Origin of the sequence: uncultured Winogradskyella sp., assembly GCF_947495255.1 — a bacterium.
Taxonomy (GTDB): domain Bacteria; phylum Bacteroidota; class Bacteroidia; order Flavobacteriales; family Flavobacteriaceae; genus Winogradskyella.
In genome coordinates this window covers 576713-628623 of record NZ_CANLYI010000001.1, presented here as the reverse complement: position 1 = coordinate 628623, position 51911 = coordinate 576713, and the positions used below count along the sequence as shown (strand labels likewise).

The window sequence follows — 51911 nt, the reverse complement described above, 5'->3', positions numbered from 1 at the left end:
AAAGAAATGCAAAGAATGCCAAGATTATTCCTATAATAATTATCATTCGGATTTTCATTTTCTAATTGGCTACAACGGTTAGTATATGAAAAGTAGGCGATTTCGAAGCACGAAACTTTCGGTTAAGCACAAACTTTGATACAAGCCAAAAGCCTTTATATTACTACTATTCCGCCTATTTTTTATATACATTGTTAGCCACTGGCTTTTTTTATTAATCTCTCATATTCCCAATGTAATCTGTTCCTTTACATTGTGATAAATCAAAGATGCTTTTATGCATTCTTTTAATTCCAATTCAGGGATTTTCTGGTTTAATTGAAAGACGATTGCTCGTTTCCCCTCGTATTGAAATTTGTGGTCAAAAACCAACCTGAAGGTATCAACTAATCTACTCGTGCATTGGAAATACATTGCATATTGGTCAGGTGTTTTTTCTTTCCAATCCATTCGTAAAGTGCTTCCGTTTTTGGTAACAAAACTGGGTTCTCCCCATTTCAAAGTTTCTTCCAAAACAGTCACTCCTTCGGTTTCTTCGGCTGTTTCAATTACCAATTCCCTCAGATGTTGCAATTTATCCCGAACAAAGTCGGGATAATTCGCAAAAACTCCATTTACTTTTGGGTCTGTCTTTAAGGTTAGTTTACCCATTAGTTTCTTGTTTTATACCTACATAGAAATCTACTTCCGCATCAGAAGGATTTTGTGCTTTTTCACCGAAAATTTCAAAATCGGCATCAAAGGTTCTGTCCAATTCCATCTCAAAGATTTTCGACCATTGGTTAACGACCAATCCTTGCATTAAGTCTCCTTTTGCAGTTGTCTTGGTGTATGTTCCTCCACTAAATGATTGACCGACCATTCCGCTGGGAATGTTGTCCAAATTTTCAACTTTGCAACCAAGTATTGCCGTATACGGTTTTGTATGGTCACTTTCGTAGTCCGTATAAAGTGAATAAATTTCATTATCAACTTTATTAGGGATTTTGTCTAAAATACTCTCGGACATAAACTTACCCCAAAGTTCAGCAATTTCTTTACTTGCCTGTCCGTTCTCGTTTGTCGTTCTAATCGAGATTCCGATAATGTTAAAAGGTTCAATTTTTACTGTTTGCATTCTTTTAAATTTTATGATTTACTGCAAAAGTAGATTGACCTTGTGCCAAAGGTGTGTCAGGGGTGTTCTTATATTTTTCACTACATTTTTCAAGGTATTCTTGCAAAGTCATTTTATGTGGTTCAAAGTGACTACCCAAGATTTCTATTTTTTGGATACAATCAAGACGAAACGCTCTAAAGTCATTTCTTAATTTACAAAAGGCGATTAGTATCCAATTGTCCTGTGTAGTGTAAAGTGCAAACGGTTCAATTTTTCTTTGACTTTGCTTGTTTTCCAATGACAGGTAATCAATTTTTATTGTTTGATAATTTGATATAGTCGATTGAAGTTGTATCAGATATTTGCTTGTTTTTTCATTCTCACGATTATTGCGTACCTGTATTCTGTTAGTCAGCAGTTCCGCCTTTTCTTTTTGGGCGTAGTTTAAAACTGACTTGATTTTTGTCACAGCACTTTCGTATTGTTCGGTCAAAGATTGGTCTTTATTCTTTCTGATTAGTTGTTCTGCTGTTATCAAGGCGTTCGCTTCGCCTTGGGTAAACATCACTGGCGGAAGTTTATAACCTTCCATAATGGAATAACCTTTTCCTTCTTCCGTCACGATTGGAATTCCTGACTTCTCAAGAGTTCGGATGTCTCGATAAACCGTTCTGATACTTACATTATGTTTTTCGGCAATATCCTTTGCGGTTACAATCTTTTTCGATTGTAATTGGGTTAGGATTGCTGTTAATCTTGCAAGTCTGGGTTTTTCTTTGTCCATTTGGTTTTTTCAGCTTGTGGCTAACACTTATATATACGCAAGTGCTCCATCAAATGTAATAAAAATAATTTAATGATGAATCATTGTAATAACCTTTATTACAGGGATTTATTGCTGTGCGTATTTAGAATATCATTATACAATATATTACTGTTTCTTGAATAATTGATATATAAAATACGCATAGTACTGTTTGAGTTTTAAACACGTACAATCAATTACAAACGAATGTAAGTAATTAAATACCGATTAACATTTGCAAGCCTCCACATCTTTGCAGTGTCGAAACATTAGAACTCGATAGTATTAACTGTTTAACCATTAAATTTAGAAATTATGAACACACTTAAAAACAAAGTACAGTTGATTGGTAACTTAGGTAATGACCCAGAAATCACCAATTTTGAATCAGGAAAAATCTTAGCTAAATTTTCTATTGCTACAAACGATAGTTATAAAAACGCACAAGGGGAAAAAATTACAGATACACAATGGCACAATGTGGTAGCTTGGGGAAAAACAGCCCAGATTATTGAAAAATTTATTACTAAAGGAAAAGAAATAGCGATAGAAGGGAAGTTAACAACGAGATCTTGGGAAGATAAAGAAGGTATGAAACGTTATACAACAGAAGTGGTTTGTAATGAGCTCTTAATGTTAGGGAAATAAAATATAGTTAAGATTATATAATAAAAAAGAGCAACCCATAGGATTGCTCTTTTTTATTATATAAAATACAAGTTTTAAGTTGTAAAACGTATTGTTTACTCTACTGTTAACGTGTATTGAGGTGTTTCATTTAAGGGACAGAAATACACGTATTCTCCTTTAGTTAAAGTCGTTACATTACTGGTTTCTGTAGTGTTATTTTCTACAACTTTAGTAACATAAGCCGTTTTAATATGGTTTTCTGGTTTAGAGGCGTCTTTTCCTTTTGGCACCAATACAAAACCAACTTGTTTACCTACGTTATGGTTGGCAATTTCAAAAATGTAATCGCCTTCAGATAAAGTCAGTGCTTTTTGAGTAAATTCTCCTTTGGTTTGTTCTAAAGTAACTGATGTTGCTTTAGTTTTCATATTGTCTTGTGCATTTCCTGTTACTGTAAAGGCTAATGCTAAAGCGATTATTGCTATAAATTTTTTCATCTTTTTTGCTTTTAAGGTTTATTGTTAATTATACTGTTTCTAATTCTAAAGGTTGTGCTAAGGGAAAATCTACAGGTACTTGCGTAGTGTTGTGTATATAATTAGATATTGTTTTGTCTCCAACTAAAGAGATGGTATCTATTAAGTTTCCTTTTGTGTAGCCTGCATTAAAATAATTTTCTAATACGTCTTGGTCCGTTTTTCCTCTGTTTTCAGTAATGTTTTTAGCTAATTTGGCTAAAGCATCTAATTTTTTATTTACAGAAGAATAACCTGCTCTTAGTTCTAAAATTTGCTCGTCTGTAAAGCCGTTCATCTTTCCAATTGCAGTATGTGCAGATAGACAATAAATACAATCGTTTACTTGGCTTACAGCAAGGTTTACAACTTCTTTTTCTTTAGCAGATAATGATGTTTTTGCGTTAGCAAACGTTAAGTAATTTTCTAATGCAGTATCACTATTTGCGTACGTTGCATATAAGTTAGGAACAAAGCCAACAGCTTTTTCTAGGTTATCAAAAATTGCTTGATTGTTTGCGCTTACGTCTTCTCTTGTTAAAATATTAAATGTGCTCATGTTTTTAATTTTTATGATCCTGAATTTATTCAGTATGATTATTATTTATTTTGATTTTTTTGTTGGTACAAAGTTGCTTTAAATCTTAAGGGTAAAGAATGAAGGTTATTCCCTTTTACATGTCATTTTTTCCCTTTATAAGATTTTAACCGATATATGGTTTTTCTGCATCACAATAGTAATCGTGAATATGCTTTTGTTCACAGTGTGTTTCTGTATTAATACTGCTTACTATTTTTCTTGGGCTGTTTCCGAATATCTCTATGAGATTGAATATAGATTTGATTTTTAGTTTCATCTTCTTATTGTTTTAATATTACAATGCAAAGATGTGACGGAAGTCGCTGTATTAAAATGGAGAATTTGCCCTAAGGCATGTCAATTTTTCCTAAGCTGTTGTTTTTAGGCGTTTTTTATAGTCCGAAGGTGATACTGAAGTGTTTTTTTTAAACAAACGACTGAGATGAGACGCATCTTCAAAACCAATATCGTAAGCAATTTCTTTGGCTGTTTTATCTGTATATACCAATTGACGTTGCGCTTCTAATACAATACGATCATGTATAATTTGTAATGGACTTCTGTTGAGTTTAGCAAAATTATTAGATAATGTTTTTGGAGATCTAAAGAGTTTGTCAGCATAAAATGAAACACTGTGTTCCGTTTTAAAATGCTGCTCTACTAAGTAATTAAACTCACGTAGTAAGTCTACCTTAGAGCTTTTTGGAGATTCCGTAATGCCTTCCTTAGCTTTTAATAAACGTGTGCTTTTAATGATAAACCTTGCCATTAGCATTCTAAGCATTTCGGCTTGTATGTTGTCTTCGGTTTCTAATTCGTCTATAAAAACGTCATGAAGAGTATCAAACTTTTGTTGCTCAATAGTATTGAGATGAATAATAGGAATATTAATATTTCCGAAAAACAGAATACCAACACAACTTACCTCTTGGTCGTGGTCTTTAATACAGTAAAATTCACTATTAAATTGATAGACTATAATATTTTCACCTTTTATATATTGAAGATATTGAATAGGTGTAAGTGCTAATATGCTATAAGGTGGAAGGGTTAACGGAACATTATCGATAATTAAATCGACAGGTTCAGATTTTGCCCAAATAAAAGTGTATAACTCACATTGTTTCCCTTGTTTAAAGTCGAATAAATCATTCTCATTTCCAATGTTAAAAATCGCGTTTGTAGAAAATTCTTTAAATGTGTAAGTCATAGTTCTTAAGTCTAGTTATTGAACTAAAAATTACAAAACGATAGAATTATTTAAATGATTTTATACATGAAGCATAAAAAAGACACCAGATTTTAGACTAACACTTAAAAATCTCTGATGCCTTATTTTAATTAAAGTAGCATTTTATAAATAGCAGACGTTTATAAAATGTCCTTGTTGTTATTGTGCGCTCCAGCCGCCATCTAAAACAAAAGATGTTCCTGTAATGGTTGTAGAACTGTCTTTTGCTAATAGTATGGCCATATCTGCAATAGCTTCTAACGGCACAAATTGCTTTACAGCTTGCTTTTTTAGCATTACTTTTTCTACAACCTCGTCTTCCGTCATTTGGTGTGCTTTGGCTTGGTCTTTTATTTGCCCTACAACTAATGGTGTTTTTACATAACCAGGACAAATAGCATTGCAAGTAATATTAAAAGGAGCACCTTCTAAGGCCATCACTTTTGTCATACCAATAACACCATGTTTTGCTGTGACGTAAGCCGATTTAAATTCTGAAGCTCTTATACCATGTACAGATGAAACATTAATAATTCTTCCAAATTTTTGTTTCTTCATTTGTTTCCAAGCGGTTTTTGAAGCATAGAAAACAGCATTCATGTTAATAGCAATAATGTTTTCATATTTCTGGTTTGGGAAATCCTCAATGGGTGACACAAATTGAATACCTGCATTATTTACTAACACATGTAAACTACCAAAAGTGTTTATGGTTTCAGTCACAAGGTTTTCTATAGCTTCAGATTGTAATAAATTGGCGTTAGAAAACCCAACTTTAATATTGTGCTCTTTCCCAATATTGTTTGCTATATCTTGTCCATTAGATTCTAAACCATGAAACATAATGCTATAACCTTCCTTAGCAAATTGCTGTGCAATACCTAAACCAATTCCGCTTGTACTACCTGTAATAAGAACGGTTTTATTCATGATTTAAAAATTTTTGAAGTTCTAAATTGAAGGCTTCGGGTTGGTCAATAACAACGCCATGTCTAGAGTTTTTAATGATAACTAAATTTGCGTTTTGTAACCTATTTACATAAGCTTGCTTAAAGGATTCTGGTGTATAATCCATATCAGAGCCTACAACTAAGGTTCGGGTTTTAATATCTTTAATTTTTTCTCCTAAACCCCAAGCCATTAGTGTGGTAAACGATTTGTAATACGCATTATAGTCATTGGCTTTGCAACGTTCTTCAAATTCGTTTCTTAAATCTAATTGATGGTCTTCTGGGAACATATTAAACGAAATCTCTTTAGCTAAAACAGCTAATCCTTTTGTTTTTAAAAATGCTGTTCTGTTATTTAAAAGGTCTTCGCCAATTTTACCCATATTATTAAAATCTGGACCAGAATTTACAATCACTAAATTTTCTAAGTATTCAGAATGTTGAGCTGCCATTTCAAAGGCTACTGCGCCACCCATTGAAAACCCAACAATCGTAGCTTTTTTTATGTTTAATTGATCCAGAAGTTGTTTTACATCTTCGGTCATTAGTTCTACACCATACGCATCTTGTGGTTTTGTAGAGTTGCCATGTCCACGTAAATCAATAGTAATAACACGATGTGTTTTAGAAAAGAAAGGGACTTGTGCGTCCCAATCTTTTTTAGTGGATCCTAAGCCATGAAGTAGCAAAAGCACATGGCCTTGGCCGTGATCTTCATAATCTAGCTCTATATCGTTAACTTTTATTTTCACAATGAATGAGATTAGTTAACAGTTGCTGGTTTTTGCTTTAAGCTAAATTTGTATTTAAGCTCTAATGAAACTAAAGTTTCTATAGCTGGTGAAGCCACAAACTCTCTAATTTCAGCATTCAATAGGTTAGTAATACTTAAACCCATTGATAATTGATCAGAGACGTTATAACCTGCATTGGCATCAATTGTAAATCCGCCTAATTGTCCGTAATTCCAAGTTCTTCCTACTTGTGCATTTTCTACAATTTCATTAATGCCATCACCATCTTGATCTTGTGTTTTTGCAGCGACGTTAATACCAGAAAAGAAATCATATTTTTCTACATATCTACCGAAAACAGCACCATAGAATTTTCCTTTGTTATAATGCATTCCAACACTAAACTTATGGTTTGGTGTGTTAATAGGTAATTCGTTTTCTAAAACTTGTCCGTCTAAATTACCATCATTAGCAAGGTCATCTGTATCTAAATCACGATCAAAATAAGAGTAGTTAAAAGAGGTTCTAAAATTGTCAGTAAAGTAATAGTTTAATCCAATATCTGCGCCATAGGTATCTACATGTCCAAAGTTAGAGTACGTTAAAATAAAAGCACCAGTATTACCTTCGCTAACTTCTCCAATAGGCTTGTCACCAACATGTGTTACAAAATTACCGTTTGCAGCATCTGCAATATTACGTAATGGACTAATAAAGTTGTCAGACTGGTTGTAGTATGCGTTAACATCAATAAATAATTTTTCTGATAATTGACCTTTATAACCTATCTCGTAAGAATTGATGGTTTCTACATCTAATTTATCAATTTTAGTACCATCAGTTAATGTAAACCCTTCACCATTTCCTAATACTAAACCTCCAAATAAGTTTCCTTTAAGGTTTAAAATAGAAGGTACAGCGATTCCTTTTCCGTAAGTAACTCTAAATGTTCCGTTGTTTAATTTTTTGGTCACTGCTAATTTCGGAATAAAGTTAGAACCGTATAACTCGTGGTTATCAATTCGTCCTCCAAACAAAAATCCCCAACCTGAATCTGCTAATTTGTATTCTAACTGTGTATAAATTCCGGTTTGATCTAAATCAATTCCACCTTCATCTAAAAGGTAAGTGCCTTTAGAGTCTGCCATGTCTAATTGGTATTGAGCACCTAAAGTAACATGAAGATCGTTCCAGCTATTGTTGTATTGCGCTTCTGCATTAAAACGTTCAGAGGCATCTTTAAAAAGTGCACCACGTTGAAGCGGAACACCAACACCTGGTCCTAATGGAAACCATTGTTCTGTGAACGAACGTTCGCGAGCTTCAGCTTCAGAAAAACCATTTTCTATAAACGACACATAGTTTTGTGTTCTTTGGTTCATAGCATAGGTTTTATCTGTTTTACTCCACGTATAATAGGTGTTTGCAAAAAAGTGTTTAGACACAAACTTTAATTGAGCAACATCAATGGTCCAGTCTTTAATTTGGTTACGACCAGCGCTTGTAATACCAATATTACTGTTATTACTGTGTCCGTAATATCCGATTACTTCAGAGCCTTTAGTTGGCTTGTAGTATAGTGAAGCACCATATTTTTTAGAATCGAATTTGCGATCTAAATCTAGTTCTTGGTAAGCTTTTGTGCCAACATAGACACTATCTGCATAGTTGAATTCTTTACCTTGAGATCTTTCAAAATGAAATTTATAAGCAAATTTTTCATTAATCGCTTCTGCATGTCTCAATCGCGTTGTTAAAACACTTTGGTTACCAAAACCTAAAGCAACTGTTGTGCCTTCAGATTTTCTAGGGTCTTTAGTAATTGTACTTACTAAACCATTGTGTGCATTTGGTCCATAAAGAGTTCCGTTAGGTCCTAATAAAATTTCAACTCTAGAAATATCATCTTTTGTTACGGTAGAGAATGAACCCATTGGTAAGCCTGTAGCAATTAAAGTCGATAATCTATCATCTGTTACTTGTAAGTTTTTAGAGTTAAAGGCTGAGTTAAATCCTCTAATATTAATACCTGTTCCTAAAACACCACTTCTTACAAAGTCAACACCTTTTTGTCTTGCTGCTAATTCACCAATATTAAAACTTGGGAATTCTTCAATGTCTTTAGATGTAATAACGTTAACTGTTGCAGGTACATCTGTGATTTTTTGTGGTTGCTTATTTGCTGTAATTACAACTTCATTTAAAATACTGTCAGATTCTTTTAGAGACGTAGTGAATTTTGTTGCTTTGCCTGCAGTAACCGAAACGCTTTGCGTCGTCGTTGCAAAACCAACATAAGAAACAGAAACTTCATAAGTGCCATCTGCTAAATTATCTAAAATAAATTTTCCGTCGTAATCTGTTACTGTGCCTTTGTCTATAGACTTAATATGTACAGTTGCTCCAGATAGAGGAGTGCCACTTGCTTCTGTAATAATTCCCTCTATACTACCATTATTTTGAGCAGCCATAGTAAAAGTACTAATGAGGGTTAGTAATAAAAGTAGTTTTTTCATAATATAGAGAATTGTTTAGAATTAGTTTATAGGGCAATCTATTATGAAATTGAAAATAAACACCTTCAAAAGATTAAGCTTTTATGTGTGACTTTTTATAAAGAAACAGAAATAATTACTTATTAACCTCTTGTAAGTGCTGTTTTTTAAATGAATTTTTATATGTGAGACTTTAGCTGTAAAAAAGCTTCAGGTAAGTTGTTTGAAAGTGTGTCTATGACCTTAATCATCAATTGTTTTTGATTTTTTGTAGGTTGAATAGCTTTAAGAGGTGCTTTTATTTCATCTAATAATCGATTAGAGTTTATGCGACCTTCCATGTACCTCGATAATGAAATACTCCACGAAATATTTGGCACATAATTACTCTGTTTTTGGCGTTCAGTCTCTTTTTCAATAAGGTTGAATTTTGAAGCTAACTTTAAAACATCATCATATTTTTCTAGAATAATTAACACATTAATATACGATGTAAAAAAGTGATGCCAACGATGGTTTAAGACTTCATTTTTATATTGTCTCAAAAAAGTTTTGGCTGTAGCTTCTGCCACTTTATTCTTATTAAGCTCAGATAACACTCTAATTTGGTAAGAGCAATAGCCAATCTTTTGATGGTAATTATGGGTTTCCTTATATAAATCCTGATGCAGTTCTAAAAGTGAAAAAGCATCTTTAGGTTTATGGTTTCTTAGTAAAATAGCAACTAAATTATTAAGATACATTAAAGCATCATTATTGTTTTGTCTAATGGATAAATAGCCGTAAAATTCGGCTTTTTCAAATTCATCTTGTTTAGAATGTAGTAGAACTCTACTCGCGTAATAATTAGAAAGAATCCGTCTAGAGTACATATCACCTTGATTAAAATAGTAATCAATCTGGTCAAAGACCATTTTTAATTTACCATTTTCGTTGTAGTTAGTGTACATAAAAGCAAGTAGAACAAAAGCCTGATATCTGTTTTTGCCATCTATGTTTTTGTCATTAAAAACAGCCAATAACCAATTTTCTAGATGTTTAGTGTCGTTATTGTTTAGCGTGTATTGGTTGGTGATTTCTGTAGTTGCTTCATACAGATTGTCTTTAATATTTATGGCTTCGTCATAATGCGTTTTATAAGATTCTATAAAATCGGCTACGGTTTTATGGTCCTTGTAGCGCATTCTTACTAAGAGGTACGATTTGTACTCCTTGGCAAGCTCATATAAATTTTGGAAATTGTATTCAATAGCCTTATAAGCCGAAATGTAATGTAGAAATTCTTTTTCTTCGTTTGAAGTTATAGCGTCAGTTAAGATTTTTTTGTTCAAAGACATTATCCATGCAATAGTCATGTCTACATCTATATTGGCTAATTTTTTTTCAACCCAAACTTTTATGTAAGAATATTTTCGTTTGTCAATGGTAGCATCAAAATCTACACGATTGTTTTGAGATAACGCATTTGAGATAACGAGCGAAATAATATTGCGCTTTTCAATATCTGTAAACTGAAATCGCTCCTCGAGATATTTAGCTTCATTAGGTAAAATGGTTTTACTAAACGCTGTAAATTTTTTAAGCTTTGTTTTCATTCTTCATTTACAAATTTCTCAATAAGTGTATTAATTTCTGCAGGCTTTTCATATTGAACAAAATGACCAGCGTCTTTAATATAGTTTACTTTTACAGTTTTTATGTGTTCTGAAGCAATGTTACCAACATCTTCTACGGTTAATTTCGGATTAAAATAACGATTAGGAATGAGTGCGTCTTTATCTCCAAAAATCACTAAAGTTGAACTTTTTATGGAATCTAAATCTTTAAAAACAGGTTCGTCTAACATGCCATAAATACTATTAACAATGGCATGGCAATGTGCTTCAAAATCAGATGCGTCTTTAATCATTTTTCGGTCATTAACCATTTTTGAAACATCGTCTGGTTGCTTATAAAAATTAAGAGCGTAGTTCTTTTCTATTTGCGCATCTAGCGTATTTGCTACTGATGTTGGTGTAAAATAGGTTTTCATGAATGTAGCGCTAGTTTCAGAAAATTGTTCTAAACCAGCAGGTGCGACTAATATTAATTTTTCGATAACATCAGGATATTTTGAAGCAAATTTAATGCTTGCTTGTCCACCCATTGAGTGGCCAATAAGTGTAATGTTCTTTAATTCTAATTTTTCAATAAATTGATGTATCGCTTCAGTAAAAAAACTAGGTGTGTAATCGGCTTCTGGCTTAGATGATTTTCCATAACCAGGTAAGTCTAAAGCAATACAAGTATAAGTTTTACTTAGTGTTTCTATGTTTTTAGACCAAGCATCAGAGTTACTGCTTAAGCCATGTATAAACAATAGTGTTTTTTCGCCATTACCTTCTTTTACATAACTAATTTCTAAACTATCTAAGCTTATTGTGTGCGTTTTAAAATTATATGCTGAAAGTATATCTTTCATTGGTTTTTTAGTGTTTTGCGAAAATAAAGTCGTGTTAAAAAGGATAATTGTTAATACTATTCCGAGTCTTTTCATTCTTGGGATTTTATAACGTTAAAATATTTATTTAATTTTTTTCTTGATACTTTCCCTAAGCTAGTAAGCGGAATTTCATCTAAAATAAAAATGTACTTAGGATGTTTAAAAGCGACCAAATTTGTTTTTAATTCTTCGCGGATTTCCGTAGCAGAAAGGTCTTTGTTTGTTGAGGTTACAAAGGCTATGCCACATTCGCCCCATTTCTCGTCTTTTACACTTAAAACAACGGCTTTTTTAATGTCTTTTATTTGTTCTAGATGTGCTTCAATTTCTTGAGGATAGATGTTTTCGCCACCAGAAATATACATATCGTTTTTTCTGCCTTTCATGTATAAAAAGCCTTCTTCGTCACAGTAAGCAAAATCACCTGTAAATAGCCAACCTTTCTTTATTTTATTACTTGTTTTGACTGAGTTGTTCCAATAGCCAGGTGTTACAATATCTCCTTTTATACATAGCTCGCCAATCTCGTTTGGTTTTACGATGTCTCCATCTTTATTCACGATTTTTATGTCTAAATAAAAGTTGGGTTTACCAATAGAATTTGGTTTCAATTCGGCCATTTTATGGTGCAAGGACGTAATGCTCGGTCCTGCTTCTGTGAGTCCATAACCTGGTCTTATATAGATGTTTTTTTCGTTTTTCCAGAAGCTTACCAATTCTGACGGTACTTTTTCTCCACCTGAAATAATGTATCTTAATTTTTTAAGGTTAACATCTTTAAAAACTGGCGTTTTTTGCATCATTAATAACATGGTTGGTAATGCCATGAATAATGTTGTTTTGTTCAGTTCTAGGAGGCAAAGTATTTTTTCGGAATCAAATTTTTCTAACATACCAATATGTGCGCCTTTATGGAGTAATGGTGTTACAAAAACATTCCAGCCAGAGGTGTGATAAGGTGGCAACGTATTTATAGTCGAATCTCTAAAGGTGATGCCAAGTTGCATGGACGTGTTTAAGCTGTTCCAGAACAACATTTTGTTAGTGTAAATAACGCCTTTTGGTGTGCCAGTTGTTCCAGAAGTATAAAAAATAAATAAAGGATTGTCTTCTTTAATTTGAAAGGTTTTTACTGATGGGTTTTCCGAATTCTGATAGTCATCGGCTAATGTTTCAAATGTTAAGACTTTTAAATCTTGAATTGGTAATTGTAAAGCTTTGTCTTTGTGATTACTATTATAAATGAATAAACTAGGCGTGCAATCTATAACCAATTTAGAAATTTCGTTTACGGATTGTCTATAATTTAATGGTACAATAACTAATCCCATACGCTGGCAAGCCACAAATAGTACCATGTAGTCTAAGCCATGGTCTGCTAAAACGGCAATTCTATCACCTTCCTCAAGATGAAGTGCTGTGAATTTTTGGATTAAGCGATTGGCATAATTATGTAGGTCATTGTACGTATAGCTTTTGTTGGCATCATACGAAGTAAGTGCAATTTTATCTGGCGTGTAATCTGCCCATTTAGCTGTCCAATCTAATCTGTCCAAGTTCTACTTTTTTATAATCTATTTTATATATAATGTAACCTACAACAAGCGATGTTATGATACCGATGGCTGCCGAAACACCAGGATTATTTACAGGTTCTTGCATATATGGTGTAAGTCTTCCGTAATAAATGCCGAAATGAACGACAATAGCAGTAAGGCTTGCTATAAATACAGCTCTTGTGGAAACATGTTTTAAAAAAGTTCCGAATAATACAGGAACAAAAGCTGCTGCAAAGTAGGCGTAAACACCATTTTGGGCAAAAATGGCAACACTCACATCTGGATTTTTAATCTGTTCCCAACTTAATAAAAAGCTCACAATTCCTAAAGCTACAATAACAAATTTATTGATTGTAATCGTCTTTTCTGTAAACTTGTCTTTAAATAATGGATTGATAATATCTGAGGTTATAGTTATAGATAGGGATTGTATTAAACTCTCTAAAGTGGATAAACCAGCAGAGATTAAACCAACGACAATAACTAAACCAACACCTACTGAAAACTTAGTAACGACGTAGGTTGGTATAATTTCATCCATTCTTAATTTTTCGCCATTGACCATAAAATCCGGAAAACTGATACGTGCATACAAACCAACTACAACGACTAAGAAGAAAACAATCATAAACGCAATTCCGCTAAACAGATAAGTGTTTATTTTACTTGAATCTTTTAATAAGAGCGATTTTGTAATGATATGTGGTTGGCAAACAACTGCAACGCCTATGACGATTTGCGTAAAGATAATTTCAAAATAATCTCTAAATAAAAAGCTTGAAGGATTTGTTGGCTTGGTTAAATTTGGATCTATAGTATTTAATTTGTCAAAGAAACCAGAAATGCCATCTGTAAAATATTCTGATCCAGAACTTATTAAAATAATAGCAACAATGCACATTATTACGGCTTGAATGGTATTGGTATAGACCATGGAGTTTGCGCCACCAAACATCATATAACCAAACACAAATACTGTGATTCCCATAAGGACATAGAATGGGTCTGCATTAAGTGATTTAGAGATGACTTGTGTTAAGCCTACATTGATAAGAACTATAAATGTGATGAGTAGAAGTGCAATAAAGCCAAAGAAAAAGGCATACTTTTTACTGTTGTAACGTTTACCAATCCATTGTGCCATGGTTGTAGCTTTTACGGCATTTCCTTGTTTTACAAAGCCTTTTGTAAATACAATTAACGAAATGAATGCTGCAATTGGTAAAACAATAGCAAATGAAATAACTCCAGAAATTCCGTAGAGTGCAATAAAACCAGGATTAATGATAAATGTGGCTGCACTCGTCATGGAAGCAGCTAAAGACAACCCAACAACCCAAGATGGGAAGCCAATATTACCAACGGCATAATCTTTAATACTCGTGTTTTTGCGAGCGCCTCTAATGACGAAAAATAGGATTACGGCAGCATATACTGCTAATAAAATCCACATATAGGTAACTAACTTATCTGATGCTAACATTTGAAATAAAGTCTTTAAATACCAAATGATTTCTAAAATTTACTTGGTATAAAACAAATAACAATCTTTATATTATATATGGTGTTGTTATTTTAGTTTTTTTTGATGTGACTTATTAGTTTTTTTTGATAAAACTTATTTTTTTTCAAATATATATACTGGTGTCTTAAGTGTGACTATTTTTATTAAAGATGTGTTTTTAAGATTTGGTAAAGTTACTTCTTTACAAGTTCGAACTCAAAAGCCACAGAAACTTCATCAGATAATTTGTTCTTTACAATTTTAGGAATCTCAATTTTAAAGTCCGAAACCATTACTTTAAAACTACCAGATAAAGTAATAGTGTTGTCCACTAACTTTAGAGTTAAAGTAATAGATTTTAAATCCTTAGTAACGCCATGAAACGTAAGAGATCCATAAATAAGCATTTCTGTGTTTAACTCATTTAATTTTGCGATATCGAAATCATCTATTTTTCCTTTAAATATTGCTTTAGGATAATCATCAGATTCAGCATAGTTTTCATTAAAATGCTCTTCCATCAAAGCATTTTTAAATCGAAATGCTTTAACTAAAGCTAGCGCTGCAAATTCACCCGTTTCAGTGTTTAAAATTGCGGTTACTACATTGTTTTTTGCTGCGACTTCTTCAAAAGAAGGTACGGAAGCTTCAAATGATAGTGAACCAGTTTTGGTTAAATACCTATTTTGGGCAGTGGTACTCAATCCAATTAATACTAATATTATAAATGTGAACGTTTTCATATAGCTGTTTTTTTAATTTTCAATTAACCCTTCTGCTTCCCATAAAAGAAGGAGGTCTATTAAGTTTTGAGGTAATCTTGGCCCACCAAATGGCATCGAAAATCCTAAATCTGTAGACGAAATACGGTTAATCAAGCTCCTATTTTCAATAGCATCTTTGACATTAGAATAAGTGGTTAATGACATTGGAGCTCCGTTTACAGGCGGATTGTTGTGGCAGGCAATACAGTTATTATCAATGATGGTTTTTATATTATCTTCGTAATTAACCAGGTCTTCACTGAGATTTTCAGTTAAATCATCTTCATTGACGTAAGAACAATTGTAAAATGAAATGACTAATAAAAGGTATAATAAGTTTTTAATTTTCATAATTTATTTTTTTAGAACACTCTACTTAAATTAAACCCAAAATAAATATTCCCATCACTCCAATCTCCTGTGGCTTGTCCTAAAAACCCGTTTGTATTCATGGCCTGCGCATTAGAGAAATGCATTTGAAAAACATGACCTCCAGTTTCTAAATCGAAACCAATGGATAATGGGTTTTTAAAAGGCGAGTTTTCTGCTCTGTTTAAATGCCAGCCGTAATCTACATTTATAGACCAACGTTTTGCTAGTTTATGTCGTCCACCAAAACCAAGGGCATATTGTGAGTTGTGTTGATCATTATAAGCCACAAAATTGTCGTGAAAAAACGTAGGCGCTAATTCTAACGACAATTTTGAATTTATTTTTTTAGAGATTAACAGTTGTACTGTGTAACCTAAGCGATCTTTAAATTCTAACTTCGGTAAATTTTCTTTTTCTAATGCGGAATTTATAAGTATTGAATTATAGCCAACAATGGTAAACGGAAACCCGTTTTCTTTCTGTCTTACTAATCTATATTTTGCTGATGCCTCATAAATTTTCTGAAACGAACTTCTAGAAACACTTACATTAAAAGCGTCTGTAAGTCCGTAAACAAAATTAAGTCTTGTAACAGCATCATCTAACCCAAAGAAACTATCAAAACCATTTTCTATGCTTCCAAAGCGATGTGAGACAACCATGGTTAACTCTTCTTTTGCGACTAGTTTTGTAGATTCAAAGTTTACAATTTTTAACCCTTTAAAAGCTGCGGTTACAAAATTATCTGTAACAGAATCTGTATCTATTTCACTTAATAAATCTTCTTCTTGAGCACCTAAAAACAAGCATGCAAATAGCAGTGAGCATAAAAAAGTATATTTCATAGTTGAGTTATTAAATTTAAGTAAATCGAGTTTTTAAAGAACTTTATTTTTTAATAAAAGCTCCGTTTCTGTACCGTTTTCAGAATTAATAGAAACGAGATATAGTCCTTTCTTCAGTGAGGAAACATCAAAAGAGATATCGCCTGTATTACTGATGGTTGTCGTTAAAAATTGTTTTCCTAACAAATCGTAAATGACAACATTACCTTCTAAAATAGATTGCCCCAAAGTGATATTTAAGTTAGAATCTACAGGTTTTTTTTCAATCTTAAAAGTATTTATTGTTTCATCATCGATTCCTAAACTTTCTTCAACAGTAATAGTTCCAGACATGCAATTAGCTCCATGGACACCACAGAAGTAGTCATTATCGCCAACTACGGTAAAGGTTTAGGAGAACGTAGAGCCATTTGGGCCAAGAAAGCCACTATTAAAAGTTTCAACAGAACTTCCATCGATATTTTCAACGGTATGACTTGGGCTGGTCCATGTCCAAATAACCGTGTCGCCTGAAGTTATTGTTAAGTCTACATTTGACCCAATACCTGCAAACCAGTCAAGGTTATGTTGTTTGTGCGTTAACGCTAAAAAAGCCAATAAGTGCTAAAATGAGTAATCTTGTTTTCATAATTATTAAATTTAAATGGTTATTGTTAATTATTATTAATGGTGCATTGGTCTAATTTTACTTGTTCTAATAAGTCGTCGTAACCAATAACACGTCCTTTTATTTTTAAGGCTGAATTGTTTTTTATTGAAGCTTCAATAGTTTCCGAAAACTGACAAAACACCTTATCATCTAAAGTGATATCTTTTGCGTTTATTTCTGAAACCAAGCCAGAAACTTCTATCGTTTTGTTTAAATAATTTGTTTCAGCAGTTTTTATCTCTTTAGAAAATTGACTTTTAATTTCTTGTGAAGTCATAACAAATTCTGTCGTTTCATTTTCAATGGTTCTGTGGTCTTGATAAATGTAATTGTAGCTAACAATTGCAGCAATTATTAAACCGAGTACTATAATTATCCACTTTCGCATTTTATATGTTTTTAATTACAATTATTATAGTATTGCAATCTATCATCATTGCCAACTCTTAAATCAATTTCAGTATCAAGACTACAGTTTCTCACTTCTTGTAAAATCCAATTATTATTACATAAAGGGAGTTGTGGTACATTAATTACAACCTCTAAATCATTACCGATTCCACTAGTTGTGTAAGTTCCATAGGCTGTGATGCCAGACCAATACACAGATAATGTTCCGTCCGTAAAAAAATTGAAGGTATAACCATCGTAAACCGTATCGTAATCTGTACTATTTCGTTTTAATCTATTCACTTGCCAATCAGAACAGCTAGTTAGTAGGTCTTTTATTTCATTAGGAAAACAATCATCGCAATCATCATCATTATAATCGTAATCATCATCTTCGTCGCAACTGTTAATTGCGTTTACAATTGTGGTTTCTAATTCGTTAAAGTCAGCAATGCTAATTTCTGAACCATCACTAAGCATTACCATGATTGGAAATGTAAAAGAGACTATATCATTAGTGTTTATATTTGAAACAAATCCATAAAGTTGGTTATCACTTTCTAAATTAATAGTTTCTAATAATTCATTATTAGTATTGAAGATTGATACTTCAATTGGGTATTGAAAGTCTATACATTCAATATCATCGTCTACTTCATTTTCGCCATTGCACGTATCGTTATAAGAAGTGAGTTCTGTAGAGTTACTAATTATAATTTCTGTGAAATTTGCTAAAACTATAGTAATAGGAAATTGAATAGTTAATGTATCTACATCAGTATCCGAAGCGTCAAAAATACATTCTACAGTTACAAAATCTGATATAGAATTCATTGTTATAGGCTGGCTATTGGCATTTACAGCATAAGGAAAAGCAATATTATAACAGTTGGCTTTATCAATAATATTATTTTTAGAACCATCATTTGTAGTAGTGCGTTGTATTAATAGTGCTATGCTAGAATTAGCAAGAAGTGTTTCTTCTTCTGGAGCTTCAATAAATTCCGTTTCCTCTTTTCGGCACGATGTAAACAGCAAAACCGCAGAAAATAATAATAAAATATAAACCTTTGTTTTCATGATGGCTATAATTAGTTGCCATTTAATATATAACAATTGAGTTGTAAAAACTACTGAACATTTTTTAAAAAAATATTTCAATACCTTTAACGCAAACTAAAATAAGTTGCCAAAAGACCTAAACGAAAATATTTGCAAAGCATCTACATTTGAGCGTGTTTACAATAAGTACGCAGATGATTTGCATGATTTTTTGTACTATAAATATGGAGCGCATTTTAACCCAAAAGACAAGGCTCAGGATGCCTTTATGAAACTATGGGACAATTGTAAAAAAGTCACTTTTGCTAAAGCGAAATCCTTTTTGTTCACAGTTGCAAATAATATGATGCTCAACGAGTATAAGCATCAAAAAGTAGTTTTAAATTACCAAAAGATTAAACCTAAGGCTTATAATAATGAAACGCCAGAGTTTATTTTAGAGCAACAAGAATACTTAGAAAAATATAATAAGGTGCTTTCTAGTTTAAAGGAAGAACATCGAGTTGCATTCTTATTAAGTAAAGTTGAAGGAAAAAAACATAGTGAAATTGCTGAATTTTTAGGTGTAAGTCAAAAAGTAGTCGAGTACAGAATTTACAGTGCATTTAATACTTTGAAAAAAGAACTTGAAGGATTTAAGATAAAATAATAAGGAGAAATAAGACCAAACTTGTTATATAGATAAGGAGGAGAAATGACAGAAGACGATTTATTAAAAAAATGGTTAAACAATGAACTTACAGATGCTGAAAAAAAAGCATTTAGTGAGCGCAATGATTATGGAATAAATCAAGAAATAATAAATAAGGCGCAATATTTTAAAGCATCAAATTTTTCGAAAGTGGATACCTTTAAAACCTTTAAAGACGCTTACGAAAACAAACCTAAAGCAAACCGCTTAAACTGGTTAAAACCTTTGCTTCGTATTGCTTCTGTTTTTCTTATTGGCTTTGGACTGTATTTTACAGTTTTTAATTCTGATGTCGTTGAAATTCAAACTTTGGCTAGCCAACATTCTACGACAAACTTACCCGATTTATCTCTGGTGTTAGTGAATGCTGAATCTGAACTATCTTATAACAAAGATAATTGGGAATCCAAACGAAGCGTAAACCTAGAAGGCGAAGCTTATTTTAAAGTTGCTAAAGGCAAAACCTTCGATGTGATTACAGACAATGGAATTGTAACCGTTGTTGGTACAGAATTCAATGTAAAAACTAGACTAAATTATTTTGAAGTAAAGTGTTACGAAGGTGTTGTAAAAGTAGTGTCAGATACCATTGTTAGACAATTGAAAGTTGGAGAAACCTTTAGAATACTTAACAACACATTTACCGAATATAAAACGACGGATACAGAGCCACAATGGACAAACGATAGAAGTAGCTTTAAAGGCATTCCGCTTACAGAAGTTTTTGAAGAGTTAGAACGTCAATATAATGTTGATGTTACCTTTAAAAACACAAATAAAACCAGATTGTTTACAGGTAGTTTTGTTCATAAAAATCTTAAAAACGCACTCATATCCATCACAAAACCTATGGGTTTAATGTTTGAAATTAGTTCATCCAATCAAGTTCTAATTTATGACAAAACAAACTAGGCTTTATATTTTAATCCTATTTTTAAGCTTTATGTTTTCTCTTAAAACTAAAGCGCAAAGTTCTAACGAAAAATTACCACTTACTCAAATAATAGAAACTTTAGAGACCCAATTTAATATTCAATTTAATTATGCTGAAGATGCCATTTCTGAAGTTAAAATTATTGCACCTTCAAAAGATTTATCGCTAAGTATGGTTTTGATTTATTTAGGAGAAAAAACCAATTTCACTTATACATTAACCAATGATAATATGGTTTTAGTGATTGCTAAAACAACAAGGCAAAAGCTTCAGGAACTATCTGAAGTTATGGTTTCTGGTTATATTGTAAAAGGGATTAATAAGTTGAAAAATGGTACTTTTGAGATTGATATTTCAGATTTTGATATTCTTCCAGGTTTAATAGATACAGATGTTTTACAAGCTGTACAAGCATTTCCTGGTATTCAGAGTAGTAACGAAACCGTTTCTAATATAAATATAAGAGGTGGAACTCACGACCAAACTTTAATCCTTTGGGATGATATTAAAATGTACCAATCTGGTCATTTTTTCGGATTGATTTCTATGTTCAATCCTCAAATCACACAACGTGTATCGCTTACAAAAAATGGTTCTGCGACTGAGTTTACAGATGGTATTTCTGGAACTATTGCTATGCAAACTGACAGAGAAGTTTCCAAAAAAATTAAAGGTAATTTAGGGATTAATTTTATAGATGCTAATGGTTTTGCAGATGTACCAATAAGTAAGAAATCATCGCTTCAAGTCGCTGCACGTAAATCTATAAGTGATTTTACAGAAACGCCAACCTACATTAATTTTTTTGAGCGTATTTCTCAAGATACTGAAGTTGAAAATAATGCCATGGATATTATAAATTCAGATAAAACATTCGATTTTTATGATGTGTCTTTTCGTTGGCTTTATAATATTAGCTCCAAAGAAAAACTAAGAGTAAACTTTATCAATGTTGCCAATCAATTGGTATTTAATGAAAACACAATGGTTAATTCGGTTGAAGATTCTCGAGAAAGTAGTTTAACTCAAAATAGTATTGCTGGTGCAATTGCATATTCAAGAATTTGGAATAGTAAATGGCAAACGACTATTGAAGCTTATGAAACCGATTATAAATTAAAATCAATTAACGCTAATGTTTTAGACGAACAACGTTTTCTTCAAGAGAATATAGTATCTGAAACGAGTATAAAACTAAAACTAAAAAATAAAATTACTGATGGCTTACAATGGCAAAATGGGTATCATTTTGTAGAAACTAAAATTACCAATTTAGATGATGTAAATAATCCTGTTTTTAGAAATTTAGTGTCTGAAGTTGTTAGAACGCATGGTGTTTTCTCTGAAGTCTCTTGTAAATCAAAAGACAGAAACACTAATCTTATTACTGGTTTAAGGTATAATTATATTAATAAGTTTCGCAAACATCTATTAGAACCAAGATTAAGCTTTTTTCATAAATTTTTAGATAATTTTTCTGTTGAATTCTTGGGAGAGTTTAAGCATCAAAATACATCACAGGTTATTAATTTTCAGAATGATTTTTTGGGTGTGGAAAAACGACGTTGGCAATTGTCTGATGAAAATGAAATTCCTGTTATAAAGAGTAAACAGGTTTCTTTAGGCCTTTCATTTAATAAAAGTAATTGGTTGATTAGTGCAGAAGGCTATTATAAAAAAGTTAAAGGAATTACGACTCAAAGTCAAGGTTTTCAAAATCAATATGAGTTTGTAAAAACTTCAGGGAATTATGAAGTAAAAGGTATTGACTTTATAGTAAGAAAACAGTTTGATAAGTTTAATTCATGGTTGAGTTATGCCTATATGGATAATGATTATACGTTTAATTCATTACCAGAAAATAGCTTTCCTAATAATTTTGATGTGACACATGCCGTTACTTTTGGAACCAATTATACTGCAGATCATCTTAAAATTTCTGCAGGCTTCAACTGGAATTCTGGACGACCGAAAACAAATCCTGTAACTGGAAATGAAATCATAGATAACGCGATTAATTACGAAGCCACAAATACGAGTCAGTTACAAGAGTATTTCAGAGTTGATGTTTCTGCTTTGTACGACTTCAAATTAATAAAAACGATTACTGCTAATATTGGTTTATCCATTTGGAATCTGTTAGACAAAAAGAACACTATCAATTCTTTTTATAGACTTAATAATAGTGTTATTGAAGAGGTTAATCAACATTCGTTAGGACGCACTCCAAATGTGGTTTTTAGAGTTAATTTTTAACGTCTATTTACTGATATGGTTTTCTTTTCAATAATAAATGAACCGTCATTTGCAATACCTTCTATATATAAAGTGATAGGTATTTTTGGCTTGGCTATTTTTACCATTACATTACCGTTTTCATCAACCTTTAAATTAGCTTTCCAAGCTATTACACCTTAGGATTTATAAAAATCATCAGTATAATATTTATATTTAGGTGAGTAAAATGTTTTCTTAGGACTAAACAATAATGAGAATTTATAAGCTTTTGAAGCCTTTTCATTTGATCTTTTAGTATGAATTTTATAGCACCATTTGGATATTTAAAACCATCACTAATACCAAATCTACTAGAACTCAATTCGTTTTTTCTTTCTAATTCTAAATTTAATTTAGATTTTACAACGACTTCATCTAGTTCTTGAATGTTATTATTTTCACTTAAAATAGTATTACTGTTATAAGTATTTACATCTTTTAATGATATGTTCTTAAGTGATGCTGTATTGTAATCCGTTAATAAAGGTTTGACTTTTATCTCTGTGAGTGAGGAATTTCTACAAACGTAAAAATCTGAAGTTTTAATTTTTAAAACTTCAGATTTTATAATATAATTTTAAGCTAGATACTCTTTAAAGATTTAATTTTTTTGATTCTAACTCATTGTTAAAATCAAAATTTCAATTTTAATCAATTTATGTTATTAAAATGTTTGAGCCTTAAATATATTACGAAGCTAATTAGCTGCTTATGCTACTTTCTTTAATAAATCAAAGCAAGGACATTTTTTACAACGCTTACTTTCAGATTTTTTAAATTTTTTGCAGCATTTAGACTTAACGTTTCCAAGAGATGCTATACCAGAAGTTTCTAGAACTTTAATACGTTCCTTCTTTAGCTTTTTGTTTTTCTTTTTTTGCCCATTGAGAAATGATATCAATATAACAAAAATAATTATTTATATTTAATCTAAATAATTTTAACATTTTAAGCACCAGGTGTTTCTGCTGCAGAGCTGATAGTAAGTTGTTGTATGTCTCTATCAAATAAATATAAACCACCTTTATCGTCACCAATCATTTTTACTTTATCAAGTATGGTTCTTGCCATAGCTTCTTCTTCAATTTGTTCTGCAACATACCATTGCAAGAAGTTATGAGTAGCGTAATCCTTTTCTTGTAATGAGATATGTACCAGTTCATTGATGCTTTCTGAAACAAAAATTTCGTGCTCTAAGAGTTTTTCAAAAAGTTCTTTATAAGATTTAAAGGTAACACTAGGTGCTTTTAATTCTGATATATGTGCATGTCCACCACGTTCGTTAACAAATTTTACCAATTTTAGCATGTGCTCACGTTCTTCATTAGATTGGTCGTACATAAAACTAGAAACACCCTCTAATCCTTTTACTTCTGCCCAAACTGCCATGGCCAAATAAGCTTGAGACGATTCTGCTTCTATTTTTATTTGACTATTTAAAGCTGCTTCTATAGATTTTGATAACATAGTTTCCGTGTTTTATACAAATATAAGGATAGTGAATTTACTATATAATTTTGTGTGATTTTTTTAAGTATTACTTATGCAACTTCAACTGAATCCGTTTTCGAGCCACATCAACTTCTAAAACCTTTACAATTATCTGTTGGTGTAAACTAACATGTTCATTAACATCTTTTACAAAACTATCGGATAAGTTAGATACATGTATTAATCCACTTTCCTTTATACCAACATCTACAAAACAGCCAAAATTGGTTATGTTATTAACGATACCTGGTAATAATTGCCCTTCGTGTAAATCGGTTATAGTTTTTATGTTTTGATTAAATGTAAACACTTTAGCTGTTTCTCTAATGTCTAAACCTGGTTTTTCAAGCTCTTTAATAATGTCTACAAGTGTTAATAAACCGACTTGTGGGGAAATATATTTTTTTAAATCTATTTTTTGAAGAATGACTTTATTCCCTATCAATTCTTCAAGTGAAACACCTTCATCTTTTGCCATTTGTTTTACAATAGCATAGCTTTCTGGGTGCACTGCAGAATCATCCAAAGGATTTTTAGCACCTTTTATTCTTAAGAAGGCAGCACTTTGCTCAAAAGCTTTTCCACCTAAACGTGGCACTTTCATAATATCTTTTCTAGACTTGAAAACTCCGTGTTCCTTTCTGTAATCAAAAATGTTTTTGGCTAGTTTTGGTCCAATACCAGAAACAGAACTCAATAAAGGTTTACTTGCTGAGTTGATATTAACACCAACCGCATTCACACAATTTTCTACAACAATATCCAATTGCTTTTGAAGTTTGGTTTGGTCCACGTCATGCTGATATTGTCCAACACCAATAGATTTAGCATCAATCTTTACCAATTCGGCCAATGGATCTTGCAAACGTCGACCAATAGAAACTGAACCTCTAACGGTTACATCGTAATTAGGAAATTCTTCACGAGCAATTTTTGAAGCCGAGTAAATACTAGCACCTGCTTCGCTGACTACAAATACCTGAATGTCGTTTTTAAATTGAATTTTACGTATTAAAGCTTCTGTTTCGCGTGATGCTGTTCCGTTACCAATAGCAATGGCTTCAATTTTGTACGCTTCTGCTAGGCTCGAAATCTTTTTTATAGCACCAATACTATCGTTTTTTGGTGCGTGTGGATAAATAGTTTCATTGTGTTTTAAATTGCCTTGCGCATCTAAACATACCAGTTTACAACCGGTTCTAAATCCTGGGTCTAAAGCTAAAACTCGTTTTTCACCAATTGGAGAACCTAATAATAACTGTTTTAAATTTTTAGCAAAAACGGTAATGGCAGATTCGTCTGCTTTTTCTTTCGCATTGCTTAAGGCTTCGTTGCTTAATGACGGAAACAATAAGCGTTTATAAGCATCTGAAATCGCTAATTCTATTTGGTCTGCACAAGCATTCTGGTTTTTTATGATTCTATTATCAATACGTTCTAAAACTCTAATATCATCAATTTCAATTTTTACACGAATAAACCCTTCGCTTTCAGCTCTTAAAATGGCTAATAATCTGTGAGAAGGGATTCGGCTTAAACTCTCAGACCAATCAAAATAATCTCTGAATTTTTGAGCCTTTTCGTCTGTAGATTTAGACTTAACAACTTTAGTTGATATTTGAGCACGACGCTCTAGTTCGTTTCGTAGCGTATTTCTAATATCTGCACGTTCATTAATCCATTCTGCAATAATATGTCTTGCACCTTCTAAAGCATCATCAGTGGTTTTAATGTCGCCTTTAATATATTTATAAGCTACAGATTCTAGGTTGTTGGCATTTTGGCTCATTATTATTTTAGCCAAAGGTTCTAAACCATTTTTACGAGCGGTTTCTGCTTTTGTTTTTCGTTTTTTCTTGTATGGTAAGTAAAGATCTTCAAGTGTAATTAAATCTTGAGTCTTTTCAATTTTTTGTTTTAAGTCATCAGTTAAAACACATTGTTCTTCTAATGCTTTTAAAATTGCTTTTTTTCGTTTTTCTAAAGTTTCAAATTGCTCTTTATATTTAACAATATCTTCAATTTGAGTTTCGTCTAAATTCCCTGTAGCTTCTTTTCTATAACGCGAAATGAATGGAATTGTACAGTCTTCGTTTAAGAGTTCAACTGTATTTTTAACAGATTGTTCTTTTAAGTTGGTTTTTGATATTATGAATTGAATTAATTGAGTCATTGAAAAGAAGGTAATGAATTAAAGAGTTAATTATCAAAACAATTTCTAATCATCATTTCGCAAGAAGCGTATTTGTTAGAAATTTCTTTTATCTGTTCTAGAGCTTCCTCTATTTTATGTCTTTCGTGGTAAGCCGAAGCAGAGCCACCAGAAAACAGGCTAATTATTGCAGTTAATATTCCAGATTTAATTTCAATAGTTTCTATGTCTAAACTTGGAATAGTTTTAATATAATTTAATACAAAATCGTCATCAATGTATTTAAACAAATAGGCTTTTATCTCTTCATTATATTGAGAAAAAGCTTCAATCTCAGGCATGTTTCCTTTTGTTCTAATAAGGCGCTCTGCCTGAGCTTGTAAATCTACTACTTGTCTTGTTATTGAGGGTTTTGACATTAACTTATCTGCAATCCGTTAGAAACGTTTTGAGTATCAGGATTCACAAACACTAAATTACCACCTTCGTCTTCAGTCATTAAAATCATCCCTTGACTTTCAACACCTCGTAATGCTCTTGGTGCTAAATTTACTAATACAGTTACGCGTTTTCCTATAATGTCTTCTGGTTTAAAACTTTCGGCAATACCAGAAACAATAGTTCTAGTATCTATACCAGTATCTACTTTTAAGACTAAAAGCTTTTTTGTTTTAGGCATTTTTTCGGCTTCGATAATAGTACCAACACGTAAGTCTAATTTAGTAAAATCATCGAAAGTGATTTCTTCTTTTTGAGGCTCCGTTATTTTATTTGCTGCTTCGTTGGCTCTTTTGCTAGCTTCCAATTTGTCTAATTGTTTTTGAATTTCTGAATCTTCAATTTTAGAGAATAATAATTCCCCTTTTCCTATTTTATGATTGGCAGGAATTAAAATATCTTTTGTTGAAATATCTTCCCAACTATTATCATTAGAGTTTAATATACCTTTCAATTTCGTTGACGTAAAAGGTAAAAAAGGTTCAGATAAAACAGCTAAAGCCGAAGCGATTTGTAAGGCTACAAACATCACAGTTTTAGTACGTGCTTCATCTGTTTTAATCGTTTTCCAAGGTTCTTCATCCGCTAAATACTTGTTTCCAAGTCGTGCTAAATTCATCAATTCTTGGCTGGCTTCTCTAAAACGGTAACGTTCAATAGAACTAGAAATTACTGCAGGATAAGCTTTTAAAGCCGCTAAAGTTTCTTCGTCGATAGCCTTATAATCCGAAGGTTCAGGAATAATACCATCATAATACTTGTTGGTTAAAACCACCACACGATTAATGAAGTTTCCAAAAATTGCAACCAATTCGTTATTGTTTCTGGCCTGGAAATCTTTCCACGTAAAATCATTATCCTTAGATTCTGGTGCATTAGCTGTTAAGGCATAACGCAACACATCTTGTTGATTAGGAAAATCTATTAAATAATCTGGTAACCAAACGGCCCAGTTTTTAGAAGTAGATAACTTTTTGCCTTCTAAATTTAAAAACTCATTAGCTGGTACATTTTCTGGTAAAATATAAGAGCCTTCTGCTTTTAACATCGATGGGAAAATAATACAGTGAAATACAATGTTATCTTTTCCTATAAAGTGAACGAGTTTTGTGTTTTCGTCTTTCCAGTAATCTTCCCAGTTTTTGCCTTCGCGTGCAGCCCATTCTTTAGTAGATGAGATGTAACCAATAGGTGCATCAAACCAAACGTAAAGTACTTTGCCTTCACCACCTTCCACAGGTACCGGAATTCCCCAATCTAAATCTCTAGTCACTGCTCTTGGACGTAAACCATCGTCTATCCATGATTTAACTTGACCATAAACATTAGGTTTCCAGTCTTTTTTATGACCTTTTAAAATCCATTTACGTAAAAAGTCTTCGTGTTTATTTAAAGGTAAAAACCAGTGTTTTGTTTCTTTTAATGTTGGTACGTTGCCTGTAATCGCAGATTTAGGATTTATTAAATCTGTAGCATTTAAGCTAGATCCACAGTTTTCACATTGATCACCATAAGCCTCTTCATTGCCACATTTAGGACACGTCCCTGTAACAAAACGATCCGCTAAAAACTGATTAGCTTCTGCATCATAAAGTTGTTCTGTAACTTCTTCTACAAATTCATTTTTGTCATAAAGGGTTTTAAAAAACTCTTGAGCAGTATCATGATGAATTTTGGCCGTTGTACGAGAATAATTATCAAAAGTGATTCCGAAATCTACAAAAGACTTTTTGATAATCGCATGGTATTTATCAACGATATCTTGAGGCGTAACACCTTCTTTTTTTGCTTTTATAGTAATTGGAACACCATGCTCATCACTACCACAAATAAAGGCAACATCATTTCCTGTACCTCTTAAATAACGTGCGTAAATATCTGCTGGCACATAAACGCCTGCTAAATGACCAATATGTATGGGTCCATTAGTATATGGTAATGCTGCTGTTATGGTATATCTCTTAGACATGAATTATTGTTTTTAAAGGCACAAAAGTACGCAATATATAAGGGATTTAGAAAAAAAATGTACTTTTACAAAAAGCAGTTTTTATGAGTTATAAGTCCTATTTTTTATATCTATTAGTCATCGTTATCTTGATAGGAGGCAATGATATTAAAGCTCAAACCGAATCTGATAATACTACAGAAATGACTTCAAAATTAATACAACCACCATATTTAAAAGCAGGTGATACAGTTGCCATTGTAGCACCTTCAGGAATTTTAAAAAGTAGAGAGCGCGAAGTGCAACAGGCTATAGATTTACTTAAAAGTTGGGGATTACACGCTATTGTTGGTAAACATGTGTTTAGTCAGTCTAATCATTTTGCAGGTACTGATGAGGAACGCTGTGCCGATTTGCAAAATGCCATGGACGACCCAAAAATAAGTGCTATTTGGTGCGCAAGAGGAGGTTACGGAACGGTTAGGGTTTTAGATAAATTGAATTATACAGAGTTTAAGAAAAACCCAAAATGGATTATTGGCTACTCTGACATTACAGCTTTGCATAATCAAGTACATAACGAAGGGTTTCAATCATTACACGCTTTAATGTGCGTGAGTTTAACGAAGGATTTAGATGATGTTAAGGAATCTATTTCTACCTTTAAATCGGCAATTTTTGGAAACCCTGAGAATTATACACTTGACGGGTCTCAATTTAATAGAGAAGGTGAAACTTCAGGTGAATTAGTTGGAGGAAATTTAACCATGTTACATACTATGTTAGGCTCTGATACAAGTCTTGATACTACTGGGAAAATTCTGTTCATTGAAGAAATTGGGGAATACAAATATCATATTGACCGTATGCTACAGAGTATGAAACGAGCTGGTTACTTTGATAATTTAAACGGATTGGTTGTTGGTGATATGTCTAGAATGCGAAAAAACACCACACTTTGGGGAACGTCTGTTGAGCAATTGATATTAGATGCTTTAGAAGAGTATGATTTCCCTATTACGTTTAATATGCCAGCAGGACATGAAAAAGATAATCGCGCTTTAGTTTTAGGAAAAACGGTGGATTTGAAGGTTAAGAAAACAGGAAGTAAATTATCATATCAATAAGAACTTATTCAGTTAGTAAAAGACTGCACACTATTGACTGAAGACTGAAACATGGCAGAACACAATGAACTTGGTAAATTAGGAGAGCAACTTGCAACAGATTATCTTATAAAAAAAGGATATGAAATTGTAGTTAGAAATTATGTATTTCAAAAAGCCGAAATAGATATCGTAGCCAAACACAATGATTTTATGATATGTGTTGAGGTAAAAACGAGAAATTCTGATTTTTTTGGTGATCCACAAGAGTTTGTAACACCAAGTAAAATAAAACTATTAGTAAAAGCAATGGACGCTTTTATTACTGAAAATGATATAGAATTAGAAACGAGATTCGATATCATTGCTGTTTTAAAGAATAAAACTACCGAACAGTTAACGCATTATGAGGATGCTTTTTATCATTTTTAATCTTAATGACAAGGTTCTCTTTTACCTATAAAAATTCATTTCATCAATAAATTGCCATACGTTTTCAGGTAACATTGGTCTTACATTTTTACCGTCTTTAATTTCATTTCTAATAAAGGTTGAAGAGATTTCCATGATTGGTGCATCAACTTTTATGATCTTTGGATGGTCATTAAATTGGGTGTCAATTTTTCCATTAGATATTCTAGGGTAAACGTAAATACTGTGGTTTTCTAGAATAAGTTCGTAGTTTTTCCACTTATGAAAACTCTTTAAATTGTCTTCTCCCATAATTAAGGAAAAGTCGTGTTCTGGAAATTTTTCAAATAAATAAGTGAGTGTATCAATAGTAAAATTGGGTTGTTTTAATCCAAATTCAATATCACTAGGTTTTAGCTTGTTGTATGCTTTAGTAGCCAAATAAACCATCTCTAAACGATGATAATTATCTAGTAAACTACTTTTCTTTTTAAAAGGACTTAGAGGTGTAACAACAAACCAAATTTGGTCTAAATCACTATGCTCAGCTAAATGATTTGCAATGGTTAAATGACCAACATGGATTGGGTTAAACGTACCAAAATAAAGACCTACTTTCATTTAATGCTATATTCCTGCGAAAGCAGGAATCTTTTAATTAATATTATATAGTTTCAATGTAAATTTCTGCCTTCGCAGTAATGACAAAACTATCCTTTTATAAAATCAGAGACCAAAGTATAAGATTCTTCTAAAGCCTCGTCTAAGTTAGAGTTAATTACAATTTTATCAAAAAGTGGAGCAGTGGCCAATTCTGCAGGCGCTTTAGATACACGCATACTAATTTTTTCTTCGCTTTCCTCACCTCTGTCTTTAAGACGTCTTACCAGCTCATTTAAATCTGGTGGTTTTACAAAAATAGCAAGGGTTTGCTCTGGGAATTTTCGTTTTATACGTAAGCCACCAGAAACATCGATATCAAAAATTACATGTTTGCCATGTGACCAAATACGTTCAATTTCAGTTTTTAAAGTACCATAGAAATTGTCTCTATAAACTTCTTCCCATTCTAAAAATTCGTCAGTTTTTATTTTGTTCTTAAACTCTTTTAGCGATAGATAATAATAGTCTTTTCCATCAGTTTCATTACTGCGAGGTTCTCGAGATGTTGCAGAAATAGAAAACTCTAAGTTTAATTCTGGTTGTTTTAATAAATGACGAACGATAGTTGTTTTTCCGGATCCTGAAGGTGCTGAAAACACAATGAGTTTACCTTGTTTTTCGTTTTTAATTTCTGACAAAATGTATTGTTTTGATTATTGAATACTGCAATTGACCTTAAAGGACATTTAACATCTGTTCCTTAATTTTTTCGAGTTCATCTTTCATCTGAACCACTAATTTTTGCATAGGTGCATAATTAGATTTTGAACCTATAGTATTAATTTCTCTACCAATTTCTTGAGAAATAAAGCCTAATTTTTTTCCGTTAGAATCGTCAGAATTTAAAGTCTGTGTAAAATAATCTAAGTGATTATCTAGTCTTACTTTTTCTTCAGTGATATCAAATTTTTCAATGTAGTAAACCAATTCTTGCTCAAAACGGTTTTCATCTACTTTATCTTTAAGGTCAGAAATTCCTTTTTCTAATCGTGCTCTAACACCATCAATACGATCTGGATCCATAGCAATTACTTCATTTAGTAAACGTCTTAAAGTAGAAATTCTATCTATAAAATCTTGCTTTAAAGTTTCACCTTCATCTTTACGATAACCAACTATTTTAGTAATAGCTTCATTGATTTCTTTACTGATAAGTGACCATTCTTCTTCATCAATCTCGTCGCGTTCAGTCGTTACAGCATCTGGTAATCTAATCGCCATTTTAAGTAACTCTGTAGTATCACCATCAACAACTTCTTTAAGTTGTTTAATATATTCTTTAACTACAGTTTTGTTAATTTTAGAGCTAGTGTCTTCTCCTGTAATTTCAACAAAAAGCGAAAAATCTACTTTTCCTCTTCCAAGGTTTTTTGCAATAAGTTTTCTTACCTCTAACTCTTTTGCTCTGTACATAGATGGCATACGAGCGTTTAGGTCTAAACTTTTACTGTTTAGTGATTTTAACTCTATAGAGATTTTTTTTGTTGGGAGCTGTAATACAGATTTCCCATAACCTGTCATTGATTGTATCATTAAGACTTTGTAATTAAAGTTGCGCAAAGGTACAAAATTGAACTGTTTTAAAAGTGTATTAAAATTTTTACAAACACTTATGCATGCATAGGATACTTTCTTAACTTTGTTTTCTTAAATTTTAGTTATGAAGATGTATAAAAAACAGTTTGAAATTCGTTGGAGTGATGTTGATGCTAATGGACATTTAGCTAATTCTGCGTATACCAATTTTATGAGTCACGCTAGGATGGCTTTCTTTTCTGAACAAGGTTTTTCTATGCCAGAAATCATGAAGCATAATGTTGGCCCTGTAGTTTTTTACGAACATATGTACTATTTTAAAGAGTCTTTTATAGGAACGCCAATTACGGTAACTATTGAAGTTTCGGGTTTAAGTGAAGATGGTATGTTATTTATGTTTGAACATAATTTTTACAATCATAAAGGCGAAAATTTAGCGTATTGCGAAATGCAAGGTGGTTGGATAGATTTAAAAGCAAGAAAATTAACTGGTTTACCGGAACCTTTGTTAACATTAGCAAATACATTTCCAAAGTCTGAAAGTTTTAAAGTATTAACTAAAGCAGATACGCGCAAGCATGGTGTGAAGCCTAAGCCTATGGAAATGTAATTTTTTATAATTACAGAGTGTTTTATCTATAATTATGATAAGATTACTGCCTTCGCAGGAATTTATTACTTAAAAACCGAATGCTGCTTAAAAGATTTAATGTGTACATTTTCTATAAATGGCTTTAAAATCTTATTAGGTAAATAACGTTTGTGTTTACAATAACAAGTTAAAGTTTTGGGTTGTGCACCAAGCGTGCTTTTTATTTCTGAAGCTGTACGTCCTAAATTAATTTGGTCTGATTTGGTTTCGATGCCAAGGCGAACATAATCATTTAAAATTCTTGGGTAAATCGCAAATTCTTTGTTGTTAACATAATCAATGCCAATAAAATGAGCGTCGAGATGAGTGTCATTTTGCATAGCAGATAAAAAACCAACGAGTTTATCTTCTAAGAAATAACCTTTTACTATAAATTGATTTTTGAAGGCTTTTTTAAGATGTATATAAGTATCGAGATTTAAAACTTGAGCGTTAAAATCAGCATTATCAATAGTGTTATGATACAACTCTTGAAGTTGATGTTTGTAGGTTTCAATATCTGTTTCAGAAAATAATTTCGTTTTTAATGCGTCACTTTTGGCATCGGCTCTATTGGCCTTTACACGGTATTTTGATTTTAATGCATTGGTATAATCTTCGAAAGAATGCCATTCCGGTTTTAAACTAATAATCATATTAGGTTCTACTTTCATGGCAGCATAATCATAAGATTTGAGATGATTTGTAATAGAAAGCGATTCGTTTTTAAAGTCTTTTACAAAAATAGCATTCAGTTTTTTTTTGTTTTTTGATAGCTTTTTAACGCTTTCTGCAACGGCTTTAAAAGTTTCAATTTTGTCTTCACCTTTTTTAAGAAAGGTACCGTATTCTCCACTTAAAAAGACATTTCCACAGAATAAAACACGAATATGGTTTCTGCAAAACATATTATTTACAATACGTCTAATTTTATCAGACACAGTAATGTTTTTGGTAATGGTTTCAATACCAATCGTCACAATTTGCGTGTTTGCAAAAGCAATGGCTTTTTTGTCTTTTAATATGAATATATAATTGAATTCTATATCTGTGTTTGCAATTTCAAATGCTTTTAAAAATTCAGGTGAATAGTAAATATTGGTGCAGCATTTAACGCTATCCCAATAGGCTTGAGGAATAGTATCAACGGTTTTAAATACTTCAGATTTTAAAGACAAATTAATTGACTTGTTTAGGTTTAATAGAGACTAAATATACGCCAGAAAAGATAAGAACCATTGCAATGAGTTTTAAGGTGTCAATACTATCAGCTCCCATAATTATTGCAAATAAACCAGCAATTACGGGTTGTAAGTAAATAAAAACACCAACAGTCGAAGCTTTTAGTTTATTTAGAGCTATTGGGTTAAAGAGGTAGGTTCCAAAAGTAGCACCAACAATAACAAATGCTAATGAGAAATAAATATATGGGGTAAAAGTTTGCCATTGTACCTCCTGTAATTCTTTATATCCAAAGGGTAAAACCATTATGAATCCAAAAAGGAACAGCCATTTTATAAAGGTAAATGGATGATATTTTTTTGTCAATTGTTTAATTAAAATAACGTAAATACTATAAAATATGGCGTTTAAGAGAATAAAAGTATTTCCTAAAACAACGTTGTCTGCAGTTCTATCCGATTCTCCAAAAAGTGTCAGTACTAAAGCACCAGATAAGGCTATAGTTATTCCTGCAATTTTTAAAAACGTTACTTTTTCTTTTAAAACAATGGATGATAAGATGAGAATAATAACAGGCGTAATGGTCATTATTGCAGAGGCATGGATAGGTGTTGTTAATTCTACACCTTTTAAAAAGAAAAGCATGTTTACGCATACACCAAACAATGCAGCAATAAAAAATTTAAAAAAGTCCTTACGTTCTATTTTTTCTTTTGGCAACCAAATACTAATAGCCCAAAATAGAATGGCAGCACCTCCGACTCTTAAAATAGTTAATGCAAAAGGTGGTACAAAGTTTCCGTTCATTACCGTTTTTGCAAAGGTGTAGTTTAGTCCATATAAAACCTGAACCATGATAAGCGCAAAAATGGCAAAGCCTCTACTATGCATGTATGGCGTTTTTTGCAGCTTCCACTATTTTTTTAGAATTGCCTATAAATATCTTATTGTTAAAAAGTACTACAGGTCGTTTTAAAAAAGTATAATGTTCTAAAATGTAGTTTTTATAATCGTCTTCTAATAGCGGTTTATCTTTTAAGCCCAACTCTTTGTATAGTCTTGCGCGTTTACTAAATAAGCTTTCATAGCTATCAGTAAGTTCTCGCATTTGTTCAATTTGTTGCTCAGTAATTGGTTCGGTTTTTATATCCTGTAACTCAAATCCTTCTGGTAGATTAAGCTCACCAATGATTCTAGTACATGTATTACAAGTGCTTAAATAATATATTTTTTTCATATCAGAAATCTATATAATTTTGAAACCACAAAGTAACCGTATTTAAAGGGAATTTTAAGTACATTTAAGAAAAATAATATTTTATGGATTACTACTCAATTGCCACAATTTTAATTGTGTTATCGGCACTTTTTGGTTACATAAACGTCAAGTTTTTAAAACTGCCAATTACAATAGGATTAATGGTTATTACTATTGTGTTTACAGTAGTTTTAGTTGGTGTTGCGCAGTTTGATGATACCTTACTGATAAAGGAACGAGAGTTTATTGCCTTAATAGATTTTGAAACAGTTCTCCTTGATATTATGTTGAGTTTTCTGTTATTTGCAGGTGCTTTACATACCAATTTCAATCAACTTAAAGTGCAACGCTGGCCAATTATGGCTTTTGCAACTTTGGGTGTTTTAGTGTCTACATTTTTAGTTGGTATTGCCATGTTTTATGTTTTAAAACTAATGAGCTTAGATGTAGATTTTATCAATTGTTTATTATTTGGTGCGTTAATTTCGCCAACAGATCCAATAGCCGTTTTAGGAATTTTAAAAAAAGCAGGAGCTCCTAAAAAGCTCGAAACAAAAATAGTTGGCGAATCATTATTTAATGATGGTGTTGGCGTTGTAGTGTTTTTAACCATTTTTGCTATTGCAGCAAAACCAGATGCTGCTATTGAGTTGTCGGATATTGCAACCTTGTTTGGACAAGAAGTTATTGGAGGTATTATTCTAGGATTGTTTTTAGGTTGGATTACGTATCGCTTAATGAAATCTATTGACAACTATGAAATTGAAGTAATTCTTACACTTGCAACAGTAATGGGTGGAACTATGCTAGCGCATCAGTTTCATTTATCTGCACCATTAGCAATGGTTACAGCTGGTCTTATTGTAGGTAATGATACTGTAAGAAACTCTGCAATGTCTGAAACTACAGAAGCTTACGTTGATAAATTTTGGGAGCTTATAGATGTTTTATTAAACACTGTATTATTTGTAATGATTGGTATGGAAATGCTAATTCTTACCTTAGAAGGTAAATATATTTATGCAGGATTATTGGCAATCCCTATTATACTTTTGTGTCGTTATATTTCATTGTTTATACCAATTAAATTCTTCGAAAAACGATTAGATTTTGTGCCTAAAACAAATTTAATAATGACTTGGGGAGGATTGCGAGGTGGAATCTCTATTGCATTAGCACTTAGTCTCACTGCAGAAATGCATAGAGAATTATTTTTGGTAATTACCTATGTAGTCGTTGTTGTTTCTATTGTTGGCCAAGGATTAACCGTTGGGCCTATTATAAAACGATTAACAAGAACTAAATAATTATTCCATTTTTAAATAAGAACCGAGTTCTTCAAACGGAATTACAAATTCTATATAATCTTGGTCATAGGAGGCTACTTCATAAACATTATAAAGTAAAACGAGTCCATCATCGCTATAGCCTATGTTTTCTGGTAACTGAAATGGTTTTCCAAAGAAGACATCTTCCATGTTTACAGCAGAATCTTTTAGTTGAACCGTTTTTGTAAAATGTGATTTAGCGAGTGCCTTAAATTCATCATTATTTTCAATAAAATCATCTAAGTTTAAAACATGCCCTGTTTTGGCATCTAAATTCAAAAATTTAATTTGGTCATTACCATGAGCACCACCTTTAAATTCGTAAGTGCTTATTGCAATGGTTATAATCGCTTCAGATTGATAAACTAATTCTGTTTCAATATCGAGTTCCCAAACAGGTTCAGATTCTTCTGAGAAATCCTTTTTAAAATCTAGATATTCTTTATTGAATTCTTTTAAAATGGTTTTTAAATCATTTTTACTTTCAGCTGTACTTAACGTTTCAACAAGAGCATTGTCAACATTTGAGTTTATAGTTTTACTAAGTTTGTCTTTACCTTCAGCCTTACTGTAAGTTGCTGTAATTGCGGCATCATATGTTTCAGTAACTGAAATCGTTTCAAAAGACGCAGGTTTTATTTCTGAAGAGCAAGAATTTAAAACCAATATAAAAATCAAAAAAGGAATTATTTGTTTCACAGTAAATGAGGTTATAAATTATAGACAATAAAGGTATTGTATAGAATTAGAAAGAACGAATAATCCATTAAATTTGTTGTGATTTATAATCGAAATTTCAAATACGGTATAATTATGAAATTCAATACAAAAACAATTCATGGTGGTCAAAAACCAGATGCTGCTTATGGCGCAATAATGCCACCAATTTATCAGACTTCTACTTTTGCGCAATCTACACCAGGAGGACATAAAGGTTATGAATATGCACGTTCTGCAAATCCGACACGGCATGCTTTAGAAGAGTCATTTGCAAGTATTGAAAATGGTAAATTCGGTTTAGCTTTTGGTTCTGGTTTAGCAGCTATTGATGCTGTTTTAAAATTGTTGAAACCAGGAGACGAAGTGATTTCTACAAGCGATTTATATGGAGGAACCTATCGTTTATTCACTAAGATATATGAAGACTTTGGTATAAAATTTCTGTTTGTAGGAATGAATAATGCTGAACGTATTGAAGATTATATCACAAAAAACACAAAATTGATTTGGGTTGAAACACCAACTAACCCAATGATGAATATTATAGATATTGTTGCGACTGCCGCAATAGCAAAAAGACATAATGTGCTTTTAGCTGTAGATAACACCTTTGCGACACCTTATTTACAGCAGCCCTTAGATTTAGGTGCTGATATTGTAATGCACTCGGCAACCAAATATTTAGGAGGACATAGTGATTTGGTAATGGGAGCTTTAGTAGTAAAGGATAAAGAGTTGGCAGACCGCTTATATTTTATACAGAATGCAAGTGGTGCAATTTGTGGTCCGCAAGATGCTTTTTTAGCTTTAAGGGGAATTAAAACATTGCATGTAAGAATGCAACGTCATTGCGAAAATGGTAGAGCAGTAGCAGAATATCTAAATGAGCATCCTAAAATTGAGAATGTGTATTGGCCAGGATTTAAAAGTCATCCCAATCATGATATTGCAAAAACACAAATGAAAGATTTTGGAGGTATGGTATCCTTTACAACAAAAGGAAATAATTACGAAGCGTCTATAAAGATTGTAGAAAATTTAAAAATCTTCACCTTAGCGGAATCACTTGGAGGTGTGGAGTCGTTAGCTGGTCACCCAGCAAGTATGACGCATGCTAGTATTCCTAAGGAAGAGCGAGAAAAAACTGGGATTGTAGATTCTTTAATAAGATTAAGTGTTGGTATTGAAGATGAAGCTGATTTAATAGCGGATCTAAAACAGGCTATTGGATAATTACAGAGAAAGATTTTAATGCAAAAAAGACCAAATCTTACGATTTGGTCTTTTTTTTATAGGTTATAATATGTTTTTTAATCTAAATAATAGATATAACCGAAGTTCAACCATACCATCCAATCATTAGCTTTATTAGATTCTAGTTGGTGGTTTAAACCATCTGTCCAATCAGAAAAATAATATTGTAATCTTAAGTCAATCATAAAATCAGAAAGTACAGAAAGTTTATAACGTGTACCAATACTACTTACTATAGACCAAGTAGAACCACTCATGTCATCTACAGAGCCAGGATCCCAACCTGAGTAAAAGTTGTTTGGGTCATCCGGATTTCCAATATCATTTGGGTTTAAAGGGTCTGAACTTACATAATCCGTAAAAGTTTCGGGTCTATAGGAAACATAATGTGCACCTAAGCTTGCAAAAGGAGCAAACTTATTTATACCTGCGGCAAAAGCTCTAATACTTCTTGGAAAAAATTCTAGTTGCATACCAATATCCCAGTTTTGAGATTCTCCAGTATGACCTCTTAAACGATTAGCATCTTCAGAGTTTTTATCTGGATCTACCCATTTTCCGAAATGAGTAAGTGATGTTTTGTTCCAAGATATTTCACTTCGTAATTTAAAGTGGTCATTAAAGTATTTGTCAGTTGTGTAACAGTTACAATCTGCGCGATATGCAAAATTCATGTAATGTACAAGACCTAGACCAATACCGGAATTACCAATGTTAGTTTCAAGATCAGACCTCACACCAAAATCGGATTGGTAAGTGACTGGTCCTGCAATAATTCCTATCTCATGAGAGAAACCTAATTGCGAATAACCAATTTGAATTGACAAAAGCAACGCTAATGGAACGATTATTTTTTTAATGTTTTGTATCATCTAATTATACATTAATGAATATTTACCGAGCAAATATATAAAAACTCGACGAAATACCAAATAAAACGGATAAAATGCATTAATTATTATTTTTTAAAGAAAATAAACAGAAGCAGAGATAAAAAAACCTTTTGAGAATAATAAAAAAATATATACTTATTTTTATAGATAACGTATATTTGCACCCAATATATTATAATTCAATAATATTGGTCTAATATATTGAGTTTTATACAATTCTGGTGATGCAATAATTGTTATTGCTGCCAACAATTTAAACATAAAATGTAATATAACATAAATATGAAAGAAAAGATTGAAGCTTTTTTAGACTTAGTCAAAGAGCGTAATGGTCACGAGCCAGAATTTTTACAAGCTGTACAAGAAGTTGCGGAAACCGTAATTCCTTACATAGCTAAAAATGATATTTATAATGGTAAAAACATTCTTTTGAGAATGGTAGAACCAGAAAGATTGATTTCTTTTAGAGTGAGTTGGGTTGATGACTCTGGAGAAATACAAGTTAACAGAGGTTATAGGGTTCAAATGAATTCTGCAATAGGACCATACAAAGGAGGTTTACGTTTTCATCCAACCGTAAATGCTAGTATTTTAAAATTTTTAGCATTTGAGCAAGTTTTTAAAAATTCACTAACAACTTTACCAATGGGTGGAGGAAAAGGTGGTTCTGATTTTGACCCAAAAGGAAAGTCAGATAATGAAATTATGCGTTTCTGTCATGCATTTATGACAGAATTATTCAGACATATTGGTCATAATACTGATGTACCAGCTGGTGATATTGGCGTTGGTGCAAGGGAAATTGGTTTTATGTTTGGGATGTATAAAAAATTGAACAACACATTTACAGGTGTATTAACTGGTAAAGGCGCATCTTGGGGAGGATCATTAATAAGACCTGAGGCTACAGGTTACGGTAATGTATATTTTGCACAAAATATGCTACAGAGAAATGAAGATTCTTTTGATGGTAAAACCGTAGTTATTTCTGGGTCTGGTAACGTTGCACAATATGCAGCAGAAAAAGCAATAGAATTAGGCGCTAAAGTTTTAACATTATCAGATTCTGGTGGATACATTTATGATGAAGCCGGTATTGATACAGATAAGCTTAAACACGTTATGTATTTAAAAAATGAAAAACGTGGTAGAATTAGTGAGTATTTAGAGACTTATCCTAATGCTAAATATGTAGCCGGTGAAAGACCTTGGTCTGTAAAATGTGATATCGCATTACCATGTGCAACTCAAAATGAGTTAAATGGTGAAGAAGCAAAACAGTTAATAGATAATGGATGTATTTGTGTTTCTGAAGGTGCAAATATGCCTTCAACACCAGATGCTGTTCATGAGTTTCAAAAAGCAAAAATATTATTTGCTCCAGGTAAAGCCTCAAATGCAGGTGGTGTTGCAACATCTGGTTTAGAAATGAGCCAAAACTCATTGCGTTTAAGCTGGTCTCGAGAAGAGGTAGATTCTAAATTAAAAGATATTATGGAAGATATTCATGATTCTTGTGTAGAATATGGTTTAAATGAAGACGGTTCTATAGATTATATAAAAGGAGCTAATATTGCAGGTTTCGTTAAAGTGGCAGATGCTATGTTAGCGCAAGGTGTGGTTTAATGAGCATATAAATTATAATGATTAAGCTTCTGCAATTTTTGTAGAAGTTTTTTTTATGACTTAATATATGATATGCACTATATTTTCGTTACTATTAAATATCTTTGACCAAACCTAATTAACGAATGCGCAATTCTGTTTTTAAAATTTTTATTCTAGTTTTTGGGCTTTCTGCTTCATGTTATAGTCAAGATTTCTCAGCGTTATGGCAAGGGCATTTTTCGTACAATAATATTGTTGATGTTGTTAGTGGAGAACATAAAATTTATGCTGCGGCTGAAAATGCCATATTTGAATATGATACATTAACAAATGAGATTAAAACAATTACCACTGTAGATGGTTTATCAGGTGATTCTATAACCACTATTTATTATAGTGATATTTATCAATACCTTCTAATTGGTTATGAGTCTGGTTTATTAGAATTGTACTCTGAGATTGAAGACTCAGTTCTTACCATAGTAGATATCTTAGATAAGCAAAACATTACACCGGCAAATAAAAGGATTAATCACTTTTATGAAGACGATGGATTAGTATACATTTCTACTGATTATGGTATTTCTATTTATGATTTAAGTGGTTTAGAATTTGGTGATACTTATTTTATTGGTGATAACGGAACTCAAATTTCTGTAAAACAGACTACGATTTTTAACAATGAAATTTTCGTGGCTTGTTCAGATAACAATGGTATAAAAAAGGCTGACTTAAGTAATCCTAATTTAATAGATTATCAGCAATGGCAAACAGTTATATCAGGTAGTTATCAAACAATAAATACTATTAATAACACAATTTATTCAGTTCGGTCTAATAAAGTATTATATGAAATTGATGGCGCTACAATCAACACAATAACAACATTACCATTATTACCTCTTGATGCTGAGGTCTCAAATAATCACTTAATTTATACAATGGAAACAGCTAGTCGTGTTTACAATGAGAACCTCCAGCTTGTAAATACGTTGCAACCAAATTCAGATTTCAATACTAGTTTTACGTCTACAACAATTGTAGATAACAATGTTTACATTGGCACAATAGAGTTAGGAGTTCTAGAAATTTCATTAGACGGTTCAAGTTTATATACCGAGATTAAGCCAAACGGACCATTAAATAATAATGTGTTTAGGTTAAATTCTGATACTGAAAGTGTGTTTGCTACGTTTGGAGATTATTCTTCTTCAATAAATCCTTATCCTTTAAAAAGCTTAGGATTAAGCTATTTTAGAAATGAAAAATGGGAAAACATACCTTACGATAGTATTTTTGGAGCAAAAAATTTATCCGAGATTTCAATTAATCCTTTTAACACAAGACAGGTTTTTATAAGTGCAGTTCATTCGGGTTTATTAGAATTAAACAATTTTGAGCCTACAGAATTGCATGATGAAAGTAACAGTGGTTTAGAATCATTAAATGATCCAAACGACCCTAATGCTGTAAGTATTAGAATTACTGATTCTAAATTTGATAACGATGGCTTACTTTGGTCCGTATCGAGTAGAATAGATAATCCATTAAAATCTTACAATCCTTCTACAGGAAATTGGCAGAGTTATAGTTTTACAAGTTTAATAGAAGACGGTTTTTCTGATGAAGATGGTTTTTTTGAAATTGAAATAGATAATAATGGTACCAAATGGATTGGCTCTTATGATAATGGTTTATTGGCCTATAATGAAAGTGTTTCAAATAATCCTTTAAGAAATATCAATACATCAGACTCAACCATTGATCCTTTTACAAGGTTTATTAGCTTGGCTATAGATAATAATAATCAGCTTTGGATAGGTACAACAAAAGGGTTAAGAGTATTATATAATACTTCTGGTTTTTATAATGATCCTAGCCCTTCTCTAAGTCAAGTTATTATCTTAGAAGATGGCATTGCAAAAGAATTATTAGAGGGTCAGGTAATTACAGATATAGAAGTGGATGGTTCTAATAATAAATGGATTAGTACAATAGATTCGGGTGTGTTTTATTTTTCTCCAGATGGCCAAACCACCATTTATCACTTTACAAAAGATAATTCGCCATTACCTTCTAATACGGTAAATGATGTTTCAATAGATTCTGATAATGGTATAGTCTATATAGCTACAGATAAAGGTTTATTGGCCTTTAAAGCTGGTGGGTCAGATACTAAAGAAAGCTTAGATGATGCTTTTGTCTATCCTAATCCTGTGCGACCAGAATACAACATTCTTGGTTTTAATAATCTAAATGATATTACCAAAGGCGTAAAAGTAAGTGGACTTACAGATAACGTTAATGTTAAAATCACTGATATTGAAGGGAATTTAGTCGCAGAAGCACAATCTAACATTAATCTTAGATCTTCTAATACTAATTATAATTTTGCCATTGATGGTGGAACTGCTGTATGGAATGGTAAAAACCTAGGAAACTCCGTAGTAAGAACAGGTGTATACGTAATACTAATTTCAGATTTAGATTCTTTTGAAACAAAAGTTCTCAAAGTATTAATAGTTAGATAAAAGATGCTCTCAAAAAACAACAGTATTGTACTTTCAAAACTAAAATACAGAGAGTACGATCTTATTGTTAAATGCTACACGCAACAACGTGGTGTTGTAAGTTATTTACTTAAAGGTGTTTTAAAATCTAAAAAGGGATTGTCTAAAACCGTGTATTATCAAGCATTGTCTCAACTTCAAATCGAAGAATTTTATAAGCCTAACCAAACACTTCATTTTATAAAAGAAGTAAAGTTCAATTACATTTACAAAAGTCTTCATACCAACATTTATAAAAGTTCTATTGTTTTGTTTTTGGCTGAAATTCTTTCAAACGTTTTAAAAGAGGAGGAGAAGAATGAAGGTTTGTATGAATTTATTGCAGCAGCACTTCAATATTTAGACAACGAAGATCAATTTTCTAATTTTCATCTTTTATTTCTTTTAAAGTTAACACGTTACTTAGGTTTTCAGCCTGAAAACCTTGATAATAATTACACCTATTTTAATCTAGAATCTGGCGTTTTTGAAGCTACAAATAATGGAATTTACTCCATTTCTGGCTCAAATTTAACACTGTTAAAACAGCTTTTAGGCACAAATTTTGAGGCTTTAAAAACGATAAAAATCAATGCCACACAAAGACAAGAGTTTTTGAATATGCTGTTGTATTATTTTGAATTACATTTGGGCAGTTTTAAGAAACCAAAATCATTACAAGTGCTTAACGAAGTGTTTCATTAAGTAGTTACCAAAACGATGTTTTTATTGATAATGAGTTTACGAGTGAAGAATAATTATCTATTAGCTATCATTTCATTTTTTCTATTTCAAATGGCGATTGGGCAAACCGTTACTGTTTTAGAGGTGGATACTAATATGCCTATTCTCGGTGTGTCTGTATATAACCCAAATAAAAGTAAGACCTTGGTAACCGATTATAACGGACATGTATCTATAGATGGATTTAAGGATAAAGAAACTATCGTTTTTAAGAATTTTCTATACGAAAAACGAACATTTACGAAGTCGCAAATTGCAAAGCTTAATGATACTATTTATCTCACACCTAAGGTCGAATATTTAAAAAAAATTGTAATCTCGGCTTCAAAATTTGAACAAAATAAACGCGAAATTCCACAAACAATCGTCAGTTTAAATGCTAGTGATATTGCTTTTGCAAACCCACAAACCAGTGCAGATTTATTAAATAATACTGGGAATATCTATATTCAGAAAAGTCAATTAGGAGGCGGAAGTCCTATGATTAGAGGATTTTCTACCAACAGATTATTAATTACTGTAGATGGTGTACGTATGAATAATGCCATTTTTAGAGGTGGAAACCTTCAAAATGTTATCTCAATTGATCCACTTGCAGTTCACAATACCGAAGTCACTCTTGGCGCAGGTTCTGTAGTATATGGTAGTGATGCTATTGGAGGTGTTATGAGTTTTTATACTAAAAAACCACAACTGTCTTATAAAGATGATTTGTATTTAAGTGCTAATGCAATGAGCAGATATGCCACAGCAAGCAATGAAAAAACAGGACATATAGATGTTAATCTTGGTTATAAAAAATGGGCATTTTTAACGAGTGTTACTTATACCGATTTCAACGATTTAAGAATGGGAAGTCATGGACCAGATGATTATTTACGATTAGAGTATGTAGAACAACAAAATGGTGAAGATGTTATTGTGGCTAATTCTAATCCGCAAATTCAAAATCCTACTGGTTACAATCAAATAAATTTAATGCAAAAGGTGCGTTATGAACCTTCAGATAATTTAGATTTCGATTTTGGTGTGTATTATTCTACCACCTCAGATTATTCTAGGTATGATCGATTATTGCGATATCGCAATGATAATTTACGCTCTGCAGAATGGAGTTATGGACCACAACAATGGTTTATGAGTAATTTTCAGCTCACAAAACTGAGTAGTAAATCAAGTTTCTATAATAAAATACAAACCACACTAGCTTATCAAAATTTTAAAGAGAGTAGGCGAGATCGTGATTTTCAATCGGTACTAAGAGATGTGAGAGAAGAAAATGTCGATGCTATTTCGCTTAATGTCGATTTTGAAAAACGATTTAACAGTAAAATCTCGCTCTTTTATGGTGCAGAATATCTGTATAATTTAGTGGGTTCTGTTGGCGAAGAACAGAATATTGAAACCAGTACTAGTACAGCAGCCGTAACGCGTTATCCAAATGATGCTACTTGGCAGTCGTTTGCAGCTTACGCCAGTTTAAAGTATAAACCAAATAGCAAGTTTGTGTTTCAGTCTGGTTTGCGTTATAATCAAGTGATTTCTAAAGCCGATTTCACGGCAAACAATGTCTTTTTAAACCTACCTTTTGATGACGCTAGAGTAGATACTGGTGCATTAACAGGTACTGCAGGTATTACTTGGTCGCCAAGTGATATGATACAATGGAAACTAAATGCGTCAACAGCCTTTAGAGCACCAAATATTGATGATATTGGTAAGGTGTTTGATTCAGAGCCTGGTTCTGTAGTAGTACCTAATAAAGATTTAAAAGCCGAATATGCCTATGGTGGCGAATTAGGTTTAAAGTTGAATTTTGATGATAAAGTTGTTATAGATTTAGCCGCATATTATACCTTTTTAGATAATGCCTTAATCAGAAGAGATTACGAGTTAAATGGTGAAACCGAGATTATGTACGATGGCGAATTAAGTACTGTACAAGCCATACAAAATGCATCTAAAGCATGGATTTATGGGTTTGAAGTTGGTATGGATATCAATTTCTCTAAACATTTAAAATTGCGTTCGCAATACAACATCATAGGTGGAACGGAAGATAATGAAGGTGTAGAAGAACCCATAAGACACGTGGCGCCAAGTTTTGGAGAAACACATTTAAAGTGGAAGACCGAAAAATTCTTAGTAGATACGTTTTTAGTGTATAATAATGAATTTTCTAATAGTCAATTGGCACCATCAGAAGCTGCTAAAGATTATTTGTACGCAAAAGATAGTGATGGCAATCCGTATGCACCATCTTGGTACACGTTTAACTTAAGAACCCAATATAAGCATAACGAAAATTGGAGTCTCACAGCCAGTTTAGAGAATATAACAGACCAACGTTACCGACCATATTCTTCTGGATTATCTGCAGCAGGAAGAAACTTAGTACTTGCTTTAAAATATACATTGTAATAGAAGATATCAAACAGTCTGTGGTATTCAAACTTAATCTCAGGACTACCCGAAGGAAACCCGACGCATATCCGACGCAGCTCTAAGTTATATTTAGGTATAGTTGGTTAAAATCCTTTTCCAAAAAAAATAGAGATGTCAAAATAATAAGAGACTGCTTTTCCTTCTGCATTTTTTAATCTAAGGATATCAAAAGGTTTCTTTTCATTGTAAGCTAAAGCTTGTCCTAGCATGGTGCAATTAACGCAGTCCTTTTTTACATACGCGTATTCTTCCTTAATACTTTTAACAATTATTGCTTTTTCAAAGGAACTGCCATCACGTCCGGTATTATCAATGTTTTGGGATGAGGTAGTGTCCTCTTTTGCTGAATCGTTTATGTTTTTTGTTGAAGAACAAGAGGTCATAATAATTAGACCAAGTATACAGGTAAGTTGTACTAGTTTTTTCATGATATAGTAGTGATATTATGTGCTAAAAAAACTTTCCCAATACAAGTATCAAGAAAGTATTAATTATTTCGTTAAGTAACTTTATAGGTATTATTTTTTTACTGCCTTTTTACTAATTACTTGTCCGTTAGATAACGTAATTCTAGCAATATAAGCTGCTTGGCTTAATTTAGATAAGTTATAAACCTCAGTTGTACTATTAGCTTGTAAATTATAGATTCGTCTTCCTAAAACATCTAATATCTCAACATTAGAAATGCTTAATTCTTTAGAATTCAATTTAAACTGCACTTGGCCATCATTTAATTCTACTATAGAAATAGAATTGGTATCCATCACAATATCGTCTATAGAAAGTGCCTGAGTTGTAAATACAATTTCAAAACGATTATTAAACTCACCAGGTTCTGATGTAAACGTATAATCAGATGTTTTTAAATTATGAGTTGTATTTAATAAGTCATCTTTAATGTAGACATCGTTATTTGTGTAAAAATCACCTTCAAATTGTGCTATTGAAATAGTGTATAACGTTGCAACATCAATAGTAGTTTTAAATCCGAGAGGAATAATCTCATCAAGGTCCAAGCTATTTAGGTCTTTTCCTTGAATCACAAATTGTTCATCTGCACTATCAGAAATAATAGAATAGAATGTTGCAGCAAGCGCTGATGATTTGTTTTCAGTAACATCGTAAAATGAGCCATCATAACTATCCGTTGCACCATCTAAGTGTGCAACTGCAATTTGTTTAGAAACACCATTGTCAGAACTTAAATTTAACCATAATACCTTTCTATTAGTTTCTGTAGTTTCACTTCTAAAGAATTGATCATTATTACCAGTGACTCTCATGGCATTATTAAAGGTAATAGGAGAGGTGTCTAAAGTTTCAATAAAGAAACCTTGTCCAGAAGGTACAAAATCATTTGGTATTACACCAGATCCACCAGCAGTATTTACGCCACTACCAGAAATTATAGCATAATCAGATTGAGCGAAATTAGCACCTTCATTACCAGAAGCATTAATATTTTCTGGTGTAGCATGACTCCATAAATAGATGGTATTTACAGTACCAGAATTTACAGAAAAGAACTGTGCAGCATCAATAGCACTTGGGTAAGGGTTGCCAATAAAATTCCAATCCGAATAATCACTTGTTGGTAAATAGACCACAGCAGGTGTAATAACACCATTGTTAAATGCTCCAACAAATGGAAATTGCTGATTTGCAGGTAACATGCCAAAAGAACTTGCTGTTGCAGCATACCCAACACCAGGAAGCATTGTGCCTGAAGCAGGTTGCCAATCGTCACCATTATCATCAATATCATCTTGTCCAGGTGTGAATGTGTTTGTGTTGGCATTTTCAATAAGGTCGTCCACAAAATTTGCAGCATTAAACACAAAACGACGTGATACTGGTACAGTAGAAAATACGTTCTCTATGGTTTCACCAACCACTGGAGAACTCCAATACGTGTATTGATAAGGTGTACTAATCATACTCGTTTGTTTTTGTACTGTAATTGTTCCATTGGCTGTTACAGTTGCTAAATCGTTATTTTGTACTACAGAACCTGCAGTAAATACAGTAATGTCACCATCTGCAATAATATTGTTTTCAATTTCTATGTAATTGCCGTTAGATACTTGTAATTCATAGCCAGCATTAACAATTAGGCTACAACCACTAAAACTGGTTTCACCGTTTGTTACAACGCTTGTATCATAATCACCATCAATAATTACTGCGCGATCTATGCTTGGTGGTGTAGACCAAGATGTACCATCCCAAGTAGAAGATAATGCTTCTAATTTTACAGCATTTGAGGCTTCAAAACATGTAGCAGAATCTTCTCTTAATTGACAATAGTATTGGTAACCATTAAAGTTAACGGTATTTGGTATGTTAAGAGTAGCCGATTGTTGACCTGAGTAGTCTGCATTACCTGCTAGAATTTCTGTCCATACAGCAGTACCAGGCACATTGTAAAACCATTGGTAAGTTAAATTTTGAGCATCTGGAGGTGATGGACCATCAAAGCCTTCTGTACCACTAATTGTAAAACTTGCCGAAAAGATACAGTCGAATGTTGAATCTAAAGGCTGTAATGTTACTGTTGGTGGAGTTCCAGTAGAGAAGTCGTAAGTTCCAATTGTAGAGTAATCAACATCACTACAATCAATGTCAGTCCAATCTATAATTATCCAATCTGCGGTAGAAAATGTCGTGTTCGGAAACGTTGCGTTTATATCTCTTTGAAAATCTGCTCCTTTGTCACCAAGTCCTAGACCAGTAGCCCAAGTTTCATCTCCAAAAGCTCCCCAAGAATCAACAAGGGATGACGATGCATCATATAAGCCTATAAAATCATGTCCGATGTTCTGATTTCCTGAAGCGAAAAAATTAATACTTGCTCCAATAGTAGCCAAATCTACTTGCGCTAAACTGCCATCACCACCTGTAACTGGACATTGTGAATCGTTAGTGCCACATGAAATAACATAGGTGTCTCCATCTGCGACTGATCCAGAATTAAGAATTATATCATTAAATGTAGTAGTATTTCCGTTATTATATATTCTAACGCTGAAATTCGTAGTTGAAAAATAAATTGGTGCACCTGTACCATTATATAATTCTATATATGATAAACTTCCGGTAGGAGAATCTGTTATCTCACTAATAAATAAATCACCAACCACAGTACTAGAGGTCGTTTGGCAACCAGCAATAGTGTTATCAATGAGGTTAAATGTATTACTAAATGTACATCCATTAGATAATTGAATACTTAATGGTCCTCCACTAATTATAGTATTTGGCAATCTAACAACTAGCTCTAACGTACTATCAGATACAGGTGTTAGTGATACTCCATTTAAACTTGCTGTTGCACCTGCTAGGTCATTTCCAGGTGAAACAATCGTTACAATTGTGCCTGCAGGTCCTTCTGCTGGCGATATAGAACCACTTAAAGATGCACAAACACCTTCGCCACTTACACCAAAAGTATAAGGGTTTTCGTCGCTATCATCACTAACAATTGTTATTGTCCCAGTTCTTGTTCCAGAATTAATTGGTGAGAATTCTATATCAAATTGTACAAAATCTCCAGGAATTAAAGTTATAGGTGCAGGATTGGTTGAAATTGAAAATTCAGCTGTATTAGAGGAAGAAATGCTAGTTACATTTAAATCGGCAGTTCCTTCATTTCTAATGTAGTATGACTTTAAAGCTGGTGTGGCAGTTCCAATTTCTGTTCCAGCAAAAATGGTATTGTTACCAGTATTGGCAGCACTTCCATTTGCAATTGATGCAAACGTTGTATCTCTTTCAACGTCTATTTCTGGCGATGGCGTAAAGCCTTCACCTGTTAAATTAACCGTACAAGTACTTTCATCTGCATCGTCATTATTAATAGTAAGTATCCCTGTTATTGTTCCAACTGACGTAGGAGTAAAACGAACTGTTACCGTTTGCGAGCTTCCTGCTGCAATAGCAAACGGAGTAGCAGTAGGTGATACAATTGTATATTCACCAGTAATAGCTAGAGAACTTATATTTAAATCTAATGATCCAATATTATCTATATTAAATGTTAAATCAGCAGTGCTTCCATCATTGGCAACATTTCCAAAATCTATAGTGTATCCACAGTTTTGATTAGTTGAGGTGTCATCTACCAATTGTAACTCTGGTTCAGGAGTAGAAGCTCCACAGAAAATTTCAACATCATCTAGGTAAAACGAACCACCAGATCTTGGTGATTGCAGAATTCTAATATAATAATCACCAATTAAGTTTAAATTGATATTAAATGTATTTGCAGTAGTTGTAATATCACCAGTATTTGATCCATCAGCAACAATTGAAGATACAGTTGTCCATGGTCCTGTTGGTGCTGTAGCATATTCAAAATTTATAGTGTAATTAGATGTTCCACCTGATGCGCGCGCTATAAAACTTAAAGACGTTGGGTCAGTAAGTGCAACTGAAGTAATTATATCATCATTATTGTCATTAAAACCGATGCCATTACCTGTGTTTCCAGCTGTGCCATTAATGTATGTACCTGAGCCTCCTGTCCAATTACCATAACCTGAATCGAAATTGTCAGAAAGACAAGGTCCTGTTAAAGAAGTATCATCTCCAATTAATGGACTTGGTGTATAATACAATGGTCCACCTGAACAACCAGAACCATTATAAGCAAATACAAAAAAGTAATATTGGGTGTTTTGTGTTAAACCAGTTGCAGAAAATGTAGTTGTTGTAGAACTTTGAATAACTGTTCCACTCCCTAAAGTATCACCAATTGTATAAGTTGTTCCATCTACAGGATTTGCACCCAATGTTGCAGATGAACTCGCAACCACTAAATAACTATCTGCTGCTGATGCGGTGAATGAACCATCAATTGATGAACTTGTTATGTTATTTAAAACTAAACTTGTAGGTTGAGCTGTTGGAGATGTACAAGCAGCAGCT

At 32.4% G+C, this 51911-nt stretch carries 48 protein-coding genes (1 of these 48 cut by a window edge); 14 read left to right on the top strand and 34 right to left on the bottom strand.

The window, feature by feature from the left end:
- Positions 1–222: 222 nt before the first annotated feature.
- The 3 genes from Q0807_RS02725 to Q0807_RS02715 are packed head-to-tail and all read right to left on the bottom strand — an operon-like array spanning position 223 to position 1883.
- Entirely contained in the window at positions 223–651 is a 429-nt protein-coding gene (locus Q0807_RS02725) for a DUF1801 domain-containing protein (RefSeq protein WP_299106081.1), read from the bottom strand.
- Entirely contained in the window at positions 644–1117 is a 474-nt protein-coding gene (locus Q0807_RS02720) for an effector binding domain-containing protein (RefSeq protein WP_299106079.1), read from the bottom strand. The genes Q0807_RS02725 and Q0807_RS02720 overlap by 8 nt, the downstream gene beginning before the upstream one ends.
- A 4-nt stretch (positions 1118–1121) precedes the next feature.
- The gene (locus tag Q0807_RS02715) at positions 1122–1883 is read right to left on the bottom strand and encodes a YafY family protein (RefSeq protein ID WP_299106077.1); all 762 of its coding nucleotides are present in this window, start codon (positions 1881–1883) and stop codon (positions 1122–1124) included.
- Positions 1884–2219: 336 nt separating this feature from the next.
- On the opposite strand from Q0807_RS02715, the gene Q0807_RS02710 reads away from it, so the two are divergent.
- The gene (locus tag Q0807_RS02710) at positions 2220–2552 is read left to right on the top strand and encodes a single-stranded DNA-binding protein (protein WP_299106074.1); all 333 of its coding nucleotides are present in this window, start codon (positions 2220–2222) and stop codon (positions 2550–2552) included.
- Positions 2553–2647: 95 nt separating this feature from the next.
- Here the strand turns inward: Q0807_RS02710 and Q0807_RS02705 are convergent, their stop codons facing one another.
- From Q0807_RS02705 to Q0807_RS02635, 15 genes are all read right to left on the bottom strand, one after another.
- Positions 2648–3031: a cupredoxin domain-containing protein gene (locus Q0807_RS02705; protein WP_299106072.1), complete on the bottom strand. Its 384-nt coding sequence runs from the start codon at positions 3029–3031 to the stop codon at positions 2648–2650.
- Between the two features lie 28 nt (positions 3032–3059).
- Positions 3060–3608: a carboxymuconolactone decarboxylase family protein gene (locus tag Q0807_RS02700; RefSeq protein WP_299106070.1), complete on the bottom strand. Its 549-nt coding sequence runs from the start codon at positions 3606–3608 to the stop codon at positions 3060–3062.
- A 145-nt stretch (positions 3609–3753) separates the two neighbouring features.
- Positions 3754–3906: a hypothetical protein gene (locus Q0807_RS02695; RefSeq protein WP_299106068.1), complete on the bottom strand. Its 153-nt coding sequence runs from the start codon at positions 3904–3906 to the stop codon at positions 3754–3756.
- Between the two features lie 90 nt (positions 3907–3996).
- On the bottom strand, positions 3997–4839 hold the full coding sequence (locus Q0807_RS02690) for an AraC family transcriptional regulator (RefSeq protein ID WP_299106066.1): 843 nt from the start codon (positions 4837–4839) through the stop codon (positions 3997–3999).
- Positions 4840–5019: 180 nt separating this feature from the next.
- Positions 5020–5790 carry a 3-hydroxybutyrate dehydrogenase gene (locus tag Q0807_RS02685; protein ID WP_299106064.1) on the bottom strand — a complete coding sequence of 257 codons (771 nt, stop codon included), beginning with the start codon at positions 5788–5790 and terminating at the stop codon, positions 5020–5022.
- A complete protein-coding gene (locus Q0807_RS02680) occupies positions 5783–6562 on the bottom strand; it encodes an alpha/beta hydrolase (protein WP_299106062.1) in 780 nt (259 codons plus the stop codon). Before Q0807_RS02680 ends, Q0807_RS02685 begins: the two co-directional genes overlap by 8 nt.
- An 11-nt stretch (positions 6563–6573) precedes the next feature.
- Positions 6574–9060: a TonB-dependent receptor gene (locus Q0807_RS02675; RefSeq protein WP_299106059.1), complete on the bottom strand. Its 2487-nt coding sequence runs from the start codon at positions 9058–9060 to the stop codon at positions 6574–6576.
- A gap of 158 nt (positions 9061–9218) precedes the next feature.
- Entirely contained in the window at positions 9219–10634 is a 1416-nt protein-coding gene (locus tag Q0807_RS02670) for a hypothetical protein (RefSeq protein ID WP_299106056.1), read from the bottom strand.
- Complete coding sequence (locus Q0807_RS02665) at positions 10631–11500, bottom strand: alpha/beta hydrolase (RefSeq protein ID WP_299106054.1); 870 nt, start codon at positions 11498–11500, stop codon at positions 10631–10633. Before Q0807_RS02665 ends, Q0807_RS02670 begins: the two co-directional genes overlap by 4 nt.
- 71 nt (positions 11501–11571) lie before the next feature.
- On the bottom strand, positions 11572–13077 hold the full coding sequence (locus Q0807_RS02660) for a class I adenylate-forming enzyme family protein (protein WP_299106052.1): 1506 nt from the start codon (positions 13075–13077) through the stop codon (positions 11572–11574).
- Positions 13052–14563 carry a sodium:solute symporter gene (locus Q0807_RS02655; RefSeq protein ID WP_299106049.1) on the bottom strand — a complete coding sequence of 504 codons (1512 nt, stop codon included), beginning with the start codon at positions 14561–14563 and terminating at the stop codon, positions 13052–13054. The genes Q0807_RS02660 and Q0807_RS02655 overlap by 26 nt, the downstream gene beginning before the upstream one ends.
- Before the next feature lie 215 nt (positions 14564–14778).
- Positions 14779–15327, bottom strand: coding sequence for a YceI family protein (locus Q0807_RS02650; protein WP_299106046.1), 549 nt, complete (start codon positions 15325–15327; stop codon positions 14779–14781).
- 12 nt (positions 15328–15339) lie between these two features.
- Positions 15340–15699 (bottom strand): hypothetical protein, encoded by a 360-nt coding sequence (locus tag Q0807_RS02645; protein WP_299106044.1) that lies wholly within the window; start codon positions 15697–15699, stop codon positions 15340–15342.
- Positions 15700–15710: 11 nt separating this feature from the next.
- Complete coding sequence (locus Q0807_RS02640; RefSeq protein WP_299106042.1) at positions 15711–16565, bottom strand: DUF5777 family beta-barrel protein; 855 nt, start codon at positions 16563–16565, stop codon at positions 15711–15713.
- A gap of 33 nt (positions 16566–16598) precedes the next feature.
- On the bottom strand, positions 16599–16898 hold the full coding sequence (locus Q0807_RS02635; protein WP_299106040.1) for a T9SS type A sorting domain-containing protein: 300 nt from the start codon (positions 16896–16898) through the stop codon (positions 16599–16601).
- 12 nt (positions 16899–16910) lie between these two features.
- Here Q0807_RS02635 and Q0807_RS02630 point away from each other — a divergent pair, with 12 nt between their 5' ends.
- The gene (locus tag Q0807_RS02630) at positions 16911–17078 is read left to right on the top strand and encodes a hypothetical protein (RefSeq protein WP_299106037.1); all 168 of its coding nucleotides are present in this window, start codon (positions 16911–16913) and stop codon (positions 17076–17078) included.
- A gap of 140 nt (positions 17079–17218) precedes the next feature.
- On the opposite strand, the gene Q0807_RS02625 is transcribed toward Q0807_RS02630, so the two are convergent.
- Positions 17219–17602 (bottom strand): hypothetical protein, encoded by a 384-nt coding sequence (locus tag Q0807_RS02625; RefSeq protein WP_299106034.1) that lies wholly within the window; start codon positions 17600–17602, stop codon positions 17219–17221.
- Between the two features lie 11 nt (positions 17603–17613).
- Positions 17614–18684 carry a hypothetical protein gene (locus Q0807_RS02620; RefSeq protein WP_299106031.1) on the bottom strand — a complete coding sequence of 357 codons (1071 nt, stop codon included), beginning with the start codon at positions 18682–18684 and terminating at the stop codon, positions 17614–17616.
- 106 nt (positions 18685–18790) lie between these two features.
- Here Q0807_RS02620 and Q0807_RS02615 point away from each other — a divergent pair, with 106 nt between their 5' ends.
- The 3 genes from Q0807_RS02615 to Q0807_RS02605 are packed head-to-tail and all read left to right on the top strand — an operon-like array spanning position 18791 to position 22547.
- Entirely contained in the window at positions 18791–19315 is a 525-nt protein-coding gene (locus tag Q0807_RS02615; RefSeq protein WP_299106028.1) for an RNA polymerase sigma factor, read from the top strand.
- A 45-nt stretch (positions 19316–19360) separates the two neighbouring features.
- A complete protein-coding gene (locus Q0807_RS02610) occupies positions 19361–20269 on the top strand; it encodes a FecR family protein (protein ID WP_299106026.1) in 909 nt (302 codons plus the stop codon).
- Between the two features lie 31 nt (positions 20270–20300).
- Entirely contained in the window at positions 20301–22547 is a 2247-nt protein-coding gene (locus Q0807_RS02605) for a TonB-dependent siderophore receptor (protein WP_299106024.1), read from the top strand.
- Positions 22548–23516: 969 nt separating this feature from the next.
- Here Q0807_RS02605 and Q0807_RS02600 read toward each other — a convergent pair.
- The 4 genes from Q0807_RS02600 to metG form a co-directional block, all read right to left on the bottom strand.
- On the bottom strand, positions 23517–24035 hold the full coding sequence (locus tag Q0807_RS02600; protein ID WP_299106022.1) for a ferritin: 519 nt from the start codon (positions 24033–24035) through the stop codon (positions 23517–23519).
- A gap of 70 nt (positions 24036–24105) precedes the next feature.
- Positions 24106–26232, bottom strand: a complete 2127-nt coding sequence (locus Q0807_RS02595; protein ID WP_299106020.1) for a Tex family protein — start codon at positions 26230–26232, stop codon at positions 24106–24108.
- Between the two features lie 26 nt (positions 26233–26258).
- Positions 26259–26630, bottom strand: a complete 372-nt coding sequence (locus tag Q0807_RS02590) for a hypothetical protein (RefSeq protein ID WP_299106018.1) — start codon at positions 26628–26630, stop codon at positions 26259–26261.
- Complete coding sequence (gene metG, locus Q0807_RS02585) at positions 26630–28678, bottom strand: methionine--tRNA ligase (protein WP_299106015.1); 2049 nt, start codon at positions 28676–28678, stop codon at positions 26630–26632. Before metG ends, Q0807_RS02590 begins: the two co-directional genes overlap by 1 nt.
- Positions 28679–28761: 83 nt before the next feature.
- On the opposite strand from metG, the gene Q0807_RS02580 reads away from it, so the two are divergent.
- Positions 28762–29784: an LD-carboxypeptidase gene (locus Q0807_RS02580; RefSeq protein ID WP_299106012.1), complete on the top strand. Its 1023-nt coding sequence runs from the start codon at positions 28762–28764 to the stop codon at positions 29782–29784.
- A gap of 51 nt (positions 29785–29835) precedes the next feature.
- A complete protein-coding gene (locus tag Q0807_RS02575) occupies positions 29836–30195 on the top strand; it encodes a YraN family protein (RefSeq protein WP_299106010.1) in 360 nt (119 codons plus the stop codon).
- A 21-nt stretch (positions 30196–30216) separates the two neighbouring features.
- On the opposite strand, the gene nadD is transcribed toward Q0807_RS02575, so the two are convergent.
- The 3 genes from nadD to Q0807_RS02560 all read right to left on the bottom strand — a co-directional run bounded on the left by nadD (position 30217) and on the right by Q0807_RS02560 (position 32370).
- The gene (gene nadD / locus Q0807_RS02570) at positions 30217–30795 is read right to left on the bottom strand and encodes a nicotinate (nicotinamide) nucleotide adenylyltransferase (RefSeq protein WP_299106008.1); all 579 of its coding nucleotides are present in this window, start codon (positions 30793–30795) and stop codon (positions 30217–30219) included.
- Positions 30796–30884: 89 nt separating this feature from the next.
- On the bottom strand, positions 30885–31475 hold the full coding sequence (gene gmk / locus Q0807_RS02565; RefSeq protein ID WP_299106006.1) for a guanylate kinase: 591 nt from the start codon (positions 31473–31475) through the stop codon (positions 30885–30887).
- Positions 31476–31512: 37 nt separating this feature from the next.
- Positions 31513–32370: a YicC/YloC family endoribonuclease gene (locus Q0807_RS02560; RefSeq protein WP_299106004.1), complete on the bottom strand. Its 858-nt coding sequence runs from the start codon at positions 32368–32370 to the stop codon at positions 31513–31515.
- A 133-nt stretch (positions 32371–32503) separates the two neighbouring features.
- Here Q0807_RS02560 and Q0807_RS02555 point away from each other — a divergent pair, with 133 nt between their 5' ends.
- A complete protein-coding gene (locus Q0807_RS02555) occupies positions 32504–32983 on the top strand; it encodes a thioesterase family protein (protein WP_299106112.1) in 480 nt (159 codons plus the stop codon).
- 65 nt (positions 32984–33048) lie between these two features.
- Here the strand turns inward: Q0807_RS02555 and Q0807_RS02550 are convergent, their stop codons facing one another.
- Genes Q0807_RS02550 through Q0807_RS02540 form a run of 3 tightly spaced genes read right to left on the bottom strand, consistent with a single transcriptional unit; the run spans position 33049 to position 35423 of the window.
- Positions 33049–34182 carry a hypothetical protein gene (locus tag Q0807_RS02550; protein WP_299106002.1) on the bottom strand — a complete coding sequence of 378 codons (1134 nt, stop codon included), beginning with the start codon at positions 34180–34182 and terminating at the stop codon, positions 33049–33051.
- Position 34183: 1 nt separating this feature from the next.
- Positions 34184–35077: a DMT family transporter gene (locus Q0807_RS02545; RefSeq protein WP_299106000.1), complete on the bottom strand. Its 894-nt coding sequence runs from the start codon at positions 35075–35077 to the stop codon at positions 34184–34186.
- Positions 35070–35423 (bottom strand): arsenate reductase family protein, encoded by a 354-nt coding sequence (locus Q0807_RS02540; protein WP_299105998.1) that lies wholly within the window; start codon positions 35421–35423, stop codon positions 35070–35072. Before Q0807_RS02540 ends, Q0807_RS02545 begins: the two co-directional genes overlap by 8 nt.
- An 83-nt stretch (positions 35424–35506) precedes the next feature.
- Here Q0807_RS02540 and Q0807_RS02535 point away from each other — a divergent pair, with 83 nt between their 5' ends.
- Positions 35507–36751, top strand: coding sequence for a sodium:proton antiporter (locus Q0807_RS02535; RefSeq protein WP_299105995.1), 1245 nt, complete (start codon positions 35507–35509; stop codon positions 36749–36751).
- On the opposite strand, the gene Q0807_RS02530 is transcribed toward Q0807_RS02535, so the two are convergent.
- Positions 36752–37471 carry a DUF3298 and DUF4163 domain-containing protein gene (locus Q0807_RS02530; RefSeq protein WP_299105992.1) on the bottom strand — a complete coding sequence of 240 codons (720 nt, stop codon included), beginning with the start codon at positions 37469–37471 and terminating at the stop codon, positions 36752–36754.
- A gap of 114 nt (positions 37472–37585) precedes the next feature.
- Between Q0807_RS02530 and Q0807_RS02525 the strand changes: the two genes are divergently transcribed.
- Entirely contained in the window at positions 37586–38725 is a 1140-nt protein-coding gene (locus Q0807_RS02525; RefSeq protein ID WP_299105989.1) for a cystathionine gamma-synthase, read from the top strand.
- A 77-nt stretch (positions 38726–38802) separates the two neighbouring features.
- On the opposite strand, the gene Q0807_RS02520 is transcribed toward Q0807_RS02525, so the two are convergent.
- Entirely contained in the window at positions 38803–39618 is an 816-nt protein-coding gene (locus tag Q0807_RS02520; protein ID WP_299105986.1) for a glutamate dehydrogenase, read from the bottom strand.
- A 303-nt stretch (positions 39619–39921) separates the two neighbouring features.
- On the opposite strand from Q0807_RS02520, the gene gdhA reads away from it, so the two are divergent.
- From gdhA to Q0807_RS02500, 4 genes are all read left to right on the top strand, one after another.
- Complete coding sequence (gene gdhA, locus Q0807_RS02515) at positions 39922–41265, top strand: NADP-specific glutamate dehydrogenase (RefSeq protein ID WP_299105983.1); 1344 nt, start codon at positions 39922–39924, stop codon at positions 41263–41265.
- A gap of 125 nt (positions 41266–41390) precedes the next feature.
- Positions 41391–43778 carry an ABC transporter substrate-binding protein gene (locus Q0807_RS02510; RefSeq protein WP_299105980.1) on the top strand — a complete coding sequence of 796 codons (2388 nt, stop codon included), beginning with the start codon at positions 41391–41393 and terminating at the stop codon, positions 43776–43778.
- A gap of 3 nt (positions 43779–43781) precedes the next feature.
- Complete coding sequence (gene recO, locus Q0807_RS02505) at positions 43782–44501, top strand: DNA repair protein RecO (RefSeq protein ID WP_299105978.1); 720 nt, start codon at positions 43782–43784, stop codon at positions 44499–44501.
- Between the two features lie 15 nt (positions 44502–44516).
- On the top strand, positions 44517–46961 hold the full coding sequence (locus Q0807_RS02500) for a TonB-dependent siderophore receptor (RefSeq protein WP_299105976.1): 2445 nt from the start codon (positions 44517–44519) through the stop codon (positions 46959–46961).
- 107 nt (positions 46962–47068) lie between these two features.
- On the opposite strand, the gene Q0807_RS02495 is transcribed toward Q0807_RS02500, so the two are convergent.
- Both Q0807_RS02495 and Q0807_RS02490 read right to left on the bottom strand, forming a co-directional pair.
- Positions 47069–47413, bottom strand: a complete 345-nt coding sequence (locus Q0807_RS02495) for a hypothetical protein (protein WP_299105973.1) — start codon at positions 47411–47413, stop codon at positions 47069–47071.
- A 90-nt stretch (positions 47414–47503) separates the two neighbouring features.
- On the bottom strand, positions 47504–51911 hold the 3' portion of the coding sequence (locus Q0807_RS02490; protein ID WP_299105971.1) for a choice-of-anchor D domain-containing protein. Its footprint extends 638 nt past the window's final position; 4408 of the gene's 5046 nt are visible here — the last part of the coding sequence; its start codon lies beyond the right edge, outside the window — the gene reads right to left on this strand; its stop codon occupies positions 47504–47506.

Bases quoted from the DNA above. Each gene is read 5' to 3' on its own strand.
- Q0807_RS02725 (WP_299106081.1), bottom strand. From the start codon at position 651: ATGGGTAAACTAACCTTAAAGACAGACCCAAAAGTAAATGGAGTTTTT.
- Q0807_RS02720 (WP_299106079.1), bottom strand. From the start codon at position 1,117: ATGCAAACAGTAAAAATTGAACCTTTTAACATTATCGGAATCTCGATT.
- Q0807_RS02715 (WP_299106077.1), bottom strand. From the start codon at position 1,883: ATGGACAAAGAAAAACCCAGACTTGCAAGATTAACAGCAATCCTAACC.
- Q0807_RS02710 (WP_299106074.1), top strand. From the start codon at position 2,220: ATGAACACACTTAAAAACAAAGTACAGTTGATTGGTAACTTAGGTAAT.
- Q0807_RS02705 (WP_299106072.1), bottom strand. From the start codon at position 3,031: ATGAAAAAATTTATAGCAATAATCGCTTTAGCATTAGCCTTTACAGTA.
- Q0807_RS02700 (WP_299106070.1), bottom strand. From the start codon at position 3,608: ATGAGCACATTTAATATTTTAACAAGAGAAGACGTAAGCGCAAACAAT.
- Q0807_RS02695 (WP_299106068.1), bottom strand. From the start codon at position 3,906: ATGAAACTAAAAATCAAATCTATATTCAATCTCATAGAGATATTCGGA.
- Q0807_RS02690 (WP_299106066.1), bottom strand. From the start codon at position 4,839: ATGACTTACACATTTAAAGAATTTTCTACAAACGCGATTTTTAACATT.
- Q0807_RS02685 (WP_299106064.1), bottom strand. From the start codon at position 5,790: ATGAATAAAACCGTTCTTATTACAGGTAGTACAAGCGGAATTGGTTTA.
- Q0807_RS02675 (WP_299106059.1), bottom strand. From the start codon at position 9,060: ATGAAAAAACTACTTTTATTACTAACCCTCATTAGTACTTTTACTATG.
- Q0807_RS02670 (WP_299106056.1), bottom strand. From the start codon at position 10,634: ATGAAAACAAAGCTTAAAAAATTTACAGCGTTTAGTAAAACCATTTTA.
- Q0807_RS02665 (WP_299106054.1), bottom strand. From the start codon at position 11,500: ATGAAAGATATACTTTCAGCATATAATTTTAAAACGCACACAATAAGC.
- Q0807_RS02655 (WP_299106049.1), bottom strand. From the start codon at position 14,563: ATGTTAGCATCAGATAAGTTAGTTACCTATATGTGGATTTTATTAGCA.
- Q0807_RS02650 (WP_299106046.1), bottom strand. From the start codon at position 15,327: ATGAAAACGTTCACATTTATAATATTAGTATTAATTGGATTGAGTACC.
- Q0807_RS02645 (WP_299106044.1), bottom strand. From the start codon at position 15,699: ATGAAAATTAAAAACTTATTATACCTTTTATTAGTCATTTCATTTTAC.
- Q0807_RS02640 (WP_299106042.1), bottom strand. From the start codon at position 16,565: ATGAAATATACTTTTTTATGCTCACTGCTATTTGCATGCTTGTTTTTA.
- Q0807_RS02635 (WP_299106040.1), bottom strand. From the start codon at position 16,898: ATGTCTGGAACTATTACTGTTGAAGAAAGTTTAGGAATCGATGATGAA.
- Q0807_RS02630 (WP_299106037.1), top strand. From the start codon at position 16,911: ATGGACACCACAGAAGTAGTCATTATCGCCAACTACGGTAAAGGTTTA.
- Q0807_RS02625 (WP_299106034.1), bottom strand. From the start codon at position 17,602: ATGCGAAAGTGGATAATTATAGTACTCGGTTTAATAATTGCTGCAATT.
- Q0807_RS02620 (WP_299106031.1), bottom strand. From the start codon at position 18,684: ATGAAAACAAAGGTTTATATTTTATTATTATTTTCTGCGGTTTTGCTG.
- Q0807_RS02610 (WP_299106026.1), top strand. From the start codon at position 19,361: ATGACAGAAGACGATTTATTAAAAAAATGGTTAAACAATGAACTTACA.
- Q0807_RS02605 (WP_299106024.1), top strand. From the start codon at position 20,301: ATGTTTTCTCTTAAAACTAAAGCGCAAAGTTCTAACGAAAAATTACCA.
- Q0807_RS02600 (WP_299106022.1), bottom strand. From the start codon at position 24,035: ATGTTATCAAAATCTATAGAAGCAGCTTTAAATAGTCAAATAAAAATA.
- Q0807_RS02595 (WP_299106020.1), bottom strand. From the start codon at position 26,232: ATGACTCAATTAATTCAATTCATAATATCAAAAACCAACTTAAAAGAA.
- Q0807_RS02590 (WP_299106018.1), bottom strand. From the start codon at position 26,630: ATGTCAAAACCCTCAATAACAAGACAAGTAGTAGATTTACAAGCTCAG.
- metG (WP_299106015.1), bottom strand. From the start codon at position 28,678: ATGTCTAAGAGATATACCATAACAGCAGCATTACCATATACTAATGGA.
- Q0807_RS02580 (WP_299106012.1), top strand. From the start codon at position 28,762: ATGAGTTATAAGTCCTATTTTTTATATCTATTAGTCATCGTTATCTTG.
- Q0807_RS02575 (WP_299106010.1), top strand. From the start codon at position 29,836: ATGGCAGAACACAATGAACTTGGTAAATTAGGAGAGCAACTTGCAACA.
- nadD (WP_299106008.1), bottom strand. From the start codon at position 30,795: ATGAAAGTAGGTCTTTATTTTGGTACGTTTAACCCAATCCATGTTGGT.
- Q0807_RS02560 (WP_299106004.1), bottom strand. From the start codon at position 32,370: ATGATACAATCAATGACAGGTTATGGGAAATCTGTATTACAGCTCCCA.
- Q0807_RS02555 (WP_299106112.1), top strand. From the start codon at position 32,504: ATGTATAAAAAACAGTTTGAAATTCGTTGGAGTGATGTTGATGCTAAT.
- Q0807_RS02545 (WP_299106000.1), bottom strand. From the start codon at position 35,077: ATGCATAGTAGAGGCTTTGCCATTTTTGCGCTTATCATGGTTCAGGTT.
- Q0807_RS02540 (WP_299105998.1), bottom strand. From the start codon at position 35,423: ATGAAAAAAATATATTATTTAAGCACTTGTAATACATGTACTAGAATC.
- Q0807_RS02535 (WP_299105995.1), top strand. From the start codon at position 35,507: ATGGATTACTACTCAATTGCCACAATTTTAATTGTGTTATCGGCACTT.
- Q0807_RS02525 (WP_299105989.1), top strand. From the start codon at position 37,586: ATGAAATTCAATACAAAAACAATTCATGGTGGTCAAAAACCAGATGCT.
- Q0807_RS02520 (WP_299105986.1), bottom strand. From the start codon at position 39,618: ATGATACAAAACATTAAAAAAATAATCGTTCCATTAGCGTTGCTTTTG.
- gdhA (WP_299105983.1), top strand. From the start codon at position 39,922: ATGAAAGAAAAGATTGAAGCTTTTTTAGACTTAGTCAAAGAGCGTAAT.
- Q0807_RS02510 (WP_299105980.1), top strand. From the start codon at position 41,391: ATGCGCAATTCTGTTTTTAAAATTTTTATTCTAGTTTTTGGGCTTTCT.
- recO (WP_299105978.1), top strand. From the start codon at position 43,782: ATGCTCTCAAAAAACAACAGTATTGTACTTTCAAAACTAAAATACAGA.
- Q0807_RS02500 (WP_299105976.1), top strand. From the start codon at position 44,517: ATGTTTTTATTGATAATGAGTTTACGAGTGAAGAATAATTATCTATTA.
- Q0807_RS02495 (WP_299105973.1), bottom strand. From the start codon at position 47,413: ATGAAAAAACTAGTACAACTTACCTGTATACTTGGTCTAATTATTATG.